General features: G+C 56.0%; 60 protein-coding genes (1 of these 60 only partly in view). 37 read left to right on the forward strand and 23 right to left on the reverse strand.

Features of this window, described 5'->3' with window-relative positions; genetic code table 11:
- The 5 genes from ACR0CW_RS20035 to ACR0CW_RS20055 all read left to right on the forward strand — a co-directional run.
- On the forward strand, window positions 1-937 hold the 3' portion of the coding sequence (locus tag ACR0CW_RS20035) for an aminotransferase-like domain-containing protein (RefSeq protein ID WP_480789122.1). It extends 263 nt beyond the left edge of the window; 937 of the gene's 1200 nt are visible here — the last part of the coding sequence; the start codon falls outside the window, past its left edge; the stop codon is at window positions 935-937.
- Between the two features lie 43 nt (window positions 938-980).
- Window positions 981-1388 carry a hypothetical protein gene (locus tag ACR0CW_RS20040; protein ID WP_480789123.1) on the forward strand — a complete coding sequence of 136 codons (408 nt, stop codon included), beginning with the start codon at window positions 981-983 and terminating at the stop codon, window positions 1386-1388.
- 140 nt (window positions 1389-1528) lie between these two features.
- Window positions 1529-4984: a chromosome segregation SMC family protein gene (locus ACR0CW_RS20045; protein ID WP_480789124.1), complete on the forward strand. Its 3456-nt coding sequence runs from the start codon at window positions 1529-1531 to the stop codon at window positions 4982-4984.
- Window positions 4985-5038: 54 nt separating this feature from the next.
- On the forward strand, window positions 5039-5401 hold the full coding sequence (locus ACR0CW_RS20050) for a hypothetical protein (RefSeq protein WP_480789125.1): 363 nt from the start codon (window positions 5039-5041) through the stop codon (window positions 5399-5401).
- 192 nt (window positions 5402-5593) lie between these two features.
- Entirely contained in the window at window positions 5594-6391 is a 798-nt protein-coding gene (locus tag ACR0CW_RS20055; RefSeq protein WP_480789126.1) for a class II glutamine amidotransferase, read from the forward strand.
- A 49-nt stretch (window positions 6392-6440) separates the two neighbouring features.
- On the opposite strand, the gene ACR0CW_RS20060 is transcribed toward ACR0CW_RS20055, so the two are convergent.
- Genes ACR0CW_RS20060 through cobD form a run of 3 tightly spaced genes read right to left on the reverse strand, consistent with a single transcriptional unit; the run spans window position 6441 to window position 9502 of the window.
- On the reverse strand, window positions 6441-7604 hold the full coding sequence (locus ACR0CW_RS20060) for a lytic murein transglycosylase (RefSeq protein WP_480789127.1): 1164 nt from the start codon (window positions 7602-7604) through the stop codon (window positions 6441-6443).
- Between the two features lie 15 nt (window positions 7605-7619).
- A complete protein-coding gene (gene cbiB, locus ACR0CW_RS20065; protein WP_480789128.1) occupies window positions 7620-8540 on the reverse strand; it encodes an adenosylcobinamide-phosphate synthase CbiB in 921 nt (306 codons plus the stop codon).
- A complete protein-coding gene (cobD, locus tag ACR0CW_RS20070; protein ID WP_480789129.1) occupies window positions 8537-9502 on the reverse strand; it encodes a threonine-phosphate decarboxylase CobD in 966 nt (321 codons plus the stop codon). The genes cbiB and cobD overlap by 4 nt, the downstream gene beginning before the upstream one ends.
- A 182-nt stretch (window positions 9503-9684) precedes the next feature.
- Here cobD and ACR0CW_RS20075 point away from each other — a divergent pair, with 182 nt between their 5' ends.
- Window positions 9685-10047, forward strand: coding sequence for a response regulator transcription factor (locus ACR0CW_RS20075; protein WP_155142235.1), 363 nt, complete (start codon window positions 9685-9687; stop codon window positions 10045-10047).
- Here the strand turns inward: ACR0CW_RS20075 and ACR0CW_RS20080 are convergent.
- The gene (locus tag ACR0CW_RS20080) at window positions 10029-11018 is read right to left on the reverse strand and encodes a glutathione S-transferase family protein (RefSeq protein WP_480789130.1); all 990 of its coding nucleotides are present in this window, start codon (window positions 11016-11018) and stop codon (window positions 10029-10031) included. The two genes, ACR0CW_RS20075 and ACR0CW_RS20080, sit on opposite strands and share 19 nt — an antisense overlap.
- Before the next feature lie 211 nt (window positions 11019-11229).
- Here ACR0CW_RS20080 and ACR0CW_RS20085 point away from each other — a divergent pair, with 211 nt between their 5' ends.
- A complete protein-coding gene (locus ACR0CW_RS20085) occupies window positions 11230-11583 on the forward strand; it encodes a hypothetical protein (RefSeq protein ID WP_480789131.1) in 354 nt (117 codons plus the stop codon).
- Between the two features lie 3 nt (window positions 11584-11586).
- Here ACR0CW_RS20085 and ACR0CW_RS20090 read toward each other — a convergent pair whose 3' ends face one another.
- Both ACR0CW_RS20090 and ACR0CW_RS20095 read right to left on the reverse strand, forming a co-directional pair.
- Window positions 11587-12114: a L,D-transpeptidase family protein gene (locus ACR0CW_RS20090; RefSeq protein ID WP_480789132.1), complete on the reverse strand. Its 528-nt coding sequence runs from the start codon at window positions 12112-12114 to the stop codon at window positions 11587-11589.
- Between the two features lie 3 nt (window positions 12115-12117).
- A complete protein-coding gene (locus tag ACR0CW_RS20095) occupies window positions 12118-13290 on the reverse strand; it encodes a MalY/PatB family protein (protein ID WP_480789133.1) in 1173 nt (390 codons plus the stop codon).
- A gap of 98 nt (window positions 13291-13388) precedes the next feature.
- Here ACR0CW_RS20095 and def (ACR0CW_RS20100) point away from each other — a divergent pair, with 98 nt between their 5' ends.
- The 6 genes from def (ACR0CW_RS20100) to speB all read left to right on the forward strand — a co-directional run bounded on the left by def (ACR0CW_RS20100) (window position 13389) and on the right by speB (window position 16730).
- Window positions 13389-13907: a peptide deformylase gene (gene def / locus ACR0CW_RS20100; protein WP_480789134.1), complete on the forward strand. Its 519-nt coding sequence runs from the start codon at window positions 13389-13391 to the stop codon at window positions 13905-13907.
- Window positions 13908-13929: 22 nt separating this feature from the next.
- On the forward strand, window positions 13930-14424 hold the full coding sequence (gene def, locus ACR0CW_RS20105) for a peptide deformylase (protein ID WP_155142254.1): 495 nt from the start codon (window positions 13930-13932) through the stop codon (window positions 14422-14424).
- A gap of 8 nt (window positions 14425-14432) precedes the next feature.
- Window positions 14433-15338: a methionyl-tRNA formyltransferase gene (gene fmt / locus ACR0CW_RS20110; RefSeq protein WP_480789135.1), complete on the forward strand. Its 906-nt coding sequence runs from the start codon at window positions 14433-14435 to the stop codon at window positions 15336-15338.
- A gap of 15 nt (window positions 15339-15353) precedes the next feature.
- Complete coding sequence (locus ACR0CW_RS20115; RefSeq protein WP_155142258.1) at window positions 15354-15608, forward strand: hypothetical protein; 255 nt, start codon at window positions 15354-15356, stop codon at window positions 15606-15608.
- Between the two features lies 1 nt (window position 15609).
- The gene (locus ACR0CW_RS20120) at window positions 15610-15846 is read left to right on the forward strand and encodes a GlsB/YeaQ/YmgE family stress response membrane protein (RefSeq protein ID WP_155142259.1); all 237 of its coding nucleotides are present in this window, start codon (window positions 15610-15612) and stop codon (window positions 15844-15846) included.
- 62 nt (window positions 15847-15908) lie between these two features.
- Window positions 15909-16730 carry an agmatinase gene (gene speB / locus ACR0CW_RS20125; protein WP_480789136.1) on the forward strand — a complete coding sequence of 274 codons (822 nt, stop codon included), beginning with the start codon at window positions 15909-15911 and terminating at the stop codon, window positions 16728-16730.
- A gap of 3 nt (window positions 16731-16733) precedes the next feature.
- On the opposite strand, the gene ACR0CW_RS20130 is transcribed toward speB, so the two are convergent.
- The 6 genes from ACR0CW_RS20130 to ACR0CW_RS20155 all read right to left on the reverse strand — a co-directional run bounded on the left by ACR0CW_RS20130 (window position 16734) and on the right by ACR0CW_RS20155 (window position 20573).
- Complete coding sequence (locus tag ACR0CW_RS20130) at window positions 16734-17357, reverse strand: trimeric intracellular cation channel family protein (RefSeq protein ID WP_480789137.1); 624 nt, start codon at window positions 17355-17357, stop codon at window positions 16734-16736.
- Entirely contained in the window at window positions 17354-17821 is a 468-nt protein-coding gene (rnhA, locus tag ACR0CW_RS20135) for a ribonuclease HI (RefSeq protein WP_170333886.1), read from the reverse strand. Before rnhA ends, ACR0CW_RS20130 begins: the two co-directional genes overlap by 4 nt.
- Window positions 17814-18407: a class I SAM-dependent DNA methyltransferase gene (locus ACR0CW_RS20140; protein WP_480789138.1), complete on the reverse strand. Its 594-nt coding sequence runs from the start codon at window positions 18405-18407 to the stop codon at window positions 17814-17816. The genes rnhA and ACR0CW_RS20140 overlap by 8 nt, the downstream gene beginning before the upstream one ends.
- Entirely contained in the window at window positions 18404-18856 is a 453-nt protein-coding gene (locus ACR0CW_RS20145; protein WP_480789139.1) for a DUF3429 domain-containing protein, read from the reverse strand. The genes ACR0CW_RS20140 and ACR0CW_RS20145 overlap by 4 nt, the downstream gene beginning before the upstream one ends.
- Window positions 18853-19803, reverse strand: coding sequence for a 4-hydroxy-3-methylbut-2-enyl diphosphate reductase (ispH, locus tag ACR0CW_RS20150; RefSeq protein WP_480789140.1), 951 nt, complete (start codon window positions 19801-19803; stop codon window positions 18853-18855). Before ispH ends, ACR0CW_RS20145 begins: the two co-directional genes overlap by 4 nt.
- Window positions 19804-19997: 194 nt before the next feature.
- Window positions 19998-20573 carry a LabA-like NYN domain-containing protein gene (locus ACR0CW_RS20155; RefSeq protein WP_155142273.1) on the reverse strand — a complete coding sequence of 192 codons (576 nt, stop codon included), beginning with the start codon at window positions 20571-20573 and terminating at the stop codon, window positions 19998-20000.
- A gap of 130 nt (window positions 20574-20703) precedes the next feature.
- Here ACR0CW_RS20155 and folK point away from each other — a divergent pair, with 130 nt between their 5' ends.
- The 12 genes from folK to ACR0CW_RS20215 all read left to right on the forward strand — a co-directional run bounded on the left by folK (window position 20704) and on the right by ACR0CW_RS20215 (window position 29615).
- On the forward strand, window positions 20704-21285 hold the full coding sequence (folK, locus tag ACR0CW_RS20160) for a 2-amino-4-hydroxy-6-hydroxymethyldihydropteridine diphosphokinase (protein WP_155142275.1): 582 nt from the start codon (window positions 20704-20706) through the stop codon (window positions 21283-21285).
- A 94-nt stretch (window positions 21286-21379) separates the two neighbouring features.
- Window positions 21380-21733, forward strand: a complete 354-nt coding sequence (gene rpoZ, locus ACR0CW_RS20165; RefSeq protein WP_155142277.1) for a DNA-directed RNA polymerase subunit omega — start codon at window positions 21380-21382, stop codon at window positions 21731-21733.
- A 26-nt stretch (window positions 21734-21759) separates the two neighbouring features.
- Window positions 21760-23892: a RelA/SpoT family protein gene (locus ACR0CW_RS20170; protein ID WP_155142280.1), complete on the forward strand. Its 2133-nt coding sequence runs from the start codon at window positions 21760-21762 to the stop codon at window positions 23890-23892.
- Between the two features lie 16 nt (window positions 23893-23908).
- The gene (locus tag ACR0CW_RS20175; RefSeq protein WP_480742040.1) at window positions 23909-24607 is read left to right on the forward strand and encodes a DUF2062 domain-containing protein; all 699 of its coding nucleotides are present in this window, start codon (window positions 23909-23911) and stop codon (window positions 24605-24607) included.
- Window positions 24600-25346 carry a pyridoxine 5'-phosphate synthase gene (locus ACR0CW_RS20180; protein ID WP_155142282.1) on the forward strand — a complete coding sequence of 249 codons (747 nt, stop codon included), beginning with the start codon at window positions 24600-24602 and terminating at the stop codon, window positions 25344-25346. Before ACR0CW_RS20175 ends, ACR0CW_RS20180 begins: the two co-directional genes overlap by 8 nt.
- Window positions 25347-25383: 37 nt before the next feature.
- On the forward strand, window positions 25384-25827 hold the full coding sequence (locus ACR0CW_RS20185) for an ABZJ_00895 family protein (protein ID WP_480789141.1): 444 nt from the start codon (window positions 25384-25386) through the stop codon (window positions 25825-25827).
- 67 nt (window positions 25828-25894) lie between these two features.
- Complete coding sequence (locus ACR0CW_RS20190; RefSeq protein ID WP_480789142.1) at window positions 25895-26518, forward strand: LysE family translocator; 624 nt, start codon at window positions 25895-25897, stop codon at window positions 26516-26518.
- Window positions 26488-26985 (forward strand): hypothetical protein, encoded by a 498-nt coding sequence (locus tag ACR0CW_RS20195; RefSeq protein ID WP_480789143.1) that lies wholly within the window; start codon window positions 26488-26490, stop codon window positions 26983-26985. Before ACR0CW_RS20190 ends, ACR0CW_RS20195 begins: the two co-directional genes overlap by 31 nt.
- Window positions 26986-26990: 5 nt before the next feature.
- The gene (gene acpS / locus ACR0CW_RS20200) at window positions 26991-27410 is read left to right on the forward strand and encodes a holo-ACP synthase (RefSeq protein ID WP_480789144.1); all 420 of its coding nucleotides are present in this window, start codon (window positions 26991-26993) and stop codon (window positions 27408-27410) included.
- 57 nt (window positions 27411-27467) lie between these two features.
- The gene (gene lepB / locus ACR0CW_RS20205) at window positions 27468-28307 is read left to right on the forward strand and encodes a signal peptidase I (protein WP_480742036.1); all 840 of its coding nucleotides are present in this window, start codon (window positions 27468-27470) and stop codon (window positions 28305-28307) included.
- On the forward strand, window positions 28304-28981 hold the full coding sequence (rnc, locus tag ACR0CW_RS20210) for a ribonuclease III (protein WP_480789145.1): 678 nt from the start codon (window positions 28304-28306) through the stop codon (window positions 28979-28981). The genes lepB and rnc overlap by 4 nt, the downstream gene beginning before the upstream one ends.
- A gap of 157 nt (window positions 28982-29138) precedes the next feature.
- Complete coding sequence (locus ACR0CW_RS20215) at window positions 29139-29615, forward strand: hypothetical protein (RefSeq protein WP_480789146.1); 477 nt, start codon at window positions 29139-29141, stop codon at window positions 29613-29615.
- Window positions 29616-29641: 26 nt separating this feature from the next.
- Here ACR0CW_RS20215 and ACR0CW_RS20220 read toward each other — a convergent pair whose 3' ends face one another.
- On the reverse strand, window positions 29642-31024 hold the full coding sequence (locus ACR0CW_RS20220; protein WP_480789147.1) for a multicopper oxidase family protein: 1383 nt from the start codon (window positions 31022-31024) through the stop codon (window positions 29642-29644).
- A 158-nt stretch (window positions 31025-31182) separates the two neighbouring features.
- Here ACR0CW_RS20220 and era point away from each other — a divergent pair, with 158 nt between their 5' ends.
- Window positions 31183-32091 (forward strand): GTPase Era, encoded by a 909-nt coding sequence (gene era / locus ACR0CW_RS20225; protein WP_480789148.1) that lies wholly within the window; start codon window positions 31183-31185, stop codon window positions 32089-32091.
- Complete coding sequence (locus tag ACR0CW_RS20230; RefSeq protein ID WP_480789149.1) at window positions 32088-32417, forward strand: DUF1491 family protein; 330 nt, start codon at window positions 32088-32090, stop codon at window positions 32415-32417. The genes era and ACR0CW_RS20230 overlap by 4 nt, the downstream gene beginning before the upstream one ends.
- A gap of 2 nt (window positions 32418-32419) precedes the next feature.
- On the opposite strand, the gene ACR0CW_RS20235 is transcribed toward ACR0CW_RS20230, so the two are convergent.
- Both ACR0CW_RS20235 and ACR0CW_RS20240 read right to left on the reverse strand, forming a co-directional pair.
- A complete protein-coding gene (locus ACR0CW_RS20235; protein ID WP_480789150.1) occupies window positions 32420-32725 on the reverse strand; it encodes a hypothetical protein in 306 nt (101 codons plus the stop codon).
- A gap of 182 nt (window positions 32726-32907) precedes the next feature.
- On the reverse strand, window positions 32908-33297 hold the full coding sequence (locus ACR0CW_RS20240) for a VOC family protein (RefSeq protein ID WP_480789151.1): 390 nt from the start codon (window positions 33295-33297) through the stop codon (window positions 32908-32910).
- Between the two features lie 179 nt (window positions 33298-33476).
- Between ACR0CW_RS20240 and recO the strand changes: the two genes are divergently transcribed.
- Window positions 33477-34202 (forward strand): DNA repair protein RecO, encoded by a 726-nt coding sequence (gene recO / locus ACR0CW_RS20245; protein WP_480789152.1) that lies wholly within the window; start codon window positions 33477-33479, stop codon window positions 34200-34202.
- Here the strand turns inward: recO and ACR0CW_RS20250 are convergent.
- The 3 genes from ACR0CW_RS20250 to ACR0CW_RS20260 all read right to left on the reverse strand — a co-directional run bounded on the left by ACR0CW_RS20250 (window position 34186) and on the right by ACR0CW_RS20260 (window position 37111).
- Window positions 34186-34578: an META domain-containing protein gene (locus ACR0CW_RS20250; RefSeq protein WP_155142308.1), complete on the reverse strand. Its 393-nt coding sequence runs from the start codon at window positions 34576-34578 to the stop codon at window positions 34186-34188. The two genes, recO and ACR0CW_RS20250, sit on opposite strands and share 17 nt — an antisense overlap.
- A 50-nt stretch (window positions 34579-34628) precedes the next feature.
- On the reverse strand, window positions 34629-35183 hold the full coding sequence (locus ACR0CW_RS20255; RefSeq protein ID WP_480789153.1) for a hypothetical protein: 555 nt from the start codon (window positions 35181-35183) through the stop codon (window positions 34629-34631).
- Between the two features lie 236 nt (window positions 35184-35419).
- On the reverse strand, window positions 35420-37111 hold the full coding sequence (locus ACR0CW_RS20260; protein ID WP_480789154.1) for an acyl-CoA dehydrogenase family protein: 1692 nt from the start codon (window positions 37109-37111) through the stop codon (window positions 35420-35422).
- 144 nt (window positions 37112-37255) lie between these two features.
- Between ACR0CW_RS20260 and ACR0CW_RS20265 the strand changes: the two genes are divergently transcribed.
- The gene (locus tag ACR0CW_RS20265) at window positions 37256-38020 is read left to right on the forward strand and encodes a sulfite exporter TauE/SafE family protein (protein WP_480789155.1); all 765 of its coding nucleotides are present in this window, start codon (window positions 37256-37258) and stop codon (window positions 38018-38020) included.
- 4 nt (window positions 38021-38024) lie between these two features.
- On the opposite strand, the gene ACR0CW_RS20270 is transcribed toward ACR0CW_RS20265, so the two are convergent.
- From ACR0CW_RS20270 to ACR0CW_RS20280, 3 genes are all read right to left on the reverse strand, one after another.
- Complete coding sequence (locus tag ACR0CW_RS20270) at window positions 38025-38519, reverse strand: hypothetical protein (RefSeq protein ID WP_480789156.1); 495 nt, start codon at window positions 38517-38519, stop codon at window positions 38025-38027.
- Between the two features lie 81 nt (window positions 38520-38600).
- Window positions 38601-38891, reverse strand: coding sequence for a hypothetical protein (locus tag ACR0CW_RS20275; RefSeq protein ID WP_155142318.1), 291 nt, complete (start codon window positions 38889-38891; stop codon window positions 38601-38603).
- A 351-nt stretch (window positions 38892-39242) separates the two neighbouring features.
- Window positions 39243-40841, reverse strand: a complete 1599-nt coding sequence (locus ACR0CW_RS20280; protein ID WP_480789157.1) for a phosphoenolpyruvate carboxykinase — start codon at window positions 40839-40841, stop codon at window positions 39243-39245.
- A 347-nt stretch (window positions 40842-41188) separates the two neighbouring features.
- On the opposite strand from ACR0CW_RS20280, the gene ACR0CW_RS20285 reads away from it, so the two are divergent.
- From ACR0CW_RS20285 to ACR0CW_RS20315, 7 genes are read left to right on the forward strand one after another with little or no spacing between them, the layout of a single operon-like run.
- Entirely contained in the window at window positions 41189-41893 is a 705-nt protein-coding gene (locus ACR0CW_RS20285; RefSeq protein ID WP_155142322.1) for a response regulator transcription factor, read from the forward strand.
- Window positions 41894-41925: 32 nt separating this feature from the next.
- Window positions 41926-43644 (forward strand): ATP-binding protein, encoded by a 1719-nt coding sequence (locus ACR0CW_RS20290; protein WP_480789158.1) that lies wholly within the window; start codon window positions 41926-41928, stop codon window positions 43642-43644.
- 3 nt (window positions 43645-43647) lie between these two features.
- Window positions 43648-44118 carry an HPr kinase/phosphorylase gene (locus tag ACR0CW_RS20295; protein ID WP_480789159.1) on the forward strand — a complete coding sequence of 157 codons (471 nt, stop codon included), beginning with the start codon at window positions 43648-43650 and terminating at the stop codon, window positions 44116-44118.
- A complete protein-coding gene (gene rapZ, locus ACR0CW_RS20300) occupies window positions 44103-44996 on the forward strand; it encodes an RNase adapter RapZ (protein WP_480789160.1) in 894 nt (297 codons plus the stop codon). The genes ACR0CW_RS20295 and rapZ overlap by 16 nt, the downstream gene beginning before the upstream one ends.
- Window positions 44993-45385, forward strand: coding sequence for a PTS sugar transporter subunit IIA (locus ACR0CW_RS20305; RefSeq protein WP_155142329.1), 393 nt, complete (start codon window positions 44993-44995; stop codon window positions 45383-45385). The genes rapZ and ACR0CW_RS20305 overlap by 4 nt, the downstream gene beginning before the upstream one ends.
- Window positions 45386-45402: 17 nt before the next feature.
- Window positions 45403-45672 (forward strand): HPr family phosphocarrier protein, encoded by a 270-nt coding sequence (locus ACR0CW_RS20310; RefSeq protein WP_155142330.1) that lies wholly within the window; start codon window positions 45403-45405, stop codon window positions 45670-45672.
- A 41-nt stretch (window positions 45673-45713) separates the two neighbouring features.
- On the forward strand, window positions 45714-46613 hold the full coding sequence (locus ACR0CW_RS20315) for a lysophospholipid acyltransferase family protein (protein WP_155142332.1): 900 nt from the start codon (window positions 45714-45716) through the stop codon (window positions 46611-46613).
- 51 nt (window positions 46614-46664) lie between these two features.
- On the opposite strand, the gene ACR0CW_RS20320 is transcribed toward ACR0CW_RS20315, so the two are convergent.
- Window positions 46665-47540, reverse strand: coding sequence for a 3-hydroxybutyryl-CoA dehydrogenase (locus tag ACR0CW_RS20320; RefSeq protein ID WP_155142334.1), 876 nt, complete (start codon window positions 47538-47540; stop codon window positions 46665-46667).
- Between the two features lie 163 nt (window positions 47541-47703).
- Between ACR0CW_RS20320 and ACR0CW_RS20325 the strand changes: the two genes are divergently transcribed.
- Entirely contained in the window at window positions 47704-48531 is an 828-nt protein-coding gene (locus tag ACR0CW_RS20325; protein WP_480789161.1) for a DUF6473 family protein, read from the forward strand.
- A gap of 51 nt (window positions 48532-48582) precedes the next feature.
- Here ACR0CW_RS20325 and ACR0CW_RS20330 read toward each other — a convergent pair.
- A partial coding sequence (locus tag ACR0CW_RS20330; RefSeq protein ID WP_480788377.1) for an electron transfer flavoprotein subunit alpha/FixB family protein occupies window positions 48583-48782 on the reverse strand: 200 nt, incomplete at its 5' end.

Here is a 48782-nt window from a genome sequence, read left to right on the forward strand (position 1 = left end):
TGGTGTGGATTGTGACATCGACAATGTGCTGATCACTTCGGGATCACAGCAAGCACTCGACTATCTCGGTAAGCTCTATCTTTCTCCCGGTGATACGGCGCTTGTGGGTTGGCCGACCTATTTGGGGGCATTGGCGGCCTTCAACGCCTATGAGCCCCGATTTGACCGGATCAGCATAAATGGCAACCGAGGTGCTGCAGAGTATCGGTCCGGGGCAGGTGAGGGGGCGGTCAAGTTCGCCTATCTCTCCCCGGATTTCGCGAACCCGACCGGCGAAACCGTTGATCTGCGTGGACGTGAGGCCCTGCTCGATCTGGCAGAAGAGCTGGATTGCGCCATCATCGAGGATGGAGCTTATCAGGCGCTTCGTTACGAAGGTGACGCGATCCCGCCGATCCTGAGTCTGGAACTGGCGCGGAAAGGATCGCTTGAGAGCTGTCGCACCATCTATTGCGGTAGCTTTTCCAAGACCCTGTCGCCGGGTTTGCGGGTCGGCTGGGTTGTGGCAGCCAAGCCAATTATCTCTCAATTGGTTTTGATGAAGCAGGCGGCTGATCTGCACTCCGCTACGATCAACCAGATGGCGGTCTATCAGGTCGCGAGGGCAAGCTTTGATACCCACATTCCAATGCTCAGAAACGTCTACGGCGTCCGGCGTGATGCGATGTTGGCAGCATTGGAAGAGTATATGCCGAAGGAGGTTCAATGGACCAAACCAGAGGGTGGTATGTTTGTTTGGATCACTTTGCCTTCGGGTATGGATGGCGCTGATTTGCTGTCCAGAGCGCTCGAAACTGTCAAAGTGGCATTCGTGCCCGGGCAGGCCTTTTTCCCTGATGAAACGGGCGCAAATACCATTCGGCTGAGTTTCTCAAACTCTGACGAGGACACAATCCGAGAGGGCATTCGCCGGTTGGGAGAAGTGTTGCGCCGCTGAATCCGGAAAGGATCTGTTAACCAAATTGTCGCAAAGCTGCGGCATGATCCGGTACCTGGCCCTTCTGATGTTGGCAGCTTGCTCTGCGGGTACACCTCATTTTCAAGGGGTGCCCGCTACGCGTATTGCTGTGAACGGCAGCGTGTTTGATGTGCGGGTTCGTGGGGAACTGGCCGAAGCTGTGCGGGTAAACACACAATATGCCCCACGCCTCGGGCCGATCCGCGATCGGGCGGCACTTGCGATGGCGCAGGTTTCGGGCTGTCCCATTCTCGACGTGTTGGGTGATGCCGCAGTTACGGTTGGTGTACTTGGTTGTGATCGTGCGGCAGGGGAACGCTTGCTGCTGACGGCAGTTTCGACGCCAAACTATGAATGTATCGACTATGGCACCTACGAAGATGCAGGTAGTGACTTAGGCTACCAGGTTTTTGAATGTACGCCCTACTGAATGCGCGTATTTTCGCACGGTTTTGGCAAGATATTGTGGATAACTCGGATCACGGGCCCATATCCTGCGTAACTCCGTTGACTCGTCCCCCATCCCTTGCGCAGACTTCCTGAACGTAGGAATCACGGATAAAACGGCCATTGCGCTTTAGCAAACTCAAACTGACCGGCTTTAAAAGCTTTGTTGATCCGACCGATCTGATCATCGCGGATGGGTTGACCGGTGTGGTGGGGCCAAACGGTTGTGGCAAGTCCAATCTTCTGGAAGCATTGCGTTGGGTGATGGGTGAGAACCGCCCCAAATCCATGCGCGGTGGCGCAATGGAGGATGTTATCTTTGCGGGGGCTGCCACGCGTCCTGCTCGGAATTTTGCCGAAGTTGTCCTGACGATGGACAATTCAGAGCGACTGGCACCTTCAGGCTTCAACGACAGCGACCAGCTTGAGATTGTCCGACGCATCACCCGCGATGTGGGCAGCGCCTACAAGACCAACGGTAAGGATGTGCGGGCCCGTGATGTGCAGATGTTGTTCGCAGATGCTTCGACCGGCGCGCATTCACCCGCGTTGGTAGGACAGAACCGTATTGCGGAACTGATCAACGCCAAGCCACGCGCCCGTCGGCGTATTCTGGAAGAAGCGGCCGGTATCTCGGGCCTCTACCAACGTCGGCACGAGGCCGAGTTGAAGTTAAAGGGTACTGAGTCCAACCTGACGCGCGTTGATGACGTTCTCGAACAACTCGGGACACAGCTGGCGCAATTGGCGCGTCAGGCCCGTCAGGCTGCACGTTATCGCGAGATAGGCGAGCAACTGCGCCAAGCCGAGGGCATGCTGCTTTATCGTCGCTGGAAAGAGGCCGACATTGCCCGTCAGCAGGCCGAAGAAAAACTGCGCGAACGGATCACCGAAGCATCGCGCGCTGAGGCCGAAGCAAGAGCGGCAGCGGCGAAGCGCGCTGAGATTGAGGAAACCCTGCCGCCCTTGCGCGAAGAAGAGGCTATCGCCGCCGCGGTCCTGCAACGCCAGCAGGTTCAGCGTGATGCACTGGCCGATCAGGAAACCCGCGCGCGCCAGACCATAGAAACGCTGACCAATCGTATTCAGCAGCTTGGCAACGACATCGAGCGTGAGACTGGCCTGAACCGGGACGCCGGGCAGATGATCGAACGTCTGGAATGGGAAGCCCGCGAACTGGCCAAAGCTGCCGAAGGTCACGAGGACAAGGTAGCTGAGGCCGCCGAAATTGCCCGCGATGCTGCCTCGGTTTTGCAGGATCGTGAAGATCACCTGTCGCAGGAAACCGAGGATATGGCCCGCCTCGTTGCACGCCATCAGTCTGCGCAACGGTTGGTCGAGGACAGTCGCAAGACACTGGCGCGTTCTGAAGGTGAGGAAGAGAAAGCCCGTTCGTCGGTGGAGGAGGCGCGCGAAGCGCTGACCCGTACCAGCGAAGCCTTTGAAACTGCTCAGGAAGCCGAGGAAGAGGCGCGCGAGGCTGCTGAAGCTGCCGAAGAAGCGCTGGCCGCTGCCGATGAGCTGCGCAATGAAACACAGGCGCGCGAAGCCGAAGCCCGGGCACAACGCTCTGAGGCGGAAGGTGAATTGGGCGCCATCCGAGCCGAGACAACAGCGCTGGCTAAACTGGTTGAACGGGATACGGCCGAGGGTGGGCAGGTGCTTGACCTGCTGCGTGTAGCACCCGGTTATGAAAAGGCGCTTGGCGCCGCACTGGCCGACGATCTGCGTGCGCCTCTGGTCGAAGGGGATGGCCCTTCGGGCTGGGTGCAGGTGGCGGGATATGACAGCGATCAACCTCTGCCCGAGGGCGCTGAACCACTGGCGTTGCACGTCTCGGGACCAGACCGTCTGAGTCGTAGGATTGCACAGATCGGGTTGGTCGATGCCGATCTAGGCGCACGGTTGCAAGCATCGCTGAAACCCGGCCAACGGCTGGTGTCGCGCTCGGGCGATCTGTGGCGCTGGGATGGTTTCCGCGCTTGGGCTGAAGATGCGCCAAGCGCTGCTGCACTGCGCCTGGAGCAGCTCAACAAGCTGGAAGCGCTGAAACAGGAACTGACGCGTACCGAAGCGCAAGCTGATGGAGCGCGCGCCGCGCATGAGGCGCTGTCGCAGCAACTGGCGGATGTGACCGAAGCCGATCGTCGTGCACGCGAAGCGCGTCGTGCTGCCGATCAGCGCATGGCCGAAACCGCGCGCCAACTCAGCCGGGCTGAAGCCGACCGCAATCTGGCACAGGGCAAGCTGGAAACCCTGTCTCTGGCCGTGGATCGCCACAAGGAAGACGCCATGTCTGCTCGCGCTCAGCTGCGCGAGGCCGAAGGTGCGCTGACCGGGCTGGGTGATCTGGATAGCGCCCGCGCGCAGGTCGAGGATATCAAGCAAACGGTTGAAGCAGCGCGGATTACCATGCTGACACATCGTTCGACCCATGACGAGTTGCGTCGCGAAGGTGATGCGCGCACCCGGCGAACACAAGAGGTCACCAAGGATCTCAGCGGTTGGCGTCACCGTCTGGAAACTGCTGAAAAGCGTATATCGGAACTGGCTGAACGCAAGGAAAGTTCAGAAGAAGAACTGACCGAAGCCATGGCCGCGCCCGGTGAGATTGTCGAAGCGCGCGAAGAACTGAATGAGCTGATCGAAACTGCCGAGGCGCGCCGTGCAGAGGCAGCGGACAGGCTGGCCGAGGCAGAAACCCAGCAGCGTGAGGTTGTACTGGCTGAGCGTGAAGCAGAACGCCTGGCATCAGAAGCACGCGAAACGCGAGCGGCTGCTGAGGCGCGCTGCGATGCCGCCAAAGAAAGCGTTGTCGCCGCAGCCGAACGAATTGCAGAAGATCAGCAATTGACACCAAACCAATTGCTGAACCAATTGGATGTAAATCCTGATCAAATGCCTGCTGCGGACACGCTTGAGGCCGAGGTGAACCGCCATAAGCGTCAGCGTGATGCGATGGGTGCGGTCAACCTGCGCGCCGAAGAGGATGCCAAAGAGGTTCAGGAAGAATTCGATACGCTCAACAGCGAAAAATCTGATCTGGAAGAGGCGATCAAGGCGCTGCGCAGCGGTATCGCCAGCCTGAACCGCGAGGGACGCGAGCGTCTGTTAACTGCGTTCGAACAGGTGAACTCGAATTTTGCGATGCTGTTCAAGCACCTGTTTGGCGGTGGCGAGGCCAATCTGGTCATGGTCGAAAGCGATGACCCGCTGGATGCGGGCCTTGAGATCATGTGTCAGCCACCGGGTAAAAAGCTCTCGACACTGAGCCTGCTGTCGGGTGGGGAGCAGACCCTGACCGCGACGGCGCTGATCTTTGGCGTATTCCTTGCCAACCCCGCTCCGATTTGTGTTTTGGACGAGGTCGATGCGCCGCTGGATGACGCCAACGTCACGCGCTTCTGTGATCTGCTGGACGAGATGTGCCGCCAGACCGACACGCGGTTCCTGATCATCACCCACCACGCGGTGACCATGGCCCGAATGGATCGGCTGTTTGGTGTTACCATGCAGGAGCAGGGCGTCAGCCAGCTCGTCTCGGTTGATTTGAAGAAGGCCGAGCAGATGGTCGCCTGACCGTTCACCGCAACGTTATGAGGGTTTTGAGGCGCTGCGGGATAATGTGGCTGCATGACACGACTGTTTCTGATCCTTGTGATTTGTATTTCAACTCCGCTTTGGGCTGCTGATTGGGCAACCAAACCGGGCGATGTGCCGCTGAATCAACAGGAACTGGATGCATTGGCGGGCCAGACGTTCACCTTCTATGACGATGGGCAATCCCGTTATTCTACTGGTGGAGCTTACTCCTATACCTATTCGGAGACGAATGGTGGCGGAACCGCATTCGGTACTTATCGCATTGCCGAGGACGGCAGTGTTTGTGTTGATTATCGTAATGGTCTCAGCCGCTGTGATTTGTATGTGCGCAGCGGTGACCGCTTGATACTGATCAACGAAAAAGGCGAACGCTATCCGGTGCGCCCCGATTGAAATCGGTCTTAAGGGTGCCGTTTAAAAGCCAAGCATACTTAAGTTTGCACCAAGTGTTTGAACGACCTGTTTACATAATGTGTGTCAATTGATCGGTGAAACGCAACAAATAAGCGAATAAATGGGGTATATATTGATGCCTCTGACGATAAATTCCTGAAAGCAATAACAGAGAATAAAAGGTCAGAGTAGATGTGCCGTTTTTTAGCTTGGGTCGGCGCTAAACGTTATTTGGATGAGTTAGTGCTGAACCAGGAGCAATCCTTGGTCATGCAAAGCCGCAATGCACTTATTGGGAAGACTCCGATCAACGCAGATGGTTTCGGCCTTGCCTGGTATTCGGAACGTGGCACGCCCTGCTTCTACAAAGACACCAACCCAGCGTGGTCTGACGCCAATCTGAAACAGCTGACGCACCATACGCAGTCGCCACTGTTTCTGGCCCATGTGCGTGCTTCAACCGGGACTGCCACATCTCGAAACAACTGCCATCCGTTTGGCTTTGGCAAGTGGAGCTTCATGCACAACGGCCAGGCCGGTGGGCACGAGAGTATCCGGCAAGAACTGGACGGTATGATACCAGCTGACTTGTACCAACACAGGCTGGGTGCAACTGAAAGCGAAGCGATCTTTCTGATAGCGCATGGTGAAGGCTTGGATGCCGATCCAATAGGGGCAATGGTGCGCGCTGTTGAACGCGTTGAGGCACTTTCCCGGAAACGCGGATCACTACCTTACCTTCGGTTCGCTGCCTGCTGGTCGGATGGGGAGCGCGTATTTGCTGCGCGATATGCCTCGGACCGATTTGCACCCAGCCTCCACTATCGCGCATGCACTGACGGCATCATAATTTCGTCCGAGCCACTGGATGCAGATAGCGGAGAATGGACTGAGACACCCGCAAACACCGCGATCGAAACCCGAGGCAAATCGCTTAGATTGCACCCGTTCGAGCCAGTTCCACAGAAATATCACGCAAATGTCGCCTAGCTGAGACCTGTTATGGGCCGGCATTGCGCGAACGTTCTATGCCAGTGATTTATAGCCGATTCAGTAAATCCGTAGTGGGCCAAGCATCCGCTGGCAGGCCAAGTCGCACCTGTTCCGACTGAACGGCAGCGCGTGTTCCGGCGCCCAGAATGCCGTCGATTTTGCCGACGTCATAGCCGCGTGCCTGCAGTTTGCTTTGCAGTTGCTTCATCTGAGCGCCAGACAGGCCAGGGGCAGGATTGCCCGCGTCATAAACCTGTGCGCCTTCCAACCGAGTGCCGAAATAGGCGGCGGTCAGCACATAAACAAAGCTCTGGTTCCATTCGAAATAGACATCGAAATTTGGGTAGGCCAGAAAGGCAGGTCCCTTGTGCCCCTGAGGCAGGATCAAAGAAGCGGGCAGATTGGCCAGTGATCCGCTGCGTGCCTGAACACCCATGGCTTGCCAGTCAGAAATCGCTCTCGGTTTTCCTGGACCCGACAGAGACCAGTCCATCTGATCTGGAACAGTCACCTCCTGCAGCCAAGGCTGACCCGGTTGCCATCCCAAATGTGACAGCATTTTTGCCCCGGACATCAGCGCATCTGGAGCCGAGGTTTTCAAAGAGACCTTGCCATCGCCGTCACCATCGACGCCATTTTCAAGGATATCGCGCGGTAGCATCTGCACCATTCCGATTTCCCCAGCCCATGCCCCAGTGGTGCGATTCGGGTCAAAATCACCCCGCTGATACAACTCAATTGCTGCAAAAATCTGCGGTCGGAACAATTCCGGACGTCGGCAATCGTGGGCCAACGTCACCAGAGCATTGCGCGTGTTGAAATCACCCTGGAACGCGCCGTAGTCGGTTTCGAAGGCCCAAAAGGCCAGCAACACCCCGCGCGAGATTCCGTATTCGCGTTCGATCCGATCAAACACTGCATCGTATTTGCGCGACATGGCTTGGCCGCGTTCAATGCGATTGGCAGAGATCAGGCGGCGTGAGAAATCGATGAACGGCTTTTGGAAAACACCTTGGGCCCGGTCTGCCTGCAGTACTTTGGGATCTTGTTGAACGCCTTTGAAAAATGCGTTCACGGTAGATTTGTCAAAACCCTGCTGGACCGCTTCGGACTTCAGACCTTTGACGAAGGAGTTGAAACCGCCACCGCACTGAGCAAAGGCGGGGGAGGCAAAAAGAGTAGCGGCGACAAGGCCAGAGAGAATACGCATGGACGAGCAGGTCCTTCAAAAGAAAAAGTTGACGACAACCCACACCGACAAGACGCCAAGCGCAAGCCCCCAAACCTTCCACAGCATGGTACATGCGCGGAAAACCTCGTATGCGCCGATTTCCCGACGCGCATCACCGTTCACCCAGGCCAGATCGCGAATCTGCCCGTCATAACTGCGAGGGCCTGCTAAGGCGATGTCCAAGGCGCGGGCCATGGCGGCTTCTGGCCAGCCTGCATTGGGTGAAATGTGGCGGCGCGCATCGACGACCATTTCTGCCCAACGAGACCATTGACCGGATAGCGCAATGATCATCACGCAGGTCAGTCTTGCCGGGATCAGATTCAGCAAATCATCAAGCCGGGCTGAGGCCCAGCCGAATTCAAGGTACTTCTCGTTGCGGTAGCCAATCATGCTGTCAGCCGTATTGATAGCCTTGTAGACCAGCAGTCCTGGCAAACCCGCAATCAAGAACCAGAACGCGGGCGCAATGACTCCGTCACTAAGATTTTCAGCCGCACTTTCGATCGCGGAACGAGCAACCTGCGCTTCGGTCATTTCAGTGGTGTCGCGCGAAACGATGCGTGCAACCATGGTACGCCCTGCAGGCAATGACTGCCGTAGTGCTTCGCCGACATCCCGGACATGAGTAACCAGCGATTTCTGGGCAAGAAGAATGGCGCAGACAGCGATTTCGACAATTGGGCCGAGCAAAGAAAGCAGCTTGCCAGCGGCAAAGGCTGCAAGAACCAGAAGCGTGACCGTGAACACACCTTTGAGGCGCCGCTGCGTCCCTGTGTTCAAGCGCTTGTCAAGCCAGCCGATTGCATTGCCGATTACCACAGCTGGATGGCGAACGCGGGACCAGAGCCAGTCAGGCTCGCCCAAGGCTGCGTCCAGACACATGGCGCAAACCAACAACAGCGCGGTGCTCAAAGCGCTGCCTCCAACCGATCCCAGCCACCTGCGGGGGGCAGGCCAAGGCGCAAATAGGTTTGGGAGTAAGGGAAGACGCGGCTCCAGATATGTGCTTTTGCCAATCGGTCTTGCCACTCTGCAGCATCGTCGACCTCATACAGCCGGAACAAACTAGTTCCGCCGACCAGAGACGCTCCCTTTCGGGTGAGCAGAGCGTCTAGTTTGTCTGCTTCGTTGGCCAGATTTCGGCGGGTGGCATCGGCCCAATCAATATCCCGCAATGCACGTGTCCCGATCCGCAGGGCAGGGCCTGAGACGGACCAGGGACCTGTCAGATCGTTAAGCTTGCTGATCAGATTGGGGTGTCCGATTGCAAAGCCCAGCCTCAGCCCCGCTAGCCCCCAGAACTTGCCAAAGCTCTTGAGCACGACGACACCGGGGCGATCCGCAAGGTGGATCAAAGATGATCCGGGTGTGACGTCGCAAAAGCTCTCGTCAATCACGGTCAACGGGGCATCAACATCACACTCATGCCAGATGCGGCCGTCGGGATTGTTGGGATGCACGATTACCCGGGCCTCTGCCGAGGCGCTTTCCTGCACGGACCAGCCTTGCGCATTAAAGGCGGCGGCGTGCTCGTTATATGTGGGCATCGTGATTTGCACCCGACCTGTTCGGGCGAGCGCGGGAATCCTGGCAATGAGAGCTGAGGCCCCTGGCGCAGGCAGGATCATGGCCTCGTCCGGAACAGACCAGAACTGACGAGCAGCGTCTGCCAGCCTTTCAAAAGCGCCATGATCCGGCAGTTCCATCCAATCCGAAGGTTCCAGACCTGAAACCTCATACGGATGCGGATTGATGCCAGTGGACAAGTCGATCCAGTCCGATCGGGTGCCGCCATAGTTCTGGATAGCACCATCCAGACCCCCACCATGGTCGCGTGCGGCCCGCGGGTTCAATTCGTCGCTTTGTCTTGCCATCTGGATCTCTGCCGGAATCGCGTGTTTCAGCCCGCTTCAAGCGGATTTTTGCCATTTATACAAGCAAATCCGCGTGATCCGAGCCCGTGACAGGCATCGTTAACTTTTTGTTAAGGAAATGACGGGATCACGGACCAAGGGGTCGGCACCGTTCACTCTATCAAGTGCCGAGGTTGTTGCAAATGAAAGTTCTGATTGTTGAGAGTAACCCCGATCTGGGTCGGGTGTGGCAACGCCATCTGCAAAGGCAGGAGGCCGAGGTCACATTGGTCGAAACGCAAGAGGCCGCAATTCTGGCGCTTTATAGCACGGCATTCGATATCATCGTCTTGGATCTGGTATTGGAAACCGGCAGTGCGCTTGCCGTGGCTGATTTTGCCAGCTACCGCCGCCCCGATACCAGGGTGATCTTTGTGACCAATACGACATTCTTCTCAGATGGATCCATCTTTGCCCATAGTCCTAACGCCTGTGCCTATGTGCAAAGCGGCACGCCGCCAGAAGATCTGGCGGCGATGGTCGAGCATTATGCGGCGGGCCGCTGATCCCGCCTGTGGGGCTCCATGTAATCCAGTTCAGGATTTACCGGGATGATCCGGTGCGGATTGATACTGTCATGGCTGTAGTGATAGTGGCGCACGATATGAGCCATGTTCACTGTCTGGGCAACGCCGGGCCACTGGTATAGCTCGCGCGTATAGGCCCACAGGTTAGGGTAATCGATCAACCGCCGCCGGTTGCATTTAAAATGCAGATGATAAACCGGATCGAACCGGATCAGTGTGGTGAACAGTCTCCAATCCGCTTCGGTGAGGCGATCACCCATCAGATAGCGGCGCGAAGCCAGGTGATCCTCAAGCCAATCCAGAGTTTCGAACAATGGGTTTACTGCATCGTCGTAAGCCTCTTGCGAGGTCGCAAAGCCGGATTTGTAGACGCCGTTATTTACGTTCGAATAGATGCGCGCATTGACCTCTTCGATGTCATCCCTCATCTCCTCGGGCCAGTAGTCATCGGTGTTTCCGGTAATCTCGTCAAACGCCGAGTTAAACATACGGATGATTTCGGAGCTCTCGTTGGAAACGATGGTTTCTTGCTGCTTATCCCACAGGATTGGCACAGTCACGCGACCAGAGTAGGTCGGGTCAGCCTTGGTATAGACCTGATGGGCATAGTCCAGACCATAGAGGGTATCGCCGGTTGCACCATTGCCGTCTTTTTCAAAGCTCCAGCCCTTGTCCAGCATATCGGGATGCACAACCGAGACCGAAATATGATCGCTCAGCCCTTTCAGTTCCCGAAAGATCAGCGTTCTGTGCGCCCATGGGCAGGCATGGCTGACATAGAGGTGATAGCGTTCTGTCTCTGCGGGGAAACCACCTTTTCCGGACAGTCCTGCACTGCCATCCGTGGTCAGCCAGTTGCGGAACTGAGCGGCGGAACGCTTGAACGCTCCTCCAGTGGATTTTGTGTCATACCAAGTGTCATGCCATTTACCGTCGACCAACAGGCCCATCTTGTGTCCTCCGCAAGTATTCACGGCGAAGATAGTCTGCGCTTTCAGTGCTTCCTATTGAACCAGGCGCGCAATTAGCCTGCATCGCTGCACACTGGTGGTTGGGATTTCTGTGCAACAGTCGGCGATCGGACAAAACTAAGTGTCGCGGTTCACTGGATTTTTACATATCTGCCCCCACAATAAAGAGTGTTAAGGGGGGAATAGATTTATGAGTACCTATGTTTCTAAGGAGATGCGTGCCGAATTGGATGCGGCACGAATCGCTACCCTGAAGAAAGCCAGTCGCTTACGTGTGGAAATGGGCGACAATTACTTCAAAATCCTCAAATTGTGGAATGATGGATTTTCCGTCGAGGCGGAGACTACGCCGCAATTGCGCGGTCTTGTCGACATATACGATGGCGCAAAACACCTGTACCAATGTCTGATCATTGCTGATGAAGAAGAGGGCGGTGAGATGCGTTATGAGTTCAAACGCAATACCGCCGCAGCTGATAAGGCCCCGTTGGATTTCTACCGCGCTCCGGATGCGCCAATCGCTTTGCTTGGTGTGGACGACTGACCGCTAGGGTTGGATTTCAACCGTTGTCCCAGTTGGTGCAAGGCTCCAGAGCTTTGCCATTTCAGCATTCGATAGTGCGATGCAACCGGCAGTCCAGTCTCCCGGAAGTGTGATGCCAACTACGCCGTTTGGCTGGCCGTGGATGAAGATGTCTCCACCCGGGTCGACGCCCTCAAGACTGGCGCGATCAATATCTTCGGTCTTTGGATAGTCGATACCCAACGACAGGTGATAAGCGCTTTGGGGATTACGCCGGTCGATTTTAAACATCCCAAGCGGCGTCTTGCCATCGCCTTCCTGCTGCTTGTCGCCCTCAGGCTCAAAACCAAGTGCGATGTCGGCCTGCATCACGATCGCCCCATCCAGCGTGGCCGTCAGCCTGCGGGCAGATTTCTCGATAAGGATATGGTCAACTTGCGAGGCTTCCGGTGCCATCGGCGGGGCAACAGGTCTTGGGCCATAGCGGTGCCAGCCAAACCAGCCAGCACCAGCTACAAGAACAATCAGTGTTATCAGAGCAAACCGGCGCACGTTTTACTGCAGATCGGAAAATGCGTCTTTCAAGCGATCACAGGCTTCTTCGATCCGGGCGCGCTGAGTTCCGAGGTTGAACCGCAGGAACTGTTCACCGCCTGAACCGAATGTTGTGCCGTGATTGACCGCGATCTTGGCTGTTTGCTCGACACGGTTGGTGAACTCAGCGCGATCCATACCTGTGCCCGAGAAATCGACCCAGGCCAGATAAGTGGCTTCCAATGGCATCGAACGCAGGCCGGGAATGCCGGCAATTGCGGCATCAAAGACTTTTCGGTTTTCGTCGATATAGGCGATCTGTTCGTCCACCCATGCCGCCCCTTCAGCAGAATAGGCAGCCGCGGTTGCAAACTGCCCGACTGAGTTCGGCGCAAGCGACAAAGCGAGCATCCGTTTTGCAAACTGTCCCCGCAATTCAGGATCTGGAATAATCACCTGACCTGTATGCAAACCTGCGATGTTGAAGGTTTTGGATGGTGCGGTCAGCATTAACAGCCGGTCAGTGATTTCCGGTGCAGCATTCTGCATCGGGATGTGAGTGTGTCCCGGATAAACCAGATCGTTGTGAATTTCATCAGACAACAGCAGCAGGTCGTGGCGTTTGGCGAAATCCGCGACCGCCTGCAATTCGGCTTGGGTCCAGACCCGACCACCGGGATTATGCGGTGAGCAGAGGATGACCATCTTTTCCTTGCCTGTCATCTGCTCATCATAGGCTTCGAAATCCATCTCGTAGCGGCCATCATTGTTGACCATCTGGCATTCCACGACCTCGCGGCCTGCATTGCGGATCACCTTGGCAAAGGCATGATAGACCGGTGTGAAAAGGACGATCCCATCGCTGGGTTGTGTGAATGTATCCAGACACATACCAACTCCGTTCACCAAGCCCGTGGTGGTAAAGATCGCATCCGCATCCACGACCCAATCATGGCGGGTGCGCATCCACCACCGGATTGCGTCTTTATAAGGCTGGTCGAGATTGACGTAACCGAACACACCATGGTCAACCATTTCGCGCATCTTGTTCAGCACGGGCGCAGGCGCCCGGTAGTCCGTGTCCGCGACCCACATGGCGATCCCGTCATTGGTCGGTACGCCATAGACCTGCTCCATCATGTCCCATTTGGCGCAGTGGGTGCCGTGGCGGTTGATGAGATCGTCAAAACTCATGGGTGTTCTCCTGTCTGATCGCAGGGCAAGCTATCCTGAATCGCGCTGCGTGCAAGGGGGGCGTTGCGGCGACGCACGTGATGGCCTAAATCAGCCTCATGAAACGCAATATCCTGATCCATCCCGATCCCCGCCTGAAAACGGTCTGCACGCCGGTCGCTGACATCACCGACGAACTGCGTAAGCTGGCCGATGACATGCTGGAGACAATGTATGACGCGCCCGGCATTGGCTTGGCTGCACCCCAGATCGGGATACTCGATCGGTTGATCGTGATTGATTGCGTCAAGGAAGAGGGCGAGGCGCCCCGACCGTTGGCTATGTTCAACCCTGAGATTATTTCGGCATCGGACGAAACCAGCGTCTATGAAGAGGGCTGCCTGTCCATCCCGGACCAGTATGCCGAGGTCACCCGTCCCAAGGTTGTTGATGTCACCTGGTTGGACCGGGACGGGAACCTGCAGCAAGAGACGTTTGATGGGCTTTGGGCCACCTGCGTCCAGCACGAGATCGATCACCTGAATGGCAAGTTGTTCATCGACTACCTCAAACCGCTCAAACGGCAGATGATCACCCGTAAAATGCAAAAGCTGAAGCGCGAGCGCGCCCGCGCATAAGCGTGGCATCGGAGAACAGCATATGACCGTACGCTCCTGCCTGCCATGGCCAGACAAACGCCTGCGCAGCAAGGCCGATGAAGTGACCGAGATCACGGATGAGATCCGCGCCATTTGGGACGACATGATTGACACGATGGAGGCGATGCCGGGCGTTGGTTTGGCTGCTCCTCAGATCGGTGTGATGATGCAGCTGGCGGTCGTCGATGGTTCGACCGAACGTGGGCGTGCGGTGAAACTTGCAAATCCGGAGATTCTGCACAGCTCAGTCGAACTGCGCGAACATGAAGAGGCCAGCCCAAACCTGCCAGGTGTTTCCGCCAAGGTAAAACGTCCTCGGGCAGTAACGGTCAAGTTTCTGAACGAGCACGGTATGATCGATCGCCGGGATTTTGTCGGTATCGAGGCGACAAGCGTGCAGCATCAGATCGACCATCTTAATGGCAAGATGTACTTTGACCGTCTCAGCAAGGTCAAAAGGGACATGCTGTTGCGCAAAGCCAAAAAGGCAGGGTGAGACTGGTTATGCGTATCGTATTCATGGGAACCCCCGATTTCTCGGTGCCGGTGCTGGAGGCGCTGGTGAAGGCCGGCCATGAGATCGCTGCCGTGTACTGCCAGCCACCACGCCCGGCAGGGCGAGGGAAGAAGGACAGACCTACGCCTGTTCATGCGCGCGCTGATACTCTGGGCCTGACGGTCCGACATCCAGTGTCACTGAAATCACCTGAGGCGCAGGCCGAGTTTGCAGCGCTTGACGCTGATGTTGCGGTGGTTGTGGCTTATGGGTTGATCCTGCCGCAGGCTATTCTGGATGCACCTCGCCACGGTTGCCTCAATATACACGCAAGCCTTTTGCCGCGTTGGCGTGGGGCAGCACCGATCCATCGGGCGATTATGTCCGGCGATACCGAAACGGGTATCTGCATCATGCAGATGGAGGCTGGGCTGGATACCGGTCCGGTATTGCTGCGCGAAGCTACTGATATCGGGATCGAGGAAACCACGGCGCAATTGCACGACCGCCTTTCCGTCATGGGCGCGTATCTGATAGTCGATGCTCTCAACCGTTTGCCGGATCTCGCACCAGAACCGCAACCTGAGATTGGCGTGACCTATGCTGCCAAGATCGATAAGGCAGAAGCGCGTGTTGACTGGTCATCCCCTGCCATAGAGGTTGATCGACAAATCCGGGGCTTGTCCCCGTTCCCCGGCGCATGGACTGAAATTGAGGGTGAACGCGTCAAACTGCTGGCTTCGCGGATGGCGCAAGGCCAAGGTGTGCCGGGCGAGGTGCTGGATGATGCGCTGACCGTTGCCTGTGGCGAGGGTGCTGTCGAGCTTCTGCGTCTGCAAAGGGCAGGCAAGGGCGCGCAAGACAGGGACGAGTTTCTGCGTGGTTGGAGCATTAATGCCGGAACCCGGATTTAGAAAAGGACAACTGACTTGTATTTGACATTGATGGGGACGGTGCTGATTGCGGCAATCGTTGGTGCACTGTCCGAAAAATCAGGCTTTACCCACAACGGGTATTTGCAATCCATCATCATTTGTATCGGCGGTGCCTTTCTGTTTTTCTTTACCCAGATGATGTTCGGCAGAATGTTTGGTTTCGGACTTGGTCTGGGTTCCCCGGGGCTGAACGCAATCGTGTCATCTGTTGGTGCGCTCATCATTGTGCCGACTCACTGGAGAAAATGAGATGCCCATTGTCGCACTGATCATCATTGGAGCAGCCGCCGGATTTTTGGCGACGAGGTTGATGAAGATCGAGGCTGACATTCCAACCACCATGCTGATTGGCATAGTTGGGGCACTGGTGGGTGGGTTCCTTTTGCGGACGCTGATCACGGTCATGGGCTGGCTGTCCGGTTTCATCGGGGCGGTACTTGGGGCGCTGTTGGTGATCTGGATTTGGCAGACCTATTTTCGCCGCTGAACACTTGACCCTCAACACAAGTGCAGGCCAGATCGCGCGGAAATGATATCGGAGACCGCCGCATGCCGCATGATCTGAAATCGGGTGATGTTGCCCTGATGGGCATTCCACTGGATCTGCACTCATCTTTTCTGCAGGGGCCAGCCTTTGCCCCCGGGCGAATTCGCGAAGCACTGCACTCCGGGGCTGCGAACCTGACCGCCGAGGATGGCACTGATCTTGGTGCGACGGACCGTTTCAAGGATACCGGGGATCTTGATGTTTTTGAGATGCGCGGTCAGGAGCCCATCGATCGGATTGAGGCAGGCGCTGCCGAGCGTGTGGAAACCGGCGCGCGACTGCTGTCATTGGGTGGTGATCATTCGGTCGCTTACCCACTGATCAAAGCCCATGCCGAGCGTTATGAAGGTTTGAACATCCTGCATATCGACTCGCACCCTGATCTTTATGATCAGCAAGATATCGGTCCCCTTGGTCACGGCTGCCCTTTCGCACGGGTGATGGAGAATTGCCCGATCAAACGTCTGGTGCAGGTGGGTATTCGCACTATGAACGCGCATCAGCGCGAGCAGGCAGAAAAGTTCGGCGTCGAAGTGATCGACATGCGTAACTGGCGACCGGACCTTCAACTTTCTTTCGATGGTCCGGTGTATCTGTCGCTGGATCTGGACGCTTTGGACCCGGCCTTTGCCCCCGGAGTGTCACATCATGAACCTGGTGGCCTGAGTACGCGAGAGGTGATCGACTTGATCCACCAGTTCGAAGGGCAATTGGTTGGCGCGGATATCGTTGAACTGAACCCCCACCGTGACCCATATGGGATGACCGCGATGGTTGCAGCGAAGTTTGTCAAAGAAATCGGCGCGCGTTTGCTGATGGGTTAGGGCCTATTGTCTGGGTGGACGGCCCTTATAGACCGGAAGTTGCCAGCCAAATATCAAAGAGCCAGCCCGCAACGCCCAGCATACCAACGCGCAGAGCCCAAGTGACAACAGGGGCTCTATCCCAAGCTTTGTTGCAAAGACTGCAGTAATCGCACCTGCAAAAGCGCAGGAGACGTAGAGTTCACCCTGCTTCAGTACCAGCGGCACTTCGTTACACACGACATCGCGCATCAATCCACCCAGACACCCAGTGCTGATACCCATAAGAACGACGATTACCCCGGACTGCCCCAGTGACAAAGCCGCGCCAGTTCCTGCCGCGACAGCAATCGAAAGTGCGAAACTGTCCAGCCAGACCAGCCAATTGTATCGGCTTTCGACGAGATGCGCCGTAAAGAACACCAAAACCGCAGCCGCCGTTGCAATCAGGATGTAATCGGGTTGCCCAACCCAGAAAATGGGATGCCGGTCCAGCAGTAGGTCCCGGACCGTGCCTCCGCCAACCGCCGTCAGGCAAGCCATGAACGCAAACCCAACCAGATCAAGCTGCGCACGGCTGGCCACCAATGCGCCTGTCAGCGCAAAGACCAGAACCGAAGCATAATCCAGCAGGGCTAGCCCGTTCACGCCTTGGCCTTTTTCGGCTTGAATGGCTCCATACCGCCGCGGGCAAGTTCGTCGGCACGTTCATTCTCGGGATGCCCTGCGTGCCCCTTTACCCATTCCCATGTGACGTCATGGCGGGCCTGGGCCTCATCTAAACGCTGCCACAGATCGACGTTTTTGACGGGCTTTTTGTTGGAAGTTTTCCAGCCATTGCGCTTCCATCCGAATATCCAGCCGGTCACGCCGTTTTTTACATATGCACTGTCAGTCACAATCGTAATTTTTGATGGTCGCTCCAGCGCCTCAAGCGCGGCGATTGCGGCCAGCAATTCCATGCGATTGTTTGTGGTTTCCGCTTCGCCGCCATTCAGTTCGCGTTCTTTGAGGACGTCGTCCCCATCCATCGCACGCAACAATACCCCCCAACCGCCGGGGCCGGGATTGCCGGAGCAGGCGCCATCCGTATAAGCAAACAGATCAGGCATGTGCGGCCAACCTAATCCAGTCCGATACCGATCCATCAAGTCCTGTGCCGCTACCATGCCATTGGCCCGTAACGGCGAATCCTGCCTCCTGCAGATAAGCCTTCAATTCATCCTCACTGTAGTAACTATAGTACCGACCCAACCTGTCCGGTCCTTCGCCCTGTCCCAGCTTCATGGCGATGAACAGAACGCCACGCGGCTTCAGAGCTTTGTGGATCGCTGCCAGATGGTTCGGGAAAGCTGCGCGGGTGGCGTGAAGCAGGCTGAAATTAGCCCATACGCCATCATAGGCTTCGACTTCGTTCAGGTCCGTGAACTCTGCTTGCCGAGCGGTAACTCCATGATTGGCGGAGGCCAGCTTGACCATTTCGGCCGAGGCGTCCGTTGCCTCAACCTTCAGCCCCGCCTGCGCCATGACCAGCGCGGATGCGCCCGGTCCGCAGCCCAGATCAAGGACCATACCTCCCTCGGGAACCGCTGCGATGAAATCGGTCATACCCCGATCCGCCTTATTGGAGTCATCGGTCAGTTCGGCATATTGCTGTGCCTGTTCGTCATAAACAGAGATGGTATCAGGATCGCTCACAGGTAAACTCCTACAGCAAGACATAAAACGACGATTGCGGTCAGAAGGATGCGCAGTTTCATCCACCAGCGAGGCGCAAGGCCCCAGTGCCAGAATGCGGCATCCAGAAGCAATAAGCCTATGAAGCCAATGATCAGGTTTATCCCGGCAGTTTCCGGTCCACCGCCTGTGGTAAAGAACGCCCAGAGAGCCGGCAGGACTGACAGCGCGTAACACGTCGCGGCCTTGCTTCCCGAGGTCTTGGTCGCGAACCCCCACAAGATCCCGGACATGAAGCTGAGAATGACGGCTCCATAAAAAAGTTGCACGTATGGTCCCACAAAGCGTGGCCCCAGTATTTGAGTGCCCCAGGCCTGCAGGTCTGAATTTACGTATGTTACTGCGCCCCAAACAAACGGGATTAATCCGGCCAGGCCAAGAAACAGAGGTGCCTTGGGCACCCCGCTCATGCGGGCTGCCTCAGAACGCGCGGGACCTTGAATTCAACATTTTCTACAGCGGTTTCGACAAGCTCGACAGTCACATCGTAGCGTTCTTTGAAGGCGTCGATAACTTCGTTGACGAGTACCTCCGGAGCTGAAGCGCCGGCTGTGATGGCAATGCTCGAAATACCATCGAGAGCCCGCCAGTCGATTTCTGTCGCGCGCTGTACCAACTGCGCATAGGCGCACCCGGCTTTTGAGGCGACCTCGACCAGTCGTCGGGAATTGGACGAGTTTGGCGCGCCCACCACAAGCAGTGCATCGGATTTTGGGGCTACCGATTTGACCGCTTCCTGCCGGTTGGTCGTGGCGTAGCAGATGTCTTCCTTATGCGGCCCCACGATTGCCGGGAACCGAGCCTGCAAGGCTGCTACAATATCTTTGGTATCATCGACGGAAAGGGTGGTTTGCGTGACAAAGGCCAGCTTATCCGGGTTCCGGACGTCAACATTTGCGACGTCGTCAACGGTTTCAACCAACAAAACCTCGCCATCCGGCAACTGCCCCATGGTGCCGATGGTTTCAGGATGGCCTTTATGGCCAATCATGATCATCTGTAGCCCGACCTCGGCATGGCGCTGCGCCTCGATATGCACTTTGGATACGAGCGGGCAGGTGGCGTCTACGAACACCATTTCTCGCTGGGACGCAGCAGCCGGGACAGATTTCGGAACGCCATGGGCTGAAAAGATTACCGGGCGGTCATCTGGGCATTCATCCAGCTCTTCGACAAAGACAGCACCTTTTTCGCGCAGACCATCGACTACGAATTTGTTGTGAACGATTTCGTGGCGCACATAGACGGGCGCTCCCCATTTCTCGAGCGCCATTTCCACGATTTTGATTGCACGATCCACGCCCGCGCAAAAACCGCGCGGTGCGGCAAGATAAAGTGTCAGTGGCTGCTGGGTCATGGCGCTGTCTCCTTGAATGGGACAGGTAAGGCTTTTCATACCGTTGGTCCAGTCAGGACCGGTCTGTCATTCATATGACATGAATCAGTGCTAGCAAAACGGTGTTTTAGCACTGGTCCTTGGTTAAAGAAGCGCGGCCAGGACAACAGATCCTGACCGCGCACATTATTCCGCTTGGTGAGTGGCGGATTGTATCAGGTGCCCGAGGCGACCGCCACGCTGCGTGGTTCGTTAGGGATGTCACGCGGAGGCCGGCCGATCACGTCGCGCAGGTCCTCAAGCTCGATGAAGTTGTCGGCCTGACGGCGCAACTCGTCCGAGATCATTGGGGGTTGGCTGCGGATGGTCGAGACGACTGAAACACGCACGCCCTGACGCTGCAGGCTGGCAATCAGCGGGCGGAAATCCCCATCGCCCGAGAACAGCACAATATGGTCAACGCGTGGTGCAAGCTCCATGGCATCGACGGTGAGCTCGATATCCATGTTTCCTTTGACCTTCCGACGCCCCATGCTGTCGGTGTATTCTTTTGCCGGTTTGGTGACCATGGTGAAGCCATTGTAATGTAGCCAGTCAACCAGTGGGCGGATCGGTGAGTATTCGTCGTTTTCGAGCAGCGCTGTGTAATAAAAGGCTCTCAGCAGCTTCCCCCTGCGCATGAACTCTTGCCGCAGAAGCTTGTAGTCGATGTCAAAACCGAGAGCTTTTGCCGCAGCATAAAGATTCGAGCCGTCGATGAACAGCGCTAGCCGTTCGTCCTTATAAAACATAAACAGTCCCTTTCGGTATAACCCAGAGCGCCGCGTGTTACGTGAGTGAGTGAATGAAAAATGATCGACGCGCTGGTGTCCCTATAATTAGGGCTTTTGGGCTGTATCGCAAGTATGCGTCATAAGGAATATGGGGTCAGAAGTGAACAAAACTTGCTCAAACGCAGTGTTAGCGCTAGGCGCAAATCTCAATCTGAGAGATAATGAGCCCAGTGTGACACTTCGCCAAGCGATTGATGCGTTGAAGCGTCAGGGTGTGGTGATTCGCCGGGTGAGCCGTTTCTTTGAAACTCCGTGCTTTCCGGCGGGTGCGGGGCCTGATTACGTGAATGCTGCGGCGCTAATCGAAACCGATCTGGATCCGAACGGCCTGTTGGAATTGCTGCATCGGGTTGAACACGAATTTGGCCGCGCACGCGAACAGCGTTGGGGTATGCGCACTCTGGACCTTGATCTGGTGTGTTGGGAGGATCTCGTGCTACCGGATCAGGTCGAATACAAACGCTGGCTCAACTTGGCTGCAGATCAACAGTCTCAGGTTGCGCCAGATCAGTTGATCGTTCCGCATCCCCGGTTGCAGGACCGGGCCTTTGTGCTTGTTCCGATGGCTGACATTGCACCTGATTGGCGTCATCCCGTTCTCGACCTGACCGTGACCGAAATGATTGCGAGGTTGCCAGCCGAGGATGTATCTGCGGTCACACCGATGTGAAGCATTGGAAAAAGCCATTTCCCGCTTGTCAATGCGGGGAATCACGCTTAGATAAACCCCTTCCTGACACAGATTCATTTGTGGAGAGCGCCCTATGGCCCGCGTGACGGTCGAAGACTGCGTAGACAAGGTTCCGAACCGGTTCGAACTGGTGATGCTTGCCGCCCATCGTGCGCGCGAGATTTCTGCCGGTGCCGCGATCACCGTAGATCGTGACAACGACAAGAACCCTGTCGTTTCGCTGCGTGAAATCGCGGATGAGACTCAGAGCGCGGATGAACTGCGTGAGCGTCTGATCGAAGCGAACCAGACTCAGATCGAAGTTGACGAGCCTGAAGAAGATCAGATGGCGCTGCTGATGGGTGCTGAATCGGACAAGCCTGCCGACGACGACATGTCCGAAGAAAAGCTCCTGCGCGCTCTGATGGAGGCTCAAGGCCAGGGGTAACCCAAGCTACACAAGGTGCGGACCAGATGATTTCTGCTGACGACTTGATTGCGCTGGTCCGCAACTACAACCCAAAGACAAATGCAGATCGCATCGCCCGGGCTTACGAGTTCGGGCAGCAAATGCATGAAGGGCAGTTCCGCCATTCCGGAGAGCCCTACTTTAGCCATCCCGTTGCCGTTGCCGCGATCCTGACCGAACAGCGTCTGGATGATGCGACCATCATCACGGCTCTCCTGCACGATACAATCGAAGACACCAAAGCCAGCTACGGCAAGATTTCCGAGCTGTTTGGAGAGGAAGTCGCCAAGCTGGTTGATGGTGTGACCAAGCTGACCAATCTGCAGTTATCCAGCCGCGAAACCAAGCAGGCGGAAAACTTCCGCAAGCTTTTTATGGCGATGTCCAAAGACCTGCGGGTTATCTTGGTCAAGCTTGCTGACCGCCTGCACAACATGCGCACTATCAAGGCGATGCGGCCGGAAAAGCAGGTCATCAAAGCGCGTGAGACAATGGATATCTATGCGCCACTGGCTGGTCGAATGGGTATGCAATGGATGCGCGAGGAGTTGGAAGATCTTGCCTTCCGCGTTCTAAATCCCGAAGGCCGCCAGTCGATCATTCGTCGGTTCATTACGCTTCAGCGGGAAACCGGGGACGTAATCCACCGGATCACCGGAGATATGCGCCACGAGTTGGATAAGGCGGGGATTGAGGCCGAGGTCTTTGGTCGCGCCAAGAAGCCTTATTCGATCTGGCGCAAGATGCAGGAGAAGGATCAGGGTTTCTCGCGCCTTTCCGACATCTACGGCTTTCGCATCATCACGCAGTCTGAGGAGGATTGCTATCGTACGCTCGGTGCGATCCACCAGCGTTGGCGCGCGGTGCCAGGGCGGTTCAAGGACTATATCAGCCAGCCTAAATCGAACGGTTATCGATCCATCCACACCACCGTCTCGGGGCGTGACGGCAAACGGGTCGAAGTACAAATTCGCACCCGCCAGATGCACGACGTTGCCGAAACAGGTGTGGCCGCACACTGGTCCTATCGCGATGGGGTTCGATCCGAAAACCCGTTTGCAGTAGACCCTGCCAAGTGGATCGCAAATCTGACCGAGCAGTTCGACAACGAGGATGATCATGAAGACTTCCTCGAGGCCGTTAAGCTCGAGATGTACTCGGACCAGGTGTTCTGCTTCACGCCGAAAGGGGATGTCGTAAAGCTGCCCCGCGGCGCGACACCGATTGACTTTGCCTATGCGATCCACACGCGTATCGGCCACGCTTGTGTGGGTGCCAAGGTGGACGGTATCCGGGTTCCACTCTGGACACGCCTCAAGAATGGACAATCTGTCGATATCATCACTGCTGACGGCCAAACGCCGCAGGTCACGTGGCTGGAAATCGCAGTGACCGGAAAAGCCCGCACAGCCATCCGTCGCGCATTGCGTGAGGTGGACCGTGAACGTTTCATCAAACTGGGCAAGGAACTGGCACGAGCCGGTTTCGAACATGTCGGCCGCAAGGCGACTGACAAGGCGTTGGATACTGCAGCCAAACATCTGCGGCTTAAAGATCGCCACGAACTGTTAGCGCGCCTCGGAAGTGCTGAACTGACAGCTCATGAAGTGGTTGAGGCCGTTTATCCTGAGCTTACGAAAGATGAAGGTGACGCCATTCCGCTGCGTCGGGCAGTGATAGGTCTGGAACCGGGGCAGAAATTCGATCGCGCGCCTTGCTGCCAACCTCTGCCGGGTGAGCGCATCGTCGGCATCACCTATCGCGGCAAGGGTGTGGTTGTGCACGCCATCGACTGTGACCGCCTGTCCGAGTTTGAAAACGAACCCGAACGCTGGGTTGACCTGCATTGGCATTCGGGAACCCACCCGGCGGTCTATGGTGCGACGTTGGATCTGACCATTGGAAACGATGCGGGCGTATTGGGTCGCATTTGCACATTGATCGGAGAGAAAAAGGCCAATATCTCCAATCTGGAATTTGTTGACCGCAAACCGGATTTTTACCGCCTTCTGATCAATGTCGAACTGCGCGATTTGGAACAGTTGCATTCGCTGATGTTGATGCTTGAGGCAGAAAGTGATGTTGCGGCGGTCGAACGTCATCGGGACAAGGCGGATGCCGCTGTTGCGGCTGGTTGAGAAGGGGTGATCAGGAGTGGTTTTCAAGCGCCGAGATCGACGCTCGCCTGTCCAGATCGCATCGGAATTTGTCTATCCGCGCGGTGGATGGACCCGCGCCTTTCACTATGTCAAACATCGTGTCCGTCGCCTGCCGGATTCGCCTGAGCGGATCGCGCGAGGAATCGGGGCAGGGGTATTTACCGCATTCACTCCGTTTTATGGATTGCACTTTGTCGTTGCGGCCGTTCTGGCGCGATTGATCAACGGCAATATTCTGGCCGCGCTTAGCGGCACGTTTTTTGGGAATCCGCTGACCTATGTACCTATCGGAGTGGTTTGCCTGCAAACCGGGCATTTCCTGTTGGGGACCCAATTCGAGAAGGGTGATACCAAAGGTCTGATGGGAAAGTTTGCCGGGGCAATCGGTGATCTGAAAAACAACCTTTTCGCCATGTTTACTGACCGCGTAGCAGACTGGCACGGGCTTGCGCAGTTCTATCATGAGGTTTTTTACCCTTACCTCATCGGTGGCATTGTTCCGGGTCTGATTGCTGGGGTGGTCTGCTATTTCCTGAGCTTACCGTTGATCCGTACCTATCAACAGCGCCGGCGGGACAGGATCAAGGCGAAGTTCGAAGAAATCAAGCAGTTGGCTGAATCCAAGGCTGACGCTTCGATCACAAATCCACTAGGGTCAGCCACAGGGCTGAATAAGGATTCGAGCGATGTCTGAGAACCATCTGCGGTTGGGCGTTAACATTGACCACGTGGCCACGGTGCGAAACGCCCGGGGTGGCGCGTACCCTGATCCTTTGCGTGCTGCCAAGCTGGCTGAAGAGGCTGGCGCTGATGGTATCACCGCCCATCTGCGCGAAGACCGACGCCATATCTCGGATGCGGATATCGACGGCTTGATGGAAGTGCTGTCAGTACCGCTAAATTTTGAGATGGCCGCCACGCCAGAAATGCAGCAGATCGCCTTGCGCCATAAGCCCCACGCGGTTTGTATCGTTCCCGAAAAGCGCGAGGAACGCACTACCGAAGGTGGGCTTGAGGTCGCACGAGAAGAAAATAAGCTGGCGCATTTCATTGCACCCCTGCGTGAAGTGGGATGTCGTGTATCGATCTTCATCGCTGCTGATCAGCGCCAGATCGAGGCTGCGCACCGCATTGGTGCCGAGGTGATCGAGTTGCACACCGGTGCCTATTGCGATGCGCATGCAGAAGGTCACATAGAAGTGGCTGCACGGGAACTGGAGGCTCTGCGAGAAATGTCGAGCTTTGCGCATTCGCTGGGCCTTGAGGTTCACGCTGGCCATGGTCTGACCTATGACACGGTGAAACCCGTTGCGGAGTTTCCCGAAGTGCGCGAACTCAACATTGGCCACTTTCTGATCGGCGAGTCGATCTTCCGTGGCCTTACTCCAGCAATCCAAGAAATGCGCCGCCTGATGGACGAGGCGCGAGCATGAAACGCTTTATAGGTTGTTAGAGAAAGAGAAATTCATAATGAAAACGAACATTGTACGCTTTTCATTGGTTTACGTTGGAACCTGTATCGCGATGCCGTTTATGGATTTGGCAGCCCAGAAACTATTGGGGGCGGAACTACCAGGTGCCGCGGCGGGAATGATCCCGTTCATGACGGCTGCGATGATCGAAGGACAGCGCTATGTGAAAGATCATGGCGAAAAACCAACTACGTCGGGGATGTGGGCAGCATCGCGCCTAATGGCTTTGGTTGGTCTAGTGTGGTCATTACTTCTGGCCGTGGTTTTTGTTATGATCTTTCCAGAAGTATTAGCACCACTATCAAGCCTTCCCATCATTTGGATGTTAGTGATTCTTGGCATTTCGTTCGTACTTTCCATTTTGCTTTGTCGCTTGTTCATTGGCTTGGGTGCAAAGAACCAGTTGAAGCAGATGGCGCGTCAACACACTCGCTCCTCATGATCGTCATCGGCTACGTCTTCCTGCTCACAGTCGCCGTTCTCGGTATTGTTCGATTGACCCTTGCGTGATGATCACCTCAGGATTCATAGCAATCTGGATCGCGTGGCTGCTTGCGGGCGGCTCACCCGGACCGGCGACGATGGGCATTGCCGGAACCGCCATGAATGAGGGTCGTCAGGCCGGTTTGGTTTTTGCTCTGGGCATTTGCGCGGGCTCTGCTGCGTGGGGCATCGCGGCCGCGCTGGGGCTGTCGGCCATCATGCTGGCCAATGTGTGGGTGTTTGAGGTTATTCGCTATATCGGCGTGACTTATTTGGGTTGGCTTGCACTGAAGGCCTTGCGTCGCGCCATGACGTCGGACGAGGTGGCTTCGGGTAAGCCGGTGACCGGATCTCTACGTACCATCTTTGCCAAAGGTGCCGCCATTCACCTGACCAATCCCAAGGCAATCCTTAGCTGGGGCTCGATCTATGCCATCGTTGCGCCAAACGACGCGAGTCTTTCGATGCTGCTTGGCTATTTTGCGATGCTCTATGCGGGTTCGCTTCTGATCTTCATCGGCTATGCTTTCCTGTTCTCGTCCGAGCGCATGGTTCGCGCCTACCGCCGCGCCCGCCGCTGGTTCGATTTTGCGTTTGCGGGGTTCTTCGGGGTAGCGAGTTGCAAGATTTTGACGGTGAGGCTGTCTTGATTGCTTTATGGACAGAAGATCAGAAAATCCTTGTTTTCAATCGATTTAGGTTCATCTTTTTCTTTTCAATTTACCTTTTAATGTCGGTTTCGCCCAATTTCGTGGGGGTGCCCATCCCTGAAGGCGCCTTGTTTGTTCCGGTGAAGCTCTTGGTGATGCCTGTCATGTTGGCCACGATGGTTGAGATATTTCCGTTCTTGTTTAGGCGCTCAGAGCAGTTCTCAAGTGCGACGCTCTGGTACAATGCAGTCTATATGGTTGGCCTTTCGGTATTGTGGTGGTGGGCGGTGCAGATCGCTGTTTTGATCTATGGGTTTCAGCACTGGGGGAGAATTAGTTTCTCTAAGGTCTTTCTTGGAAATGCGGCACTATTGTTTTGGGCTCCGATTGCTATAGGTGTTTGCCGTTTAGTTCTACAATTCCCGGCTCAGTGGCGTTCAACACTGTCCGGCAGCAAGAGTGACTAATACATATGATCCTCGGCATCGGCACAGACCTCGCAAACATTGATCGCATCCAGGGCACGCTCGACCGGTTTGGCGACCGATTTCGCAATCGTGTCTTTACCGAAACCGAACAGCGAAAGGCCGAGCGCCGCGCCGATACTGCTGGCACCTATGCCAAGCGCTGGGCCGCGAAAGAGGCGTGTTCCAAGGCGCTGGGTACCGGGTTGCGCATGGGCATTGCTTGGAAGGATATGGCCGTTACCAACCTTCGAACCGGTCAACCGGTGATGCATGTTACCGGCTGGGCAGCTGAGCGCCTGAATGAGATGACACCCGAGGGGCACGAGGCCATCATTCATGTTACCCTGACGGATGATCACCCTTGGGCGCAGGCCTTTGTGGTGATCGAAGCGCGGCCGCTGCGCGAACGGGCCACGCGGCCTTGACTTGCCCCTGGCAGAGCCGCATGTAGCAGCGGACCCAAGAAACAATCGGAGAGCAGTATGGCCGAGGAAGCCAAAACCGGAAGCGGCGTCTGGGAGACGATCAAAACCATCGTCTACGCCTTGCTGATCGCGGGCGTCTTTCGCACCCTGTTCTTCCAACCTTTCTGGATTCCGTCCGGTTCCATGAAGCCGACATTGTTGATCGGGGATTTCCTCTTCGTCAACAAAATGGCCTATGGCTACTCTTACGCCTCCTGCCCCAGCCTGATCATTCCCAGCGTGGGTCTGAATATCGACGCGGAAGATATTTGTGGCTGGATGCAAGGTGACGAGAATACGCGCTTGCTGGGTGGTGAGCCTGACCGCGGCGATGTGATTGTGTTCCGCCATCCGGTTACAGGCCGTGACTACATTAAGCGACTTATCGGCCTGCCGGGGGATCGCGTGCAGGTGCGTGATGGCGTGGTGATCCTTAACGGGACCCCCGTGCAGCAAAAACCTGACGGCGTGTTCACTGAGATCGCTGAACCTCAGGGTCCGCAGGGCCTGCGCCCGCGGTGCTCGAACGGTCCTGTCGGGATTGGCGGCGTCTGTGAAAAAGAACGCTTTATTGAAACACTGCCGAACGGCGTTTCTTACGAAGTGCTCAACATCGGCAATCAGGGGGCAGACAATACAGGCGTCTATATCGTTCCCGAAGGCCACTATTTCTTTATGGGCGATAACCGCGACAACTCCAGTGACAGCCGTTTGCCGCAGTCTGCTGGCGGTGTCGGCTATGTGCCCTACGAAAACCTGATCGGTCGGGCTGATCGCATCATGTTCTCGTCCGCTGGTCGTTCCATGCTGTTCTTCTGGACGTGGCGTGGTGATCGGTTCTTTGAGGCGGTCAATTGAAGCTATCGGCTGAAATGAAGGCGTTCCAGCAACGTCTGGGGTACGAATTCAAAAGCCCTGAATTGCTGGTACGCGCACTGACCCACGGGTCGGTTTCCTCCTCCACGCGGCCCGACAACCAGAGGCTGGAGTTTCTGGGCGACCGGGTGCTGGGATTGGTGATGGCCACAGCGCTGCTTGAGGCCGACCAAAAGGCCTCGGAAGGGCAACTTGCTCCGCGGTTCAATGCGCTGGTCAGAAAAGAGGCTTGCGCCGACATGGCGCGCCAGATCGATCTGGGGGCGGTGCTGAAGCTGGGCAGATCCGAGATGCTGTCTGGTGGTCGGCGTAAGCAAGCTTTGCTAGGCGATGCGATGGAGGCGGTGATTGCCGCCGTCTATCGCGATGCAGGGTTTGAGGCGGCGCGCGATGTGATCCTCGCGCTATGGGGTGACCGCGTCCACAATGTCGAGGCCGACGCTCGCGATGCCAAGACATCCCTACAGGAATGGGCGCAGGCCCGGGGCCAAAAACCGCCATCCTATGTCGAAGTATCACGCAGCGGTCCTGATCATGCACCGGTGTTCACCATAGCCGCCCGCCTGCAAGACGGAACCGAGGCCCAATCGACCGCCGGATCAAAGCGTCAGGCCGAGCAGGCGGCAGCCAAAGCACTGTTGGCGCAACTCAAGTAGCACACGGTCTCAGGCCCGGATTGTTACAGTTTTTCAATCTAACTTGAGGTCTATGGCAGGTTATCCATCGCGATTGTATCTGAATGTTATCTGCTTTGGCGCTAGCCGAAACGCGACGTGTCAAAGCACATCAAATACAACGAAGTGAGGCGGACCAATGCAAAGTGCAAAACTGACCACCGTGAATATCGGCTTTCTTTTCATCGCCGGTTTCATCGCCACCATCGCATTCGATTTCTGGGGGCAGGTGATCAGCCCCGGAATAGGCTGGGCCAATCTGTCACCTGAGGGACTTGCGCAAAGCCTCCTGTCCAGTCTCGGATTGCCGAGCAACGCCTTTCTGGGCTTTTTTGTCCACTTCTACCTCGTTGGTCTGATCGCCTATCCATTGGGATGGTTCCTGATCTTCAAGCCGATCTGGGTTAAGGTTTTAGGGCCGGTCCATATGTTCGTGGCCTCCGCGATTTACGGGTTCGGTTTGTGGGTCTTTGCCCTGGGCGGCATCACTACCCTGTCGGGTCTGCCACCTTTCCTGAACTTCACAGGGATCACCTGGGTCGCGCTGATCGGCCATGTGCTTTATGGCATCGTCATGGTTGCTGTCCTGCGCCTGATCGAGCGCCAGCACGCATGAAGATCGAGGGGCGTGTCACGCGCCCTTCAAACCACCCGGATATATCCGGTTAGCCCGGTTTTCTGATGTTCGATCACGTGACAGTGGAAAGCCCAGTCTCCCGGGTTGTCTGCCACCAGCGCAATCTCAGCAACCTCATCCTTGAGCAACAGCATCGTATCGGTCATCAGTGGCGGTAGTTTGCGCAGGTTAGAGTGCAGAGGCACGAAGGTCAGCCCGTGCAGATGGATTGGGTGCAGGTTCGGGGATTCATTGCGCAAACGCAGGATGTAGCTTTTACCCATTTCCAATGTTGCCAGTGGCCCTACGTTCTCAGCGGCGTCGCCGGGCCAGGGCGTCCGGTTGATCGACCAGAAACTATATCCCAGCGAGCCACAGAACCCGTCATTTGGCGCGCCGCCTTCGGGGGTCCAGCCAAACACGAATTCATGCAATTCGGCGTTTGCCAGATCCGGTTTGGCTACCGGATTCATGGGCAGGGGCTTCAATTCTCGCAGATCGCGTGACAGGGATTGGCCGACGGCACGCAGCTGCGCCATGATGCGATGCTTCTGACCGGGGATCTTGGCGACCAGGTCGACGGTTTTGCCTTCCTCAGGGGGCATAGTCACGGCAAAGTCGACGCGCTGACCGGGGCCAACCAGCATGGGCTCCTTGGCGCTGGGCATTTGCATCTCAACCTCGACTGGATGTCCGTCCCAGGCGATGATCCGCGCCACAGCACCCTCAAGGTGCAGTTTGTAGATGCGCGTCGTGTCGGTGTTGACCACGCGCAGGCGCACCAAACCGCCTGATGGATGTTCATAGCTAGGTGCATCCAGCCAATTGGCTGTCAGAACATTGCCAAACGTACCTGAGCGTGCCGCTCCGCGTGCGGTATATGCGGGCAGGAAGGCGCCTTCCTCATCCAGCCGGAAATCTCGCAGGTTTATCACCTGATCAGCGTCGAAACCCGGGTCTTCCGGCTCGGCTATCACCATTACACCTGTAAGGCCGTGGGCCATCTGCTCCATGGTCATACAGTGCGGGTGGTACCAGTAGGTGCCGGCATCAGGTGGCGTGAATTCATAGTTGAACACTTCATCCGCGCCCATTGGCATTTGGGTGAGGTACGGCACGCCGTCCATTCCGTTTGGGATACGCAACCCGTGCCAGTGCATCGCTGTATAGTCCGGCGTTGCGTTGCGCACCGGCAGTTTCATGACTTCACCCTGACGCCCGTACAAAACAGGCGGGGGCGCATTCGGCGACAGGCTGACCATTCCGGTCGTCATTTGCTCACGGAACCTGAAGCTTGCAGGCTGAATGACCAGATCCTGTGCACCACTGCTCGCAGCCAATCCGAAACCGCCCAGCCCCAATGCGCCTGCAGCGGCTCCGCTTCCCAGAAGAAACTCGCGACGTTTCATGTCTTGCCTCGTTGAAATGATAGTCACCTGGCTTGGAATGGCGCGGTGCAGTTGAATGCTGCCATCTCGGGTGCATGGCTGCAATGCGACAAAACCCTCTGGTCCATATGGGCTTTCTGCTATAGGGATGCGCACTTGCTAACAGGATCGCAGGACACATGACCACACGCGCCGGATTTATCGCCCTGATCGGAGAGCCCAACGCAGGCAAATCCACACTTTTGAACCGCATGGTCGGGGCCAAGGTCTCAATCGTGACGCACAAGGTGCAGACCACCCGCGCCCGTATTCGTGGTGTAGCGATGGAAGGTGATGCGCAGTTGGTATTTGTGGACACGCCGGGCCTGTTCAAACCCCGACGCCGTCTGGACCGCGCCATGGTCGCCGCCGCATGGGGCGGAGCTGCGGATGCCGACGTCGTTGTGCTTATGGTCGAGGCGCATCGTGGCATTACCGAAGGCGTAGAACGTATCCTCGAGGGTCTGGAAGAGATCGGTCAGGGTCGCACAATCGCGCTGGCCATCAACAAAATCGACAAGGTCCCGTCCGAGAAGCTGCTGGCGCTGACGAGCGAATTGAATGCGCGCTATCCCTTTGCCGAAACCTTCATGATTTCCGCGGAAAAGGGACATGGTGTCGACGATCTGCGCAAGTGGCTGGCGTCCGAGTTACCCGAAGGTCCTTGGCTGTATCCCGAGGATCAGATTGCCGATCTGCCCCTGCGCATGATCGCGGCTGAGATGACGCGCGAGAAACTGACCCTGCGCCTGCATCAGGAACTGCCCTATCAGTTGACTGTGGAAACTGAGAACTGGGAGGAGCGCAAAGACGGTTCTGCCAAGATCGATCAGGTCATCTACGTAATGCGCGACGGCCACAAAGGTATCGTGTTGGGCAAAAGGGGCGAAACGATCAAGGCCGTCAGTCAGGCGGCACGGGCAGAGTTGGAAGAGTTCCTCGACCGCAAGATCCACCTGTTCCTGCAGGTCAAAGTCCGACCCAACTGGTTGGAAGAATCCGAGCGGTATTCGGAAATGGGTCTGGATTTCAAAGACGGCAACACATGAGCCGCCTGACGGCTGAATTCTGGGTCCATGCCTATCTGGCGCGGCTGCGGTTTCAGGAGATACCAGCCTTTGTCGTGGCCCATGGCGACGACACTGCTGGTGCAGTGCTGGTCAAACTGAACACGTTGGACGGTCAGGCGATTGCTTTTCAACGCAGCTTTGACTTGATGAGCGGTGAACGCAAATGGGTTGAACTGTCCAATGGGGCAGAGGTGGACGTAGACAGCGCCATACGGCGTCAGCGCAGCTTCGACCCCGATCTTTGGGTGATCGAGGTTGAGGATCGGCAGGGGCGCCATTTGCTTGGGGAAGAAGGGTTGGAGTAAACCTACCAACCGCCCGTTTTTGCAGAAATGTCGTGGCCGGTCGCATGGGGTGCGCCACCTGCAAATTCCCGCACCTTGGCAGCAAACTCCTTGAAATAGGGCTGCGCCTGCACATGCGCTAACGTTTCGGCACTGTCCCAACGGCCCCAGTGAAACCGGGACGTTCCATCATCCGCTACCGCCACTTGGTAGGTGAATTTCCCTGCTGCCGCCGGATCAGAGTCGATGGCAGATATGAAGGCCGCAGTGGCGTCGATCCAGGCGCTCTCATCGCCTTCGTAGCTATACGTAATCGTAATTCCGCGCATGATATCTCACCTTTATTTAACCATTGGGTTAATTAAAGGATATACCCCATGTGCGTCAAGAGTCATGCGGCTACAACAAAACGCAGATTGGGGCTGGCATGCGAACGGTGGGCTCAACCGACTTGTCGATAGTGTCCAACATGCCATTCCACCCCCTTTAGCTTTACTGACCGCGAATACGATCAGCCGTTTTCTTCAAAGTTAACAAAGCTCATCTTGTTACCATCCAGATCACGGGCATAGGCTCCAAAAAAGTCAGGGCCATATTGCGGGCGCGGGCCGGGGTCGCCTTCGTTGGTGCCGCCATTGGCCAGCGCCGCTGCGTGGACTTCGCGCACCTCGTCTTCGCTTTCGCACAGCAGGCCGACCATGTTTCCGTTCCCGGGAGTCGCCGTTTTCTGATCGTGTGGCATCGATACCCAGACTCGCCCGCCGCCGCGCAGCTCGTAGCAGACTGCGTATGGCATGTATTCGGCGACAACCTTGCCACCGATTTCGGCCATGACCGCGTCGTAATAGGTGCGGGCCTTGGCGACATCGTTTGAGCCAATCATGACATAGTTGAGAGACATGGTTTAAATTTCCTTTGATGAGAACATTAAGTGAACATTAAGTGAACATTAGCCAATGCGCCCGTTATGTGCAATTCGTTTGTCCGACTGTATGAATACCTTCGGCCAATTTCTGCCTTGCGCGTATGACGGGCGTGAGATTTCCTGCGGGCGCATCTGATAACTGAACGGACCCAAACTTGGACTGGCGCGATCACGGCATACTTCTGACCTCTCGCCGCCACGGCGAAACGGCGGCGATTATCGAGGTCTTTACTGAAGGTCATGGCCGGCATGCAGGCGTCGTGCGCGGGGGCACCAGCCGCAAGATTGCGCCAATCCTGCAGCCGGGTGCGCAGCTGGACGTCTTGTGGCGTGCGCGGCTAGAGGAACATATCGGTACTTTTCAGGTCGAACCTCTCCGCTCTCGCGCTGCTGCGGCGTTTTCAGGGCGATTGGCGCTTGCCGGATTGAACGCAGTCGTAGCGCTTTTGTCCTTTTGCCTGCCCGAACGCGAACCCCATCCAGCCATCTACAAGCAAACTGAACAACTCATGGATCTGCTCGGACAGGATGACATCTGGCCGCTGGCTTATCTGCACTGGGAAATGGCGTTGCTGGAAGAACTGGGCTTTGGCCTTGATCTCAGCCGATGCGCCGTGACTGGTACGACTGAGGGTCTGATTTATGTTTCGCCAAAATCAGGGCGTGCGGTGAGCACTGAGGGTGCAGGCGAATGGGCTGACAGGCTTTTGCCTTTACCACCGTGTCTTCTGGGCGAAGGGCAGGGGGCTGATGACGAGATCGCTCAGGCCTTGGGAACAACTGGATATTTTCTTGAGAACCGGGTTGCACCTGCATTGGGTCACAATCCATTGCCTGATGCGCGGGCACGATTTGTGGATCAGTTCACTCGGCGGCTTTGAACACCATCTCGTGCCCGTCTTCGTTCCGAAGGATCAGGATATCGCCTGACACTTCAGACTGGGTCATGGCTATAAGCGCGGCGAAATAAAACCCTTCGGCCTCAAGTCCAGCACAGGCCGCACGTGTGGCCGTTAGATTCTGGATTTCGAACCAGGGGTATGGTGCACTTAGCGTACCGGTATAGCTGTTGCACGGGGCATTGCCCGCAATCTTGCCCTCTTCGGGAAAGCGTAGCAAAGCGCTGGCCTCGTAAGGCTGTCCATCGATTTCCTGCAACACCCATGTCTGGTCTGCCGCACCATAGGCTGCAACGGTTTCGTCCTTATCACACTGGAAAAGGGCCAGAAGAGGCAGGGTCAGGATTAGGCGCGTCATGCTGATTTCTTATCCATTCCGAGGTGCTGGGGGAACAGGTGTCCTGGATATTAGTAGGGTATCGCACCGCTCAGCAGTTCTTCGCGAACTTCCATGCGCGGTCTCCAGTTGTATCTGGTGTCCTCGCGAACCGGTGCCCAGAACAGCGCACCGCTGTTTCGCCAGGGATCAAGGATGATGCCGTCATTCATCGACGCTCCCTTGGCGCTGATCGCCGCGGAATGATGGATGATCCGGAACGCGGTTGGAGGTGATGTAACCCAATGCAGGTCAAGCGTCCGGAAGTTTTCCTGTCTCAGGCGTGTGGTCATGGCCTGGGCCCAGTCATTACAAAGGCCGCGTTCCCGCAGCCCGTTTGCGACCTTTGCGTTATGGACTATCGCTGGATCGGTGATGTTCCATTCCCGAGCCAGCTGTTGTGAATAGGTATACGCAATCGAAGCGGCCTTCTGGGCCTCAGCAGGATCGACAGCAGGACTTAGGCTTTGAATGGCCTGCGCCAGTTCGTTGATATCGTCCTGACTGGCAGTCGGCGGTGATGTTGTACAGCCACCCAATGCAAGGGCTGCCAAAGTTGCCCAAAGTGCAAATATCAATTTTGTCATAATGGTTGCGCCAACTACTCGCCTGAGCCTGTATTCTTTGTCGGTTGATCTATCTGGGATCAGGGGGGAAGCAAAGGGGAAGAAATCACATCGGCAATTCAGGGCTGAGATGAGTTTGGGTTGAAGCTGTCACATCAAGTTGTGATCTCAGGTGCGGGTGAGCATGCATTCTGACGCAACAAAAGACCCGGCACGGGGCCGGGTCAAGTTGGGGAAACAAGAGGTTTTTATTCGTTTCAGCTCAGCAATCGGCGGGCGATTACCTGTGCCTGAATTTCGGCTGCACCTTCAAAGATGTTCAGGATCCGCGCGTCGCACAGCACACGGCTGATCTTATATTCAAGCGCAAAGCCGTTCCCGCCATGAATCTGCAGGCCGTTATCAGCTGCGGCCCAAGCCACGCGTGCACCCAGCAGCTTGGCCATGCCTGCCTCCAGATCACACCGGTGGCCGTTATCTTTTTCCCAGGCCGAGAAGTACGTCAGCTGACGTGCGATCATGATCTCAACCGCCATCATCGCCAGTTTGCCCGACACGCGCGGGAAGTTGATCAGAGATTTGCCGAACTGTTTACGCTCCTGCGCGTATTGCATGGCAATATCCAGAGCGCTCTGCGCCACGCCAATGGCGCGTGCTGCTGTCTGGATGCGGGCGCTTTCAAAGGTCTCCATGAGCTGCTTGAAGCCCTTTCCTTCTTCGCCGCCCAGCAGGTTTTCACCCTTTACGTGGAACCCATCAAAACCCAGCTCGTATTCCTTCATGCCGCGATAGCCGAGCACCTCGATCTCACCTCCGGTCATGCCGGGGGTAGGGAATGGGTTGTCGTCGGTGCCGGGAGTCTTTTCAGCCAGGAACATGGAAAGCCCACGATGGTCGGTGGTGTCCGGATTGGTTCGCGCCAGCAAGGTCATGACATGGGTGCGCGCGGCGTGCGTGATCCAGGTCTTGTTGCCGGTGATCTTGTAGTCACCGTTTTCATCCTTGACCGCGCGCGTGCGCAGGCTGCCGAGGTCAGATCCGGTATTAGGCTCGGTGAAAACGGCGGTTGGCAGGATTTCAGCACTGGCGATCTTGGGCAACCACTGCGCCTTTTGTTCGTCTGTGCCGCCTGCAATGATCAGTTCGGCCGCAATTTCGGACCGGGTCCCCAGCGAGCCAACGCCGATATAGCCACGCGACAATTCTTCGGATACGACGCACATCGAAGCCTTGGACAATCCAAAGCCACCAAACTCTTCGGGGATGGTCAGGCCAAAGACACCCATCTCGGCCAGTTCCTCGATGATCTCAATCGGGATCAGTTCGTCTTTGAGGTGCCACTCATGCGCGTTTGGTTCGACTTTCTCCAGAGCATAGCGCCGGAACTGATCGCGGATCATCTCAAGCTCTTCATCAAGACCGGATGTTCCGAACATGGTGGCGCCTGACTGCTCCTCCATCAGTTGGACCAGACGTGTTCGGGCTGCCTGTGAATTGGCCTGCGCCATCAGCGTTTGCACTTCGCTACATTGGAAGCCCGAGAGAGCGTCCCATCCCAATCCCAGATCCTGCAGGCGCACAACCTCGCCCTGGTTCATCGGGATGCCGCCGGCGATCTGATGCAAATACTCGCCAAAGGCAATCTGGTGCAGCAACTGCTCCATCTCGCCAAAGTTTCCATCAGCATCCAGAGACTCAGCCCAGCGCTGCATCTGCTGCAGAGATTGGTGATATGTGGCTAACCAGGACAACCCGTGTGCCGCTGTCTGATTGGCCTCGACCAGCGCGCCCGAGATTTTGTCGTCTTTGCATACCATCGCGCGAACCGAAACGCGTGCGCTGTCAAACACGGACTGGACTGCCGGAAGCGCAGCTTTGGTCAAAGTCAGAAGATCTGGCAAAACCGCTGATGCAGTCATGTTCGTTGTATCCTGTCCGTCATGGGCCATGAATCACGTCCTTTTCTGGGTCGTCTGGTCATATCATGCTGCACGTGCAGCGCAACAAAAATACGCATTGGACCCATAAATAGTTCAAAAATTACCTGAGCGTTTTTGCGATGCAGAGAATTTTCCCGGTGGTATGTAGGGTATATGACGCTGTTTTCATTGTTTACACCTCAAGATCTGTTGCTGGCTTTTGCAGTTGCCTTTGTGGCTGGTTGGGTCAAGGGCATGGTCGGGTTTGCCATGCCGATGGTCCTGATCTCAGGACTTAGTACGACCTTGTCTCCAGACCTTGCGCTTGCTGGTCTGATCTTGCCGACACTGGTCACCAATGGTGTTCAGGCATTGCGTGAAGGAGCAGCTGCCGCGCTCTCGTCTATCCGTCAGTTCCGGGTTTTTCTGAGTGTTGGCCTGATCTTTCTGTTAGTGGGCGCGCAACTCGTCAGTTTGGTACCTGCCCGGGTTTTCCTGTTGATGATTGGGGTGCCCGTTACATTTTTCGCTTTCATTCAATTGATTGGGTTCGCGCTGAAACTCGACAAACCATCGGCGCGAGTGGAAGCTGCAATTGGTGCCATTGCAGGATTTGTCGGTGGAATGTCTGGAGTTTGGGGGCCACCAACCGTCGCTTATCTGACTGCGTTGAATACGCCCAAACGAGAGCAGTTGCGTGTTCAGGGGGTCATATACGGGCTGGGCGCGGTTGCGCTGGTGGTTGCGCATCTGGGGTCGGGTATACTCAGATCAGAAACCTTACCCTTTTCAGCGGCATTGATTGTGCCTGCTATGGCGGGACTATGGGCTGGCATGCTATTGCAGGATCGGATTGATCAGACAACGTTTCGCAAAGTTACGCTGCTGGTTCTTTTGATTGCCGGGCTGAATCTTCTGCGGCGCGGCATTTTTGGCTAATGCCTCAGGCGCGACGCTCCATAAAGCGAAACGCGAAATAAAGCCCCAGCATCAAAAAGAACAATCCTGACAAGTCACCGATGAGGTAGGCGATATACTCGGCTGTTGCGCTTCCGAAGGCAAGATTGGTTAATCCAGAAACGAGGAACGAGGTGATCACGCCGACACCCATGACGCATATCCAGCAGGGGCGCTTGTGAGTGGCGGGAAACAAATCCCAACCCATCCATTTGCACAGATAGAACACTGCAGGTGCCGTTGTTACCGCAATGACTATTGCCATAAGGCGGCTGGGTGTGAAGACATCTGCCCCCGCGAGAAACGCAAATACGATAAAGACGCCGGGTAGCAGTGCGAATATCGCCCGCCAGCCAAGTAGCCAGGCGGCAAGAACGCGTACTCCGTGGGGCAAAAACAGCAGGCTCGCCCGGCTTGGATATTCGGGAAAGAACGCGTTCTGCAGTGGCATCAGGACCTCGAAGGTCAGGAAAGATGCCACTACATATGCCAGTGAGGCAAAAAAAGTATCAGAAACCCAGGCGCGCATTCACATCAGCCATTCACGCGCCGTCTGAGCGCTTCACCTGGGAGCATGAACGACGTAACGACCCCGGTTGGCGTTACCGCTTTGCGAGAGGTAACCTTTTTGAACCAGCGATTTCAGGGCGCGGAAAAACGTCGGGCGCGATACGCTTTGGACCAAAGTATGTTCGATCAGTCCGAAAGTACGGACTTCCTTGTCGTCTTTGGAGAGCTCTTCGGCCGCATAGTAGATGTCGCGCTCAACCGGAGATAGTTCCTCCAGACCCAGAGTACGTTCCATGCTCTGCATGAGTTTGCGCAATTCAGTGAGTTTCGAAATCTCAGTCATGTCCTTAACCTATTATATCCAGTGTCAGTGACCGCAACGCTGCGACTGTTTGAAACGCATCAAATAGCGCGTCTCATATTGACACTCATCCCCCTTCGAATACAGTACCTATATGATTAGGCGCCTCAATTCGCGATTGTGAGTGAGTTCGCATGAGGTGCCCAAAGGTTCTTTCAGCTGCAGCCCGGTGCAAATGCGCCGGGCTTTTTTCTTTCGATGGTTTTTGTAACTAAACTATGACAGCACACCGGGCAATGAATTTGTATATGCATGAAGCAAAATACAACCAAAGGATGATCTGTCGAAGGTCGTGATCGCCAAGAAAAAAGGGGGCGTTGCCGCCCCCTGTCATCAGCCGATTGCGACGGCCTTAATATCGTCGTCGATAAAAGGCAGATATTGCTCGAAGTTTTCAGCAAACATCTGAACCAGTTTGTCGGCTTGTTTATCAAACGCAGCCTGATCGTCCCAGGTCCGGCGTGGATCAAGCAGCACTTCGGGCACTCCGGGGACTGAAACAGGGACATCAAATCCGAAATTCGCGTCCTTGCGGTACTCGGCATCAGCCAGCGAACCCTCGAGGGCTGCAGTCAGCAGCGCGCGAGTTGCCTTGATCGGCATCCGGCTACCAACGCCATAGGCGCCACCGGTCCAGCCTGTGTTTACCAGCCAGCAGGTTGCTCCGTGCTGGGCGATCTTATCGCGCAGCAGGTTGCCATAGGCCTCTGGACGGCGTGGCATGAAAGGAGCGCCAAAGCAGGTCGAGAAGGTTGGCTGGGGCTCGGTCACACCACGCTCGGTGCCAGCAACTTTGGAGGTGAAGCCGGACAGGAAATGGTACATCGCCTGTGCCGGGGTCAGCCGCGCGATCGGAGGCAGTACGCCGAACGCGTCGCAGGTCAGCATGATGATGTTCTTGGGGTGTCCACCCAATGCGCTGCTCGAAGCATTCGAGATATACTCCAGCGGATAGGCGCAGCGCATGTTCGCAGTCAGCGAATCATCGTCGAAATCCAGTTCTTTGGTCTCGGGGTTGAAAACCATGTTCTCGATCACTGTGCCGAACTTCGAAGTTGTCGCGTAAATCTCAGGCTCGGCTTCGGCGTTCAGATTGATGGTCTTGGCATAGCAGCCGCCTTCGAAGTTAAAGGTGCCACGGTCCGACCAGCCATGCTCATCGTCACCAATCAGGACACGAGCCGGATCGGCAGACAGAGTGGTTTTACCTGTTCCGGACAGCCCAAAGAACACTGCAGTGTCGACCGGGTTGCCGACGGCGTGGTTGGCCGAGCAGTGCATCGGCATCACACCTTTTTCAGGCAGCATGTAGTTCAGCAGGGTAAAGACCGATTTCTTGTTTTCACCCGCGTATTCGGTACCACCGATCAGGATGATCTTGCGGTCGAAGTTCAGCGCGATAACAGTCTCGCTGCGGCAGCCATGCTTTTCAGGGTTCGCCTGAAAGCTGGGGCAGTTAATAACTGTGAAATCTGCAGTGAAGTCATCCAAATCCTCTCGATCGGGACGGCGCAGCAGGTGGCGGATAAACAGGTTATGCCAGGCCAACTCGGTGACCATGCGCACGTTGATTGAGTAGGCCGGATCTGCACCGCCCACGAGATCCTGCACGAAATAATCGCGGCCCTTCATATGCTCGAGCATGTCGGCATAGAGAGCGTCGAACCCTTCCGGGCTCATCGCGGCGTTATTTTCCCACCAGATGGTGTCGGCGACACTGTCGGTTTTGACGACATGCTTGTCCTTGGGCGACCGGCCAGTGAATTTACCAGTGGTGACCAGAAAGGCTCCGCCATTGCCAAGGGTGCCTTCGCCGCGCTTCAGCGCCTCTTCGATCAGCGCCGGCTCCATGAAGTTGTAATAGACATTTCCCAGACCCTCGATGCCCTGATCTTCGAGGCGGAATTGCGGGTTAACCCGTCCAGATGTCATGCGTTTCTTCTCCTGTGGCGGCGCGACGGCGGTTAGGCCGGGGTGCGCTCTTGGGGCAGTATGCCGGGAATAACCGGCGGATGAGCGGGTCTTATCATGGTCGTTCGGGGCATGAACAGGACGGTTTGGCGCAGTTAGCGCAACCAAGCGCAGGTTTAGCGCAACCAAGAAATTACTGTTGAAATTCTGAGCGGGTTTCCTGCTGAATGTACGGCTTTTTTGCCGCATCTGTGTGGCAACAATCGCACGATTCGCAGATACGGATTGATTCGCCGCCTTAAAAACGCCAGAAATGCCATACTAATAAGCGAAATATTGCGTATGAGAGCAGGAATAGGGGTAACCCGATGTCTAAGATTGCACTGGTGGATGACGACAGAAACATTCTGACGTCCGTTTCCATGACGCTCGAGGCCGAGGGGTTCGAGGTCGAAACCTATAATGACGGGCAGGCAGCCCTTGATGCATTCAACAAGAAATTGCCGGATATGGCTGTGCTGGATATCAAGATGCCTCGCATGGACGGAATGGATCTATTGCAGCGTCTGCGACAGAAAACGCAGATGCCGGTGATCTTCCTAACATCCAAGGATGATGAGATTGACGAAGTCCTGGGTCTGCGAATGGGGGCGGACGACTACGTCAAAAAGCCTTTCTCGCAGCGACTTCTGGTAGAACGCATTCGGGCATTACTACGCCGTCAGGAAGCAACTTCTGGTGATGCGACAACTGCAAACACCGGCGATACCAAGGTAATGGAGCGTGGCGAACTGCGCATGGATCCATTGCGTCATGCGGTAAGCTGGAAGGGAGCGGATGTTTCGCTGACAGTGACCGAGTTCCTCCTGCTGCAGGCGTTGGCTCAGCGTCCGGGCTTTGTCAAAAGCCGTGACCAGTTGATGGATGTGGCTTACGACGATCAGGTGTATGTCGATGACCGAACCATCGACAGCCATATCAAACGCCTTCGCAAGAAGATGCGCGCTGCTGACCCTGAGTTTTCGGCCATCGAAACGCTGTACGGAATCGGTTACAGATACAACGAAGAATAGGCGCGGCCGTTTTTAAGGGGTAAAGGGGTCTCGTGCGCGACACTGAACAAGCCAGCGAAATGCGGGACGGCGATGTCGTTCTAGGGGATGATTGGGTCATCCCGCAGGATTCCGAGTCTGCTGAAATGAGTGCGCGCCGTTCGCGGCGCAATCTGTTTTCGTTACGCGGCTCGCCGTTGGCGCGGAAAATCATAACCTTCAACCTGATTGCTCTGGTGATTCTCGTCGCTGGATTGCTCTATCTCGACGACACGAGAAAAGAACGCGTTCAGGAGACTGCGCGGAATCTGATCGGCGACGCATTGTTGGTCAGCAACGTGTTTGAAACGCAACTGCGGCAGGCCTCAGTAAATCAGCCGCAAGATACTGCCGATCTTGATGTGAAAGACACTTTGTCCGGCCTTAGTCTACCTGAGGGAGGAGAGCTGTTCGTTTACGATGGTACCGGCACTCTAATCGGTTGGACACGCGGTGCTTCTCCTGCATCTGAGCTGCCCGTTCTTCTTAGATCAGACGCAGACTTGCCGACCGGTGGGACGCTGATCAGCGATGCGCTGAACGTCGTCTGGGTTGGAATATCTGGTGTATTCAGTGGGTCCAACAAGGATGAAGCGCCTACACTTGCTCAGCGTGTTCAAGACATGATCCCGACCGCTTTGCAGGGTGGTATGCAGGTTCAGGCAGTGTCTGATGCCGCTGGGGATACCGTGATTGTCGCCGCCACTCCGATTCTGCGTGAGGGTTTGCCTGTAGGGGCCGTTGCAATGGCCGGTCCCGCTGGTGAAATTGACGCTCTGGCCCGCAAAGAACAGGAGCGTATTCTGCAAATGTTCGTCGTTGCGCTTTTGGTGTCGATTGGCCTCAGCCTTGTGCTAGCCTCAACCATCGCCAACCCGCTCGCCGATCTTGCCGCGGCAGCTGAGATGGGAAAGGACCGCGGCGCGGGCGTTAATCCAGGACGCATTCGTATCCCTGATCTGAGCGCAAGACCTGACGAAATCGGGCGTCTGAGCAGGGCTCTGCGTGGAATGGTGACCGCACTCTACAATCGCATTGATGCCAATGAACAATTCGCAGCGGATGTCGCGCATGAGATCAAGAACCCTCTGGCAAGTTTGCAATCCGCTGTTGGTACGTTGCGCATGGTCAAGCGCGAAGATCAGCGAGATAAACTATTGGGCGTTATCGAGCATGATGTTCGACGGCTGGATCGGCTGGTCAGTGACATCTCGAATGCCTCGCGGTTGGATGCCGAGCTTGTCAAAGAAGAAGAGCAGCCCTTCGATCTTCTTAAATTGATCGGCAATATCGGTCAGTATCTGGGCGAAGATGCGCGTTCGAAAGGCATCGACTATATCACCGACCTGCCGTCAGAGCCGATTGTTGTGAACGGCCTTGAGGCTCGCCTCGCTCAGGTGTTCGTCAATCTGATTACCAATGCGATATCTTTCTGCGAAGAACATGACGCCATTCGGGTTTGGGTCCGCCAACGCGAAAACCGTGTTCTGATCGTGGTCGAAGATACAGGTCCGGGCATTCCGGATCAGGCACTGACCAAGGTTTTCAAGCGGTTCTACTCCCAGCGGCCCGAAGAGCATTTTGGCAACAACTCCGGTCTTGGGTTGGCTATTTCCAAACAGATCGTCGAGGCCCATGGCGGCGTGATCTGGGCCGAGAATATTCGACCAACAGAAGCGGACATCACCTCGGATCCGCTTGGTGCCCGGTTTGTTGTCGGGTTACCTGTCTAGGTCATGGGCACAGATAACCTGTCCGATCTTGCAAACAAAGACACGGCATGTGTGCACGCCACCTGTGTTGCGCTTGAGGGTAGAGCGGTCTTGATTTTAGGGGACTCAGGTACCGGAAAATCAGGGTTGGCACTAGAGATGATGGCCCTAGGTGCGGATCTGGTGGCTGATGATCGGGTGGATTTGCGGATGCAAAGGGATCAGCTTATTGCAGATGCGATTCCATCAATCAGAGGACTGATCGAGGCGCGCGGCATCGGGTTGTTAAGGGCCAAACCATGCGGTCCTGCGCCTGTGCATTACGTGGTTGATCTAGGACAGATTGAGGAAAGGCGTTTGCCGGACCCCCAGATGATCAAGGTCCTGAGGCAAACTGTTCCCTTGCTTCGCGGAGGTGGTGTACCCAATTTGGCTGTAGCACTGATACAATTTATGAAAATGGGACGCGTAGATCCGCAATGGCCGAGCAAATAACTTCGCAACGGCGCATCGTCCTGGTGACGGGGCCTTCTGGCGCCGGCCGGTCGACAGCGATCCACGTCTTGGAAGATCTGGGTTTTGAAGCGATCGACAATTTGCCGATGGGTCTTTTGTCCCGACTGCTGGACGGTCCCGAGCCCGCACGCCCAATGGCGCTAGGCATCGATGCGCGCAACCGGGAATTCTCAACGATCGGGTTTATTGAACTCGCAGAGAAATTGGGGAGGATGGAGCAGGTTGATCTGACCGTACTTTATCTGGATTGCAGTAACGAAGTATTGCTGCGTCGCTTCTCTGAAACCCGCAGGCGGCATCCAGTGGCCTCAGATGCCAGCCCTGAAACCGGCATCCTGCAGGAAAAAGAGCTTCTGCAGCCCATACGAGAGATCGCGGATACCCTGATCGACACAAGCGCACTGAACATTCATCAGTTGCGGGAAGAGGTGGAGCGTTGGTTCGCACCTCAAAGCGGTCGGCATCTGGCGGTTTCCATCGAATCGTTTTCCTACAAGCGTGGCTTGCCGCGTGGGTTGGACATGGTTTTCGATTGCCGGTTTCTGGCCAATCCCTATTGGCGGCCGGAATTGCGGTCTGAGGATGGTAGAAATCCCGATGTTGCGGCCTATGTTCAATCCGATGTCAACTACGATCCTTTCTTCGACCGGGTCGTGGATTTGCTCAAGGTGTTGCTTCCTGGTTTTCGGGCAGAGGGCAAAGCGCATCTCTCGGTGGCCTTTGGCTGTACCGGTGGCCAGCACCGTTCGGTCGCCGTCGCGGAAGCGGTTGCAAAGGCCCTTGCAGAAGGGGGGCAGCAGGTGGCAATTAGGCACCGCGAAATGGAGCGTCGATCGTTGAATGTGAGGCCGGATTGATCGGGATCGTAATCGTAGCGCATGGGGGGTTGGCTCAGGAGTATCTGGCCGCCATGCAGCATGTCGTGGGACAACAGCCCGGTCTGGTTGCGATTGCAATTGAAGCGGACCACGATCGCGAAGCAAAACAAACTGAAATCTGTCGTGCGGCAGATGAGGTGGACGTCGGAGACGGTGTGGTTGTCGTAACCGACCTCTTTGGCGGTAGCCCATCGAATCTGAGCCTGCGCGCTTGTGCGCCCCAGGATCGCCGCATCCTTTATGGGGCGAATCTACCGATGCTGATTAAATTGGCCAAAAGTCGCCACTTGCCCGTGGCCGATGCCGTGCGGCACGCAATGGAGGCTGGACGCAAGTATATCAATACGCAAAATGTGACGTTGGATTGAGACCGGACTGATTGAATATGGCTAACCGAAGCTTGAGAATCATTAATGAAAAAGGACTTCATGCCCGCGCTTCGGCTAAGCTTGTAGAAGTAGTCGAGGGGTTTGACGCAAGGGCAGAAGTTTCAAAGGACGGACTTTCTGCGTCGGGCGACAGTATCATGGGTCTTTTGATGTTGGCAGCCTCTCGCGGAACCACTATTGACGTCGAGACGTCCGGACCGGATGCTGAGGCGTTGGCAGAAGCGTTGGAAACCTTGGTCAACGACAAGTTCGGGGAAGGTTTCTAGGCACTGCTCTGCCACGAGACGAAGAACGGGAAGACCAGGAATTGGCGGAAACCGCGCACGATACCAAGACGAATACCGTGGTGGATGGGACCACAGATCAGGGTGAAGTCTACGACCGTAGAACTCTGACCTATGCGAACTCGTTCGACGACGCATGGACCTCGACTGCGATCCGCGCAATCGAATGGTGCACTGGTAAGCTGACCATTCTGCGGATGGTCAACAAGTTTGAGAAGAAGAACGAGTACTACCGTGGCCAGAAGTTCTGGGGCGGCGCGCTTGAGGTCATGGGGATTGACCTGACCACACCTCAGGAACAGCTCGCCCGTATCCCAAAGGAAGGACCTGTTGTCGTTGTGGCCAATCACCCGCATGGGATGGTGGATGGCATGATTCTGGCTGAACTGATTGGTCAGGTGCGCAGTGACTACCGTATTCTGACGCGTTCTGTGCTGACTGGGTTGGACGAGGCGGCAACGTCTTTCATGATCCCGGTTCCATTTCCGCATGATCCCGAAGCTCAAACCAAGATGCTCGAGATGCGCGGGAAGGCGATGGCTCATCTGAAGGCAGGGGGCGTCGTAGCGTTGTTCCCATCTGGCGTAGTCATGTCATCAGACGATTGGTTCGGCCCTGCAGTTGAGCGCGAATGGAACGTATTCACAGCCCAGATGATCCGTCGATCCAAGGCAAAGGTTCTGCCGATCTTCTTCCCTGGCAGCAACTCGCGCTGGTATCAGATCGCAAACAAGTTGTCGCCTATTCTGCGGCAGGGGCTTTTGCTGCATGAAATCGTTCGATCCTGCAACAAACCGCAATCGCCGGTCATCGGTGAGCCGGTTTCCGACGAAGACATGCAGTTGCTGGAAAAAGATCCACGTGGGTTTATGGCATGGCTCAGAAAGCGCACAATGTCGCTGAGCCAGAGTTCGAATTCTTGAATTGATCGCAGACCCGAGTATTAGCCCGCAATCGCATGCGGGCTGAAATTGTCATCGGGTTGGTACCGGAACTTCACCGCGATAGTCATAGAAACCACGTTCGGTCTTACGACCCAGCCAACCTGCTTCGACATATTTTGTCAGCAAGGGGCAGGGGCGGTACTTGGTGTCAGCCAGTCCGTCATGCAACACGTTCATGATCGCGAGACAGGTATCCAGCCCGATGAAATCGGCCAGTTCCAGGGGCCCCATCGGGTGATTGGCGCCCAGCTTCATGGACTGATCGATGGATTGGACGTTTCCGACACCTTCGTAGAGCGTGTAAACCGCTTCGTTGATCATCGGCATCAGGATACGGTTCACGATGAAGGCCGGGAAGTCTTCGGCACTGGCCGCAGTCTTGCCCAGCCGGTCCACAACAGCTTTGCAAGAGTTATAGGTTGCTTCATCAGTTGCGATACCCCGGATCAACTCGACCAATTGCATGACCGGCACAGGGTTCATGAAGTGAAACCCCATAAACCGCTCAGGGCGGTCGGTCCGGCTGGCGAGACGGGTGATCGAGATCGATGAGGTATTTGATGTCAGGATCGTATGTGGCAGCAAATGTGGCTGCAGGTCCTCGAAGATTGCCTGCTTGATTGCCTCGCGCTCAGTGGCAGCCTCAATCACCAAGTCGGTTTGGCCCAGATCCGGCAGGCTCAGCGTTGTTGTGATGCGTTTCAATGCTGCCTGCATCGCTTCATCAGAGATCTTTCCACGCGATGCCTGGCGGGCCAGGTTTGCTTCGATCGTCACAATTGCACTGTCCAGCGCCTCCTGGCTGACATCGTTCAGCAAGACATCATAATCCGCCAACGCCATGACATGAGCGATTCCGTTGCCCATCTGTCCAGCGCCAATCACTCCGACTGATTTCACATCCATGTTCAATGCCTTTGTATCACGGGATACCGCGACACTATCGGCAGACGGGGGGCAGCAGCAAGGGGATCAGACCCATCGAATTCGCTTCAAATGCGCACATTAGGAATTTCTCAAGACCTGAGGCTGCAAGATGGCAATTGGGTGAAAAAATTGGGTGAGTGTCATGAGCTATCATCATGCAGGTTCGGATGGGCCAGTAGATTCTGTTTGCCAATACGCCGGATCGAAACTGTGGTTCCGCGGACCGGAGCGATCTTTGGATGCACCCTACATAGCCTGTGTCGGAGGAGAGGAGACATTCGGGCGATTTGTAGGGCAACCTTTTGTGGATTTACTGGAAAGGCGATTGGAGAAGACCTGCGTCAATCTTGGGAGCCTTTTCAGTGGGGTCGAGGCGCTTTCCCTAGATGCGGGCATGCTCAAGATCGTGAACGACGCCGAGCTTTGTGTGCTGCAACTGCCGGGCGTTCTGTCACAGTCGAACCACTTTTACCGCGTCCACCCGCGCAGGAATGACCGTTTTCTCGAACCGACCCGCGATCTCCTTTCGCTGTATCCCGATGTAGATTTCACGGAAGTGCACTTCGTGCGGCATTTGCTGGCCCGGTTACAAACCCATTCGGACGCAAGAATAGAAGCTGTTGCTCAGGAGCTCAGTGAGGCCTGGGTATTGGGGATGAGATCGTTTCTTGAGCGGGTTACGGCCCCGGTTCTTCTCCTTTGGTTGCATGTGAACGACCAAGATGTGTGGAAGGATGCAGGACCTACTGAAAGAGATTTGGTGCCCGTCACACAAAGCATGGTGGACCAAATACGGCCTCTGTGTGTGGGTTGCATGGAGCTTCAGGTTCAGACGGCGGGTGCATCAGAGGAACTGGAGGATGCCATGTTTGGCAGCCTTCAACAGCCGATGGCCTTGCATTGTCTTGGCCCATCGGCTCATCGTCGTATTGCGTCATGTTTGTATGGTGCGGTTTTGGATCTTGGATAGAAAAAGGCCCGCCGGATGGCGGGCCTTTGCAGATCAATCCGGATGTCCGGTTCAGCCGAGCTTTTCGGTCAGTTCCGGTACCGCCTGGAACAGGTCCGCGACCAGGCCGAAGTCCGCGACCTGGAAGATCGGGGCTTCTTCGTCCTTGTTGATCGCGACGATGACCTTGGAGTCCTTCATGCCCGCCAAATGCTGGATCGCGCCCGAGATGCCGATGGCGACATAGAGATCGGGAGCAACAACCTTACCGG

The sequence above is a fragment of the Ruegeria sp. CH6 genome (genome assembly GCF_056537005.1).

What these genes read in the sequence shown, in the direction of transcription:
- ACR0CW_RS20040 (WP_480789123.1), top strand. Translation starts at nt 981, where the DNA reads ATGATCCGGTACCTGGCCCTTCTGATGTTGGCAGCTTGCTCTGCGGGT.
- ACR0CW_RS20050 (WP_480789125.1), top strand. Translation starts at nt 5,039, where the DNA reads ATGACACGACTGTTTCTGATCCTTGTGATTTGTATTTCAACTCCGCTT.
- ACR0CW_RS20055 (WP_480789126.1), top strand. Translation starts at nt 5,594, where the DNA reads ATGTGCCGTTTTTTAGCTTGGGTCGGCGCTAAACGTTATTTGGATGAG.
- ACR0CW_RS20060 (WP_480789127.1), bottom strand. Translation starts at nt 7,604, where the DNA reads ATGCGTATTCTCTCTGGCCTTGTCGCCGCTACTCTTTTTGCCTCCCCC.
- cobD (WP_480789129.1), bottom strand. Translation starts at nt 9,502, where the DNA reads ATGGCAAGACAAAGCGACGAATTGAACCCGCGGGCCGCACGCGACCAT.
- ACR0CW_RS20075 (WP_155142235.1), top strand. Translation starts at nt 9,685, where the DNA reads ATGAAAGTTCTGATTGTTGAGAGTAACCCCGATCTGGGTCGGGTGTGG.
- ACR0CW_RS20080 (WP_480789130.1), bottom strand. Translation starts at nt 11,018, where the DNA reads ATGGGCCTGTTGGTCGACGGTAAATGGCATGACACTTGGTATGACACA.
- ACR0CW_RS20085 (WP_480789131.1), top strand. Translation starts at nt 11,230, where the DNA reads ATGAGTACCTATGTTTCTAAGGAGATGCGTGCCGAATTGGATGCGGCA.
- ACR0CW_RS20095 (WP_480789133.1), bottom strand. Translation starts at nt 13,290, where the DNA reads ATGAGTTTTGACGATCTCATCAACCGCCACGGCACCCACTGCGCCAAA.
- def (WP_480789134.1), top strand. Translation starts at nt 13,389, where the DNA reads ATGAAACGCAATATCCTGATCCATCCCGATCCCCGCCTGAAAACGGTC.
- def (WP_155142254.1), top strand. Translation starts at nt 13,930, where the DNA reads ATGACCGTACGCTCCTGCCTGCCATGGCCAGACAAACGCCTGCGCAGC.
- fmt (WP_480789135.1), top strand. Translation starts at nt 14,433, where the DNA reads ATGCGTATCGTATTCATGGGAACCCCCGATTTCTCGGTGCCGGTGCTG.
- ACR0CW_RS20120 (WP_155142259.1), top strand. Translation starts at nt 15,610, where the DNA reads ATGCCCATTGTCGCACTGATCATCATTGGAGCAGCCGCCGGATTTTTG.
- speB (WP_480789136.1), top strand. Translation starts at nt 15,909, where the DNA reads ATGCCGCATGATCTGAAATCGGGTGATGTTGCCCTGATGGGCATTCCA.
- rnhA (WP_170333886.1), bottom strand. Translation starts at nt 17,821, where the DNA reads ATGCCTGATCTGTTTGCTTATACGGATGGCGCCTGCTCCGGCAATCCC.
- ACR0CW_RS20145 (WP_480789139.1), bottom strand. Translation starts at nt 18,856, where the DNA reads ATGAGCGGGGTGCCCAAGGCACCTCTGTTTCTTGGCCTGGCCGGATTA.
- ispH (WP_480789140.1), bottom strand. Translation starts at nt 19,803, where the DNA reads ATGACCCAGCAGCCACTGACACTTTATCTTGCCGCACCGCGCGGTTTT.
- ACR0CW_RS20155 (WP_155142273.1), bottom strand. Translation starts at nt 20,573, where the DNA reads ATGTTTTATAAGGACGAACGGCTAGCGCTGTTCATCGACGGCTCGAAT.
- folK (WP_155142275.1), top strand. Translation starts at nt 20,704, where the DNA reads ATGGGGTCAGAAGTGAACAAAACTTGCTCAAACGCAGTGTTAGCGCTA.
- rpoZ (WP_155142277.1), top strand. Translation starts at nt 21,380, where the DNA reads ATGGCCCGCGTGACGGTCGAAGACTGCGTAGACAAGGTTCCGAACCGG.
- ACR0CW_RS20170 (WP_155142280.1), top strand. Translation starts at nt 21,760, where the DNA reads ATGATTTCTGCTGACGACTTGATTGCGCTGGTCCGCAACTACAACCCA.
- ACR0CW_RS20180 (WP_155142282.1), top strand. Translation starts at nt 24,600, where the DNA reads ATGTCTGAGAACCATCTGCGGTTGGGCGTTAACATTGACCACGTGGCC.
- ACR0CW_RS20185 (WP_480789141.1), top strand. Translation starts at nt 25,384, where the DNA reads ATGAAAACGAACATTGTACGCTTTTCATTGGTTTACGTTGGAACCTGT.
- ACR0CW_RS20190 (WP_480789142.1), top strand. Translation starts at nt 25,895, where the DNA reads ATGATCACCTCAGGATTCATAGCAATCTGGATCGCGTGGCTGCTTGCG.
- acpS (WP_480789144.1), top strand. Translation starts at nt 26,991, where the DNA reads ATGATCCTCGGCATCGGCACAGACCTCGCAAACATTGATCGCATCCAG.
- lepB (WP_480742036.1), top strand. Translation starts at nt 27,468, where the DNA reads ATGGCCGAGGAAGCCAAAACCGGAAGCGGCGTCTGGGAGACGATCAAA.
- ACR0CW_RS20215 (WP_480789146.1), top strand. Translation starts at nt 29,139, where the DNA reads ATGCAAAGTGCAAAACTGACCACCGTGAATATCGGCTTTCTTTTCATC.
- ACR0CW_RS20220 (WP_480789147.1), bottom strand. Translation starts at nt 31,024, where the DNA reads ATGAAACGTCGCGAGTTTCTTCTGGGAAGCGGAGCCGCTGCAGGCGCA.
- era (WP_480789148.1), top strand. Translation starts at nt 31,183, where the DNA reads ATGACCACACGCGCCGGATTTATCGCCCTGATCGGAGAGCCCAACGCA.
- ACR0CW_RS20230 (WP_480789149.1), top strand. Translation starts at nt 32,088, where the DNA reads ATGAGCCGCCTGACGGCTGAATTCTGGGTCCATGCCTATCTGGCGCGG.
- ACR0CW_RS20235 (WP_480789150.1), bottom strand. Translation starts at nt 32,725, where the DNA reads ATGCGCGGAATTACGATTACGTATAGCTACGAAGGCGATGAGAGCGCC.
- ACR0CW_RS20240 (WP_480789151.1), bottom strand. Translation starts at nt 33,297, where the DNA reads ATGTCTCTCAACTATGTCATGATTGGCTCAAACGATGTCGCCAAGGCC.
- ACR0CW_RS20250 (WP_155142308.1), bottom strand. Translation starts at nt 34,578, where the DNA reads ATGACGCGCCTAATCCTGACCCTGCCTCTTCTGGCCCTTTTCCAGTGT.
- ACR0CW_RS20255 (WP_480789153.1), bottom strand. Translation starts at nt 35,183, where the DNA reads ATGACAAAATTGATATTTGCACTTTGGGCAACTTTGGCAGCCCTTGCA.
- ACR0CW_RS20260 (WP_480789154.1), bottom strand. Translation starts at nt 37,111, where the DNA reads ATGGCCCATGACGGACAGGATACAACGAACATGACTGCATCAGCGGTT.
- ACR0CW_RS20265 (WP_480789155.1), top strand. Translation starts at nt 37,256, where the DNA reads ATGACGCTGTTTTCATTGTTTACACCTCAAGATCTGTTGCTGGCTTTT.
- ACR0CW_RS20275 (WP_155142318.1), bottom strand. Translation starts at nt 38,891, where the DNA reads ATGACTGAGATTTCGAAACTCACTGAATTGCGCAAACTCATGCAGAGC.
- ACR0CW_RS20280 (WP_480789157.1), bottom strand. Translation starts at nt 40,841, where the DNA reads ATGACATCTGGACGGGTTAACCCGCAATTCCGCCTCGAAGATCAGGGC.
- ACR0CW_RS20285 (WP_155142322.1), top strand. Translation starts at nt 41,189, where the DNA reads ATGTCTAAGATTGCACTGGTGGATGACGACAGAAACATTCTGACGTCC.
- ACR0CW_RS20295 (WP_480789159.1), top strand. Translation starts at nt 43,648, where the DNA reads ATGGGCACAGATAACCTGTCCGATCTTGCAAACAAAGACACGGCATGT.
- rapZ (WP_480789160.1), top strand. Translation starts at nt 44,103, where the DNA reads ATGGCCGAGCAAATAACTTCGCAACGGCGCATCGTCCTGGTGACGGGG.
- ACR0CW_RS20310 (WP_155142330.1), top strand. Translation starts at nt 45,403, where the DNA reads ATGGCTAACCGAAGCTTGAGAATCATTAATGAAAAAGGACTTCATGCC.
- ACR0CW_RS20320 (WP_155142334.1), bottom strand. Translation starts at nt 47,540, where the DNA reads ATGGATGTGAAATCAGTCGGAGTGATTGGCGCTGGACAGATGGGCAAC.
- ACR0CW_RS20325 (WP_480789161.1), top strand. Translation starts at nt 47,704, where the DNA reads ATGAGCTATCATCATGCAGGTTCGGATGGGCCAGTAGATTCTGTTTGC.